This is a genomic window from Pedobacter xixiisoli, assembly GCF_900215335.1.
GTDB lineage: Bacteria > Bacteroidota > Bacteroidia > Sphingobacteriales > Sphingobacteriaceae > Pedobacter > Pedobacter xixiisoli.
The window spans coordinates 169,966-227,636 of record NZ_OCMT01000002.1 but is presented as its reverse complement, the minus strand read 5'-3'; the positions used below and the strand labels follow the sequence as shown (position 1 = coordinate 227,636).

55 protein-coding genes, 1 tRNA gene and 1 riboswitch (1 of these 57 running past the window's edge) are annotated in these 57,671 nt (G+C 37.2%); of the genes, 36 read left to right on the top strand and 20 right to left on the bottom strand.

All coding sequences use genetic code 11. The features are described 5' to 3' along the window. The first annotated feature begins 15 nt into the window (after positions 1 to 15). The 3 genes from CRO54_RS07115 to CRO54_RS07105 all read left to right on the top strand — a co-directional run bounded on the left by CRO54_RS07115 (position 16) and on the right by CRO54_RS07105 (position 1,712). Positions 16 to 402, top strand: a complete 387-nt coding sequence (locus tag CRO54_RS07115) for an STAS domain-containing protein (RefSeq protein WP_097130379.1) — start codon at positions 16 to 18, stop codon at positions 400 to 402. A gap of 9 nt (positions 403 to 411) precedes the next feature. Beyond that, on the top strand, positions 412 to 1,323 hold the full coding sequence (locus CRO54_RS07110) for a ribonuclease Z (protein ID WP_097130377.1): 912 nt from the start codon (positions 412 to 414) through the stop codon (positions 1,321 to 1,323). Between the two features lie 194 nt (positions 1,324 to 1,517). After that, complete coding sequence (locus tag CRO54_RS07105) at positions 1,518 to 1,712, top strand: cold-shock protein (protein WP_097130375.1); 195 nt, start codon at positions 1,518 to 1,520, stop codon at positions 1,710 to 1,712. A 183-nt stretch (positions 1,713 to 1,895) separates the two neighbouring features. Here the strand turns inward: CRO54_RS07105 and CRO54_RS07100 are convergent, their stop codons facing one another. The 3 genes from CRO54_RS07100 to CRO54_RS07090 all read right to left on the bottom strand — a co-directional run bounded on the left by CRO54_RS07100 (position 1,896) and on the right by CRO54_RS07090 (position 4,620). Then, positions 1,896 to 2,849 carry an MlaD family protein gene (locus CRO54_RS07100; RefSeq protein ID WP_097130373.1) on the bottom strand — a complete coding sequence of 318 codons (954 nt, stop codon included), beginning with the start codon at positions 2,847 to 2,849 and terminating at the stop codon, positions 1,896 to 1,898. A gap of 84 nt (positions 2,850 to 2,933) precedes the next feature. Continuing rightward, entirely contained in the window at positions 2,934 to 3,710 is a 777-nt protein-coding gene (locus CRO54_RS07095; RefSeq protein ID WP_097130371.1) for an N-acetylmuramoyl-L-alanine amidase family protein, read from the bottom strand. A 31-nt stretch (positions 3,711 to 3,741) separates the two neighbouring features. Then, positions 3,742 to 4,620, bottom strand: coding sequence for an N-acetylmuramoyl-L-alanine amidase family protein (locus CRO54_RS07090; RefSeq protein ID WP_240775053.1), 879 nt, complete (start codon positions 4,618 to 4,620; stop codon positions 3,742 to 3,744). A 56-nt stretch (positions 4,621 to 4,676) separates the two neighbouring features. Between CRO54_RS07090 and CRO54_RS07085 the strand changes: the two genes are divergently transcribed. The 3 genes from CRO54_RS07085 to CRO54_RS07075 all read left to right on the top strand — a co-directional run bounded on the left by CRO54_RS07085 (position 4,677) and on the right by CRO54_RS07075 (position 10,225). Next, positions 4,677 to 7,388: a putative LPS assembly protein LptD gene (locus CRO54_RS07085; RefSeq protein ID WP_097132300.1), complete on the top strand. Its 2,712-nt coding sequence runs from the start codon at positions 4,677 to 4,679 to the stop codon at positions 7,386 to 7,388. Between the two features lie 111 nt (positions 7,389 to 7,499). After that, the gene (locus CRO54_RS07080; RefSeq protein WP_097130367.1) at positions 7,500 to 8,753 is read left to right on the top strand and encodes a competence/damage-inducible protein A; all 1,254 of its coding nucleotides are present in this window, start codon (positions 7,500 to 7,502) and stop codon (positions 8,751 to 8,753) included. A 122-nt stretch (positions 8,754 to 8,875) separates the two neighbouring features. After that, a complete protein-coding gene (locus tag CRO54_RS07075; protein ID WP_097130364.1) occupies positions 8,876 to 10,225 on the top strand; it encodes a dihydrolipoamide acetyltransferase family protein in 1,350 nt (449 codons plus the stop codon). A 596-nt stretch (positions 10,226 to 10,821) separates the two neighbouring features. On the opposite strand, the gene CRO54_RS07070 is transcribed toward CRO54_RS07075, so the two are convergent. The 3 genes from CRO54_RS07070 to CRO54_RS07060 all read right to left on the bottom strand — a co-directional run bounded on the left by CRO54_RS07070 (position 10,822) and on the right by CRO54_RS07060 (position 14,562). Beyond that, positions 10,822 to 12,063: a homoserine dehydrogenase gene (locus CRO54_RS07070; protein ID WP_097130362.1), complete on the bottom strand. Its 1,242-nt coding sequence runs from the start codon at positions 12,061 to 12,063 to the stop codon at positions 10,822 to 10,824. A gap of 111 nt (positions 12,064 to 12,174) precedes the next feature. Then, entirely contained in the window at positions 12,175 to 13,233 is a 1,059-nt protein-coding gene (locus CRO54_RS07065; RefSeq protein WP_097130359.1) for a homoserine O-acetyltransferase family protein, read from the bottom strand. A 30-nt stretch (positions 13,234 to 13,263) separates the two neighbouring features. Further along, positions 13,264 to 14,562, bottom strand: a complete 1,299-nt coding sequence (locus CRO54_RS07060; protein ID WP_097130358.1) for an O-acetylhomoserine aminocarboxypropyltransferase/cysteine synthase family protein — start codon at positions 14,560 to 14,562, stop codon at positions 13,264 to 13,266. A 273-nt stretch (positions 14,563 to 14,835) separates the two neighbouring features. Next, positions 14,836 to 14,946, bottom strand: a riboswitch (SAM riboswitch). 301 nt (positions 14,947 to 15,247) lie between these two features. On the opposite strand from CRO54_RS07060, the gene epsC reads away from it, so the two are divergent. Continuing rightward, positions 15,248 to 16,054: a serine O-acetyltransferase EpsC gene (gene epsC / locus CRO54_RS07055; protein WP_097130356.1), complete on the top strand. Its 807-nt coding sequence runs from the start codon at positions 15,248 to 15,250 to the stop codon at positions 16,052 to 16,054. A 96-nt stretch (positions 16,055 to 16,150) separates the two neighbouring features. Then, complete coding sequence (cysM, locus tag CRO54_RS07050; protein ID WP_097130355.1) at positions 16,151 to 17,023, top strand: cysteine synthase CysM; 873 nt, start codon at positions 16,151 to 16,153, stop codon at positions 17,021 to 17,023. A 218-nt stretch (positions 17,024 to 17,241) separates the two neighbouring features. Here the strand turns inward: cysM and CRO54_RS07045 are convergent, their stop codons facing one another. After that, positions 17,242 to 18,357, bottom strand: coding sequence for a trans-sulfuration enzyme family protein (locus CRO54_RS07045; RefSeq protein ID WP_097130353.1), 1,116 nt, complete (start codon positions 18,355 to 18,357; stop codon positions 17,242 to 17,244). Between the two features lie 215 nt (positions 18,358 to 18,572). On the opposite strand from CRO54_RS07045, the gene CRO54_RS07040 reads away from it, so the two are divergent. Further along, entirely contained in the window at positions 18,573 to 19,064 is a 492-nt protein-coding gene (locus tag CRO54_RS07040; RefSeq protein WP_097132299.1) for a lipocalin family protein, read from the top strand. A 157-nt stretch (positions 19,065 to 19,221) separates the two neighbouring features. After that, a complete protein-coding gene (locus CRO54_RS07035; protein ID WP_097130351.1) occupies positions 19,222 to 20,106 on the top strand; it encodes an SDR family oxidoreductase in 885 nt (294 codons plus the stop codon). Here CRO54_RS07035 and CRO54_RS07030 read toward each other — a convergent pair. After that, positions 20,096 to 20,584 carry a CinA family protein gene (locus CRO54_RS07030; RefSeq protein ID WP_097130348.1) on the bottom strand — a complete coding sequence of 163 codons (489 nt, stop codon included), beginning with the start codon at positions 20,582 to 20,584 and terminating at the stop codon, positions 20,096 to 20,098. The two genes, CRO54_RS07035 and CRO54_RS07030, sit on opposite strands and share 11 nt — an antisense overlap. A gap of 191 nt (positions 20,585 to 20,775) precedes the next feature. Between CRO54_RS07030 and CRO54_RS07025 the strand changes: the two genes are divergently transcribed. The 4 genes from CRO54_RS07025 to CRO54_RS07010 all read left to right on the top strand — a co-directional run bounded on the left by CRO54_RS07025 (position 20,776) and on the right by CRO54_RS07010 (position 23,578). Further along, positions 20,776 to 21,306, top strand: a complete 531-nt coding sequence (locus tag CRO54_RS07025) for a DUF892 family protein (RefSeq protein ID WP_097130346.1) — start codon at positions 20,776 to 20,778, stop codon at positions 21,304 to 21,306. A gap of 5 nt (positions 21,307 to 21,311) precedes the next feature. Then, positions 21,312 to 21,692, top strand: coding sequence for a response regulator (locus tag CRO54_RS07020; RefSeq protein ID WP_097130345.1), 381 nt, complete (start codon positions 21,312 to 21,314; stop codon positions 21,690 to 21,692). 94 nt (positions 21,693 to 21,786) lie between these two features. After that, positions 21,787 to 22,908 carry a sensor histidine kinase gene (locus CRO54_RS07015; RefSeq protein ID WP_097130343.1) on the top strand — a complete coding sequence of 374 codons (1,122 nt, stop codon included), beginning with the start codon at positions 21,787 to 21,789 and terminating at the stop codon, positions 22,906 to 22,908. Beyond that, positions 22,895 to 23,578, top strand: a complete 684-nt coding sequence (locus CRO54_RS07010; protein ID WP_097130341.1) for a response regulator transcription factor — start codon at positions 22,895 to 22,897, stop codon at positions 23,576 to 23,578. Before CRO54_RS07015 ends, CRO54_RS07010 begins: the two co-directional genes overlap by 14 nt. Here CRO54_RS07010 and CRO54_RS07005 read toward each other — a convergent pair. Continuing rightward, positions 23,575 to 23,820, bottom strand: a complete 246-nt coding sequence (locus CRO54_RS07005; protein WP_097130340.1) for a hypothetical protein — start codon at positions 23,818 to 23,820, stop codon at positions 23,575 to 23,577. The genes CRO54_RS07010 and CRO54_RS07005 overlap by 4 nt on opposite strands. Positions 23,821 to 23,930: 110 nt before the next feature. Here CRO54_RS07005 and CRO54_RS07000 point away from each other — a divergent pair, with 110 nt between their 5' ends. Then, a complete protein-coding gene (locus tag CRO54_RS07000) occupies positions 23,931 to 25,409 on the top strand; it encodes a glycoside hydrolase family 130 protein (RefSeq protein ID WP_097130338.1) in 1,479 nt (492 codons plus the stop codon). A 109-nt stretch (positions 25,410 to 25,518) separates the two neighbouring features. Here the strand turns inward: CRO54_RS07000 and CRO54_RS06995 are convergent, their stop codons facing one another. The 3 genes from CRO54_RS06995 to CRO54_RS06985 all read right to left on the bottom strand — a co-directional run bounded on the left by CRO54_RS06995 (position 25,519) and on the right by CRO54_RS06985 (position 29,015). After that, the gene (locus CRO54_RS06995) at positions 25,519 to 27,792 is read right to left on the bottom strand and encodes a glycosyltransferase family 4 protein (RefSeq protein ID WP_097130336.1); all 2,274 of its coding nucleotides are present in this window, start codon (positions 27,790 to 27,792) and stop codon (positions 25,519 to 25,521) included. 65 nt (positions 27,793 to 27,857) lie between these two features. Then, a complete protein-coding gene (locus CRO54_RS06990; protein WP_097130334.1) occupies positions 27,858 to 28,433 on the bottom strand; it encodes a DUF4142 domain-containing protein in 576 nt (191 codons plus the stop codon). A gap of 69 nt (positions 28,434 to 28,502) precedes the next feature. After that, entirely contained in the window at positions 28,503 to 29,015 is a 513-nt protein-coding gene (locus CRO54_RS06985) for a ferritin-like domain-containing protein (RefSeq protein ID WP_097130331.1), read from the bottom strand. A gap of 191 nt (positions 29,016 to 29,206) precedes the next feature. Here CRO54_RS06985 and CRO54_RS21170 point away from each other — a divergent pair, with 191 nt between their 5' ends. Continuing rightward, positions 29,207 to 29,383: a DUF6496 domain-containing protein gene (locus tag CRO54_RS21170; protein WP_171047856.1), complete on the top strand. Its 177-nt coding sequence runs from the start codon at positions 29,207 to 29,209 to the stop codon at positions 29,381 to 29,383. Between the two features lie 58 nt (positions 29,384 to 29,441). Here the strand turns inward: CRO54_RS21170 and CRO54_RS21165 are convergent, their stop codons facing one another. Then, positions 29,442 to 29,600, bottom strand: a complete 159-nt coding sequence (locus tag CRO54_RS21165; RefSeq protein WP_171047855.1) for a hypothetical protein — start codon at positions 29,598 to 29,600, stop codon at positions 29,442 to 29,444. A gap of 142 nt (positions 29,601 to 29,742) precedes the next feature. Here CRO54_RS21165 and CRO54_RS21705 point away from each other — a divergent pair, with 142 nt between their 5' ends. The 5 genes from CRO54_RS21705 to CRO54_RS06960 all read left to right on the top strand — a co-directional run bounded on the left by CRO54_RS21705 (position 29,743) and on the right by CRO54_RS06960 (position 31,275). Continuing rightward, a complete protein-coding gene (locus tag CRO54_RS21705; protein ID WP_097130329.1) occupies positions 29,743 to 29,940 on the top strand; it encodes a KTSC domain-containing protein in 198 nt (65 codons plus the stop codon). Positions 29,941 to 30,026: 86 nt separating this feature from the next. Further along, positions 30,027 to 30,224 carry a hypothetical protein gene (locus CRO54_RS06975; protein WP_138765776.1) on the top strand — a complete coding sequence of 66 codons (198 nt, stop codon included), beginning with the start codon at positions 30,027 to 30,029 and terminating at the stop codon, positions 30,222 to 30,224. Positions 30,225 to 30,237: 13 nt separating this feature from the next. Then, the gene (locus CRO54_RS06970) at positions 30,238 to 30,588 is read left to right on the top strand and encodes a hypothetical protein (protein ID WP_097130325.1); all 351 of its coding nucleotides are present in this window, start codon (positions 30,238 to 30,240) and stop codon (positions 30,586 to 30,588) included. After that, positions 30,575 to 31,030 carry a ferritin-like domain-containing protein gene (locus CRO54_RS06965; RefSeq protein WP_097130323.1) on the top strand — a complete coding sequence of 152 codons (456 nt, stop codon included), beginning with the start codon at positions 30,575 to 30,577 and terminating at the stop codon, positions 31,028 to 31,030. The genes CRO54_RS06970 and CRO54_RS06965 overlap by 14 nt, the downstream gene beginning before the upstream one ends. An 11-nt stretch (positions 31,031 to 31,041) precedes the next feature. Next, positions 31,042 to 31,275 (top strand): hypothetical protein, encoded by a 234-nt coding sequence (locus CRO54_RS06960; protein WP_097130321.1) that lies wholly within the window; start codon positions 31,042 to 31,044, stop codon positions 31,273 to 31,275. Positions 31,276 to 31,278: 3 nt separating this feature from the next. Here CRO54_RS06960 and CRO54_RS06955 read toward each other — a convergent pair whose 3' ends face one another. Continuing rightward, entirely contained in the window at positions 31,279 to 33,030 is a 1,752-nt protein-coding gene (locus CRO54_RS06955) for a PAS domain-containing protein (RefSeq protein ID WP_097130319.1), read from the bottom strand. A gap of 384 nt (positions 33,031 to 33,414) precedes the next feature. On the opposite strand from CRO54_RS06955, the gene CRO54_RS06950 reads away from it, so the two are divergent. Continuing rightward, complete coding sequence (locus CRO54_RS06950; RefSeq protein ID WP_097130317.1) at positions 33,415 to 34,062, top strand: response regulator transcription factor; 648 nt, start codon at positions 33,415 to 33,417, stop codon at positions 34,060 to 34,062. 103 nt (positions 34,063 to 34,165) lie between these two features. Here the strand turns inward: CRO54_RS06950 and CRO54_RS21160 are convergent, their stop codons facing one another. Beyond that, complete coding sequence (locus CRO54_RS21160) at positions 34,166 to 34,303, bottom strand: hypothetical protein (protein ID WP_171047854.1); 138 nt, start codon at positions 34,301 to 34,303, stop codon at positions 34,166 to 34,168. 168 nt (positions 34,304 to 34,471) lie between these two features. Between CRO54_RS21160 and CRO54_RS06945 the strand changes: the two genes are divergently transcribed. The 14 genes from CRO54_RS06945 to CRO54_RS06880 all read left to right on the top strand — a co-directional run bounded on the left by CRO54_RS06945 (position 34,472) and on the right by CRO54_RS06880 (position 48,322). Next, entirely contained in the window at positions 34,472 to 36,508 is a 2,037-nt protein-coding gene (locus CRO54_RS06945; RefSeq protein ID WP_097130315.1) for a BatA domain-containing protein, read from the top strand. 99 nt (positions 36,509 to 36,607) lie between these two features. Beyond that, a complete protein-coding gene (locus CRO54_RS06940) occupies positions 36,608 to 37,867 on the top strand; it encodes a dihydroorotase (protein WP_097130313.1) in 1,260 nt (419 codons plus the stop codon). A gap of 94 nt (positions 37,868 to 37,961) precedes the next feature. Next, positions 37,962 to 38,636 carry a hypothetical protein gene (locus CRO54_RS06935; RefSeq protein WP_097130311.1) on the top strand — a complete coding sequence of 225 codons (675 nt, stop codon included), beginning with the start codon at positions 37,962 to 37,964 and terminating at the stop codon, positions 38,634 to 38,636. Between the two features lies 1 nt (position 38,637). After that, entirely contained in the window at positions 38,638 to 39,243 is a 606-nt protein-coding gene (locus CRO54_RS06930) for a DUF4199 domain-containing protein (protein WP_097130308.1), read from the top strand. Positions 39,244 to 39,401: 158 nt separating this feature from the next. Then, entirely contained in the window at positions 39,402 to 40,352 is a 951-nt protein-coding gene (locus CRO54_RS06925; protein WP_097130307.1) for a glycosyltransferase family 2 protein, read from the top strand. Between the two features lie 35 nt (positions 40,353 to 40,387). Next, positions 40,388 to 41,359 carry a glycosyltransferase family 2 protein gene (locus CRO54_RS06920; RefSeq protein WP_097130304.1) on the top strand — a complete coding sequence of 324 codons (972 nt, stop codon included), beginning with the start codon at positions 40,388 to 40,390 and terminating at the stop codon, positions 41,357 to 41,359. Positions 41,360 to 41,419: 60 nt separating this feature from the next. After that, positions 41,420 to 42,295 carry a hypothetical protein gene (locus tag CRO54_RS06915; RefSeq protein WP_097130302.1) on the top strand — a complete coding sequence of 292 codons (876 nt, stop codon included), beginning with the start codon at positions 41,420 to 41,422 and terminating at the stop codon, positions 42,293 to 42,295. A 19-nt stretch (positions 42,296 to 42,314) separates the two neighbouring features. Then, positions 42,315 to 43,814 (top strand): GH3 auxin-responsive promoter family protein, encoded by a 1,500-nt coding sequence (locus CRO54_RS06910; protein WP_097130300.1) that lies wholly within the window; start codon positions 42,315 to 42,317, stop codon positions 43,812 to 43,814. A 13-nt stretch (positions 43,815 to 43,827) separates the two neighbouring features. Beyond that, positions 43,828 to 44,289: an IS200/IS605 family transposase gene (gene tnpA, locus CRO54_RS06905; protein WP_097130298.1), complete on the top strand. Its 462-nt coding sequence runs from the start codon at positions 43,828 to 43,830 to the stop codon at positions 44,287 to 44,289. A gap of 306 nt (positions 44,290 to 44,595) precedes the next feature. Then, positions 44,596 to 45,768 (top strand): 1-deoxy-D-xylulose-5-phosphate reductoisomerase, encoded by a 1,173-nt coding sequence (locus CRO54_RS06900; RefSeq protein WP_097130296.1) that lies wholly within the window; start codon positions 44,596 to 44,598, stop codon positions 45,766 to 45,768. A 20-nt stretch (positions 45,769 to 45,788) separates the two neighbouring features. Next, positions 45,789 to 47,189, top strand: a complete 1,401-nt coding sequence (gene rseP / locus CRO54_RS06895; RefSeq protein ID WP_097130294.1) for an RIP metalloprotease RseP — start codon at positions 45,789 to 45,791, stop codon at positions 47,187 to 47,189. A gap of 40 nt (positions 47,190 to 47,229) precedes the next feature. Next, on the top strand, positions 47,230 to 47,751 hold the full coding sequence (locus CRO54_RS06890) for an iron-sulfur cluster co-chaperone HscB C-terminal domain-containing protein (protein ID WP_097130292.1): 522 nt from the start codon (positions 47,230 to 47,232) through the stop codon (positions 47,749 to 47,751). 75 nt (positions 47,752 to 47,826) lie between these two features. Next, on the top strand, positions 47,827 to 48,123 hold the full coding sequence (locus CRO54_RS06885; RefSeq protein WP_097130289.1) for a DUF3817 domain-containing protein: 297 nt from the start codon (positions 47,827 to 47,829) through the stop codon (positions 48,121 to 48,123). Positions 48,124 to 48,239: 116 nt separating this feature from the next. Next, positions 48,240 to 48,322, top strand: a tRNA-Leu gene (locus tag CRO54_RS06880). On the opposite strand, the gene CRO54_RS06875 is transcribed toward CRO54_RS06880, so the two are convergent. From CRO54_RS06875 to glgX, 5 genes are all read right to left on the bottom strand, one after another. Beyond that, positions 48,273 to 49,844: a recombinase family protein gene (locus CRO54_RS06875; protein ID WP_097132298.1), complete on the bottom strand. Its 1,572-nt coding sequence runs from the start codon at positions 49,842 to 49,844 to the stop codon at positions 48,273 to 48,275. The two genes, CRO54_RS06880 and CRO54_RS06875, sit on opposite strands and share 50 nt — an antisense overlap. Before the next feature lie 10 nt (positions 49,845 to 49,854). Beyond that, entirely contained in the window at positions 49,855 to 50,052 is a 198-nt protein-coding gene (locus CRO54_RS06870) for a hypothetical protein (protein WP_097130287.1), read from the bottom strand. Between the two features lie 510 nt (positions 50,053 to 50,562). Beyond that, on the bottom strand, positions 50,563 to 54,570 hold the full coding sequence (gene treY, locus CRO54_RS06865; RefSeq protein ID WP_097130285.1) for a malto-oligosyltrehalose synthase: 4,008 nt from the start codon (positions 54,568 to 54,570) through the stop codon (positions 50,563 to 50,565). Next, positions 54,563 to 56,401 carry a malto-oligosyltrehalose trehalohydrolase gene (gene treZ, locus CRO54_RS06860; RefSeq protein ID WP_097130283.1) on the bottom strand — a complete coding sequence of 613 codons (1,839 nt, stop codon included), beginning with the start codon at positions 56,399 to 56,401 and terminating at the stop codon, positions 54,563 to 54,565. Before treZ ends, treY begins: the two co-directional genes overlap by 8 nt. Positions 56,402 to 56,413: 12 nt before the next feature. Continuing rightward, positions 56,414 to 57,671, bottom strand: partial view of a glycogen debranching protein GlgX gene (gene glgX / locus CRO54_RS06855; protein ID WP_097130281.1) — the 3' portion only. It continues 806 nt past the right edge of the window; 1,258 of the gene's 2,064 nt are visible here — the last part of the coding sequence; its start codon lies off the right edge, out of view; the stop codon is at positions 56,414 to 56,416.

Genomic DNA, 57,671 nt, shown 5'->3' with positions numbered 1-57,671 from the left:
CAAAAAACAATAAATATGAAATTTAGTGTAGATAAGCACGAGAAATATGTAGTGTTGAAGTTAGAAGAGCCGAAATTCACTAATGATAACACTCCGGCTTTAAAATCAGAATTTGTGCTGTTGAATACAGAAGGATATCGTAATATCGTATTAGATCTTTCTGCAGTTAAAGAATGCAACGATGCGCAAGACTTAAGTTCTTTATTGGCTGGCGATAGACTTTGTAAAGCGGCTGATGGTATTTTCATAGTTTGTTGCGTTAACAAAAGCATTGCACAAATTATCCAAATGTCAAACCTTCATCAATCTGTTACGTTTGTTAATAAACTAGACGAAGCGACAGATTTGATTTTTATGGAAGAAATTGAAAAAGAACTTCGTGGGGGAGTAGACAAAGGGTAATATTATTAAATGAAATTTGAAGTCACGATATTAGGTAGCGCTTCAGCTACACCAGTTTATAACAGAAATCCAACGGCGCAACTACTCAACTGTAATGAGCGCCAATATTTAATTGATTGTGGCGAAGGTACACAGCAACAATTAATCAAATTCGGTTTCAAGGCTTCAAAAATAGATTACATATTCATCAGCCATTTACATGGCGACCATTTTTTTGGTTTGGTAGGTTTGCTTTCTAGTTTGCACTTGAACGGACGTACCAAACCATTACATCTTTTTGCGCCGCCAGCACTTAAAGAAATCATAGAGTTACAGTTTTTACATTCGGATACTCGTTTACGTTACGAGATTGATTTTTATCCTATTGATGCGACTAAGCCCGAGGTAATTTTCAAGAATAATGATGTTACTGTAGAAACTATTATCTTAAACCATCGCATTCCTTGTACTGGCTTTAAATTTACTGAGAAGAAACGTTTAAGAAAGCTGGTCATTGAGAAATTAGAAGAAGATGCTGTGCCGGTAGAATATTATCCAATGCTTAAGCGTAGCGTTGATGTTGATTTGCCAGATGGTAGAAGTATCAAGTATCTAGATTATACTACCGATTCCGCCACTCCAAAGGTTTATTGCTACTGTTCGGATACGATGTATGATGAACGTTATTTTTCGCAGATAGGAGGAGCAGATACGTTATATCACGAAGCTACTTTTTTGCATGAAATGTTAGACAGGGCAAACGAAACCCATCATACCACCGCAAAACAGGCAGCAGAAATTGCAACGAAAGTAAAAGCAAAGAAATTGCTAATTGGGCATTTTTCTTCCAGATACAAAACATTGGAAGCCTTACTTGAAGAAGCTAAGGACGGATTTGATGCTACAGAGTTAGCTACAGAAGGTAAAACTTTTGAAATTTAATTGCTGTTTTTAAATTTTACTTAACCTTCATTTAGTTGCTCCTTTTATGATTAAAGCTTAATTCATAGCTTTTTAAGCTGTTCATTTTTAGGTGATGATTTTATCTTTCTATAGTATAAATTTATTTATATTTTAAAATAAGCTGATTTTCAATAAATTGTGTTTATATTTGTGCTTTATTAAAATAAATTATAATGCAACAAGGAACAGTAAAATTTTTCAATGAGACAAAAGGATTTGGCTTCATTACTCCATCAAATGGCGATGCCGAAATTTTTGTACATATATCAGGTTTAGTTGATGAAATTCGTGAGAATGATTCAGTTAGCTATGACGTAGAACAAGGTAAAAAAGGCTTAAACGCAGTTAATGTTAAGGTAGGTCAATAAGATATTTCCTTCTTTTAATTTTGAGAGCATCCACCTAAACGGTGGATGTTTTTTTTTGCCTTTACAACTAACGAGTATTATGATTTATACTTGAAGTTTATTTCTTCTACCTATTGAATAAATGCAATGACACAAAAAAAGCGAAGTGAAAACTTCGCTTTTTTATCTATAAGTTTTATTTAACTATTTATCTTTTTTATTGCCACCACCAAAAACAGAGAAGTGTACATAACGCTTAGGGTTTGCCTTTAAATCTATCATCAAGGCATCTAGATTTTTAGAAGCACTGTTTAGGTTGTCGTACATCTGTCTGTCATTTAGTAAGGCACCTAAAGTTCCTTTACCATTTTTAACATCACTAAGCATACCCTGTAAATCGGCCATTGCTTTATTTGCATTATCAACCGTTTGTTGGAAATTTACAGCAGCAATTTTATCAGTTACCGTATTAAGGTTGTTCATTACGGCATCAATTTTAGCACCGTTATTTTTAAAGTTAGCGGTAATCGCTTCTACATTTGATAGGATAGAAGATAGTTTAGAGCTCTCAGAACCAACTAGAGCATCAACTTTCTTAGAAGTAGACTCTAACGAGCTTAGTGTTCCTGCAATGCTAGTAAAACTACGATCTATGTTCTTTTGTAGATTAGGATTTAAAATGGTGTTTACACTAGAAAGCACTGAATCCATTTTTGCTATAATCATCTCTGCTTTCTTTTGTACAGGTTGAAAAGTTTCCATCAAACCTTTTTCTACGTTGGTTTGTAAGAAGTCTCCATCTTCAGCAAAATTTTTATCGTTACCTAAAGTTAGGATAATTGCCTTGCTACCTAATAAATCTGTACCTTCTAAACGAGCAATCGTATTTTTAGGAATTTCATATTTACCATTTATTTTCAAAGTAGCCTTAATGGTAGCATCTGGCTGAAGCTCTAAAGCAGCAACCCTGCCTATCTGGTATCCGTTAATCAAAATGGGCTTAGAAACAGCTAAACCGTCTACGTGAGTATATTTTGCGTATAAGATAGTTTCGTTAGTGAAAATACTGTTTCCCTTTAAGAAATTGTATCCGATAATGAGCAGGGCAATGGCAACTGCGGCTAGTACACCTACTTTTGTTTCGTTTTTAATTTTCATCTATGTTGTAGAGATTTTTTAAATGGTAATGAAAGGTTAAGACGTATCTAAACATCCTAGTATTTCATGTAGTTTGGTTTATGTTTAATTTTCTACTTCCTTTTTATATTGTTTTATTGCATTCACAATTGCAGTTACTATTTCTTCTTGCCCTTCTTCAGAGTTAATGTACTTTTCTTCTTCTTTATTAGAAATAAAACCTATCTCGGTAAGAATAGAAGGCATGGCTGCACGTTGTAATATCAGTAATCCTTGCTCTTTAACACCTCTATTAACTCTTTTGTTTACCTCAGTATAATTTTTTTGGATATAACTAGCCAAAGCTAAGCTTTTTGAGCGGTAAAGAGATTTGTAAAGTGATAATAAAATAGCCTCTTCTGGATCTGTTGGGTCGTAAGAACTCTGCTTTTTATAGTTCTTATCTTTTATGATTTCCTCGTTTTCTTTTAAACCAGCATCCATTTCGTTGATACGTCTGTAAGCACCAACAAATGTTTCGGTTCCCCTTACATGGCTATTTCCAGCAGGCATAGAGTTACAGTGAATCGAAATAAATAAATCTGCTTTTGCATCATTAGCAATCTCTGCTCTACGGTACCAATCTACATCCACATCGGTTCTACGAGTCTGTATAATTTTAATAGCCGGCAACTCATCCTGTAGTTTTGTGCCTAACTTTAATGCAACTTTAAGTGCCACATCCTTTTCCCAAGAAATAGCTCCTCTAGCGCCTGGTTTTACGCCACCGTGGCCAGCATCAATTACTATGGTCTTAATTTTATAACCTTGCGCATTAGCATTAAAAAAAGAGAGTATCGTAATTAGAAAAGTAAGGAATAAAAAAGAGTTTCTTAATCGCATTTATGTGTGTTTTCGGCAAAAATACAAAATATTAAATTTCTATACTTAATTTATATGCTTGAATAGCTTTTAGTAAGCAATTCGCTATCTCGGTATTGCCCGATTCTGAGTTCATATAGTCTTCTTCAGTAGAATTAGAGATGAAACCTATTTCGGTAAGTACCGCCGGCATGCCCGCTCTAGCTAATACGGCTAAGCTTTTTTCTTGTACGCCACGGTTTACCCTGCCAACACCTACATATTGGTCTTGTATTAACTTGGCAAATTTTAAGCTTTGTGTTCTAAAAGTATTTTTCATTAAAGAAAGGATAATCGCACTTTCAGGGTCGGTATTATCAAAACCTTCATAGTTTTCCTTGTAGTTCTCTTCTAAAAACATTGATGCATTTTCCCTTTTGATAGCATCATCCTGTTCGTCTAACCTGCCAGTACCAGATACGAATGTTTCTGTACCTCTGGTTGAAGTACTTTTGGTGCGCCTAGTTTTATAAATAGGGATTTTTTTACCTTTCTTGTTTCGTGTATAGCCGCTAATGTAACGTTGAGTATACACAGGCATATCGTTACAGTGTATCGAAATAAACAAATCGGCTTTTACTTGATTGGCCAATCCAATTCTTTCATAAAGAGGAATGAAAACATCTTCAGTACGTGTATAAACCACCTTTACATCTTTCATGTTTTCCTCAATGAGCTTGCCTAGGCGCAGGGCTGTTTTCAATGCTACGTCTTTTTCTGTGGAGTAATCACCTCTCGTCATCCCATCTTTACCTCCGTGTCCAGCATCAAGCACAATTGTTTTTATTTTGTATTGTTGTGCAACTGCTTGATTTTCAGATATAAAAATGCAGATTAGAGAAATTAATATCATCAATATTTGTTTTGCTCTAGTCAATGGTATATTTTTCATTAATTTTGAACGTTTTGTGGTAAACATTATTGCAAAATAAACATTCACACACAAATTTGAAACTTTTACAGACACTCATTTTTTCAGCCGTTTTTGTGTTGTTGGCCTTATCGGCTGATAATAAAGTTTTTGCATCTAAAACCGCCAATTTTTTTCAAACGCTACCTCAGCAGTCTGATACCCTTAAAAGAGACACTACTAAAAAAGTAATGAAGAGGAGTGGTCTGGATTCTAAGTTGGAATACTATGCAAAAGATTCGGTAACCTTAGATCGCAAGAACGAAATCCAGTACCTGTATGGTGGGGCTCGAGTAAAATATCAAGGATTAGAATTGGATGCAGAATATATCAGATTCGATGCTAAAAATAAAGTAATTTTTGCTAGCGGAGTAAAAGACGATAAAGGTAAGTATTATGGCAGACCTATTTTTAAGACCGAAGGACAGGGTTCGTCAATGGCGGATTCATTAAACTATAATACCGAGACAGGTAAAGGTATTGTTAGTGGAGTTTTTACTGAACAAGAAGGAGGCTTCTTTTCGGGAGGAAGAACCAAAATGCAGCCTGATAATGAATTTCACGTTCATGGCACCACTTATAGTACCTGTAATTTACCGCATCCGCATTTTGGAATACAAATTACCAAGGGTATTGCAACGGAAAATCACATTATTGCAGGACCTGTCTTTATGAAATTTGAGGATATTCCAATGCCCATTGGTTTACCTTTTCTGTTCTTTCCAAAGCCTAACAAAAGGGCTTCTGGCGTTATTTTACCAACACCAGGAGAAGATGCTACAAGAGGATTTTCTTTACTAGGTGGTGGTTATTATTTAGCTTTTAATGATTACCTTGATGCTCGATTTACTTCAAATATTTTTACAAATGGGTCCTATGATTTAAATCTGGTATCTAATTATACTAAGCGTTATAGATATAATGGCAATTTAAGTTTGGCTTACTCTAGTAGCCGAAATGGCTTGGAGGGTACCCCAGAATATGAACCACTAAAAAACTTTAATATTACTTGGTCGCATAGTCAAGGAGCTAATGCCAAACCAGGTACTACTTTTAGTGCTTCGGTTAATGCGGGTACAAGTAGTTACTTTAGGGAAACTAATGCTTATGGTACCTATGATCCAACTCAGGCATTACGAAATACCATGAGCTCAAGTATTTCTTATGGAAAAGTGTTTGGTGACGGGTTGTTCAATTTTACTTCAGCCCTAACGCATTCACAAGAAACACAAAATAAGAGTATTAATTTAACGCTGCCAGATGTTACTTTAAACATGTCAACCATAAGTCCTTTCGATTCTAAAAAACGTGTAGGTGAAGCTAAATGGTATCAGAAATTAACGGTTGGTTACAGTATGAGTGCTAGAAATACGGTAAGTACTACAGAAGATGTGTTGTTCTCAAAAAGCGGTTTGAACAGTTTTACCAATTTTGTAGATCATAATGTTCCAATTACGCTCCCTTTTACCTTATTAAAGTATTTAAATTTTTCAACCAATTTAACTTATAACGAAAAATGGGATTTCAAAACCATTAGAAATAGATACATTAGAACCTCAACTGGTAATGGTTACGAGGTCCGTGCGGATACGGTGAATGGCTTTAAGCGTGGAGGACAGTATAACATGGGCGGTAGTCTGTCTACTAAAATCTATGGTATCAAACAGTTTAAAGGAAATGGTAGTATTAGAGCAATGCGCCATGTAATCACACCTAGTATAGGATTTAGCTACCGACCTGATTTCTCTAAAGAAAGTTATGGTTACTTTTTGCCAGCACAATATTATACCGATGATCTTAGGCCAGGTATGAGCGTGCCTACCGGTGAATATGTAAAAGATCAATATGGTAATCAGTTATTGTATTCTGTATTTATGAACGGAGGCCCATCGGCGGGTAGGAGTGGTAGCATAAATTTCTCTATGGACAATAACGTAGAACTAAAAGTTAGAGATCGTAAAGATACTACCGGTACTGGCGAGAGAAAATTGGCTATTTTACAAGGTTTAACTTTTAATACTGGCTATGATTTCTATAGGCAGAATCAAAAATTATCTCCTATTAGTTTTAGTGGTCGCTCGCAATTTACCGAAAAGCTTGGGATAAATTTTAACGGACAATTTAGCCCATATTCGGTAGGTCAAGTGCCGTTTACTAGCGGTACAGGCGCAGATCAGGTGACTACTTATTCCTATCAAATATTAGATAGATACATTTGGAAGGATGGAAAATTACCTAGGTTAACCAGCTTCGGTTTCTCTTTCGATTATAGTTTAAATCCAGAGGCTTTTAAAAAGCGTAACGAAAATATAGATGAGATAAATAGGCAAACGCCTACGGCCAATAGGACACAAGAACAAATAGATCAATTAAATGCAATCAGTAGAGATCCTAATGCATTTGTGGATTTTAATATTCCTTGGAATTTTTCTTTTAATTATAGATTTGATTACAATAATACTTTGGGGCGGCCTGAAACTAGATCGGTTACCAATACATTAAATTTTAGCGGCGATTTTAACCTTACCCCAAAGTGGAAGATTCAATATACTTCTGGTTACGATTTTAAAGCGAAAAATCTTTCTGTTACTAGATTTTCAATTTATAGAGATTTACATTGCTGGGATTTAAGTGCTAGCTGGGTTCCATTTGGACAGGGCCAAAGCTATTCTATTGATATCAGGGTAAAGGCATCGGTGTTGCAAGATTTGAAACTCAGCAAGCGTAAAGGATATTACACAAGATATTAAAGGTTTAAAGTTCGAAGCTTGATGATTATATTCAATCATCATTCTCAAATCTTTTTAAGTTGCTTTTGAAAAAAACTTAATCATTCTATCAATCAAAATTCAATTATTAATATGTACGCTGAAATTATAACCATAGGTGATGAAATTCTAATCGGCCAGATTGTAGATACCAATTCTGCATGGATGGGAGTTGAATTAAATAAGATTGGTGTAAAAGTGAAGCAAATCACTTCTATTTCTGATGAAGCTAGTCATATTGTAGAAGCCTTAGATGAAGCTCAAAAACGTGCCGATATCATTTTGATTACTGGCGGCTTAGGTCCAACCAAGGATGATGTAACGAAAATTACTTTAGCCAAGTATTTTAACATGCCGTTAAGGTTAGATGAGGTAACGTTAGCACACGTAAAGGCGTTTTTTGATAAACTGAACAGGCCAATGATTGAGGCTAACATCAAACAAGCGGAATTGCCAGATGGTTGTACCGTGGTCATGAATAAAAATGGTACAGCACCTTGTATGTGGTTTGAAAACAATGGGAAAATCATTGTGTCGATGCCGGGGGTGCCTTTCGAGATGAAATATCTGATGCAAGACGAAATCATTCCTCGTATTCAGCAAAGGTTTAAGATGCCTTTCATCGTGCATCAAACGATTTTGACTGTTGGTTTAGGAGAATCTTTTTTAGCAGAGCAAATTGCGGATATTGAAGACGCTTTACCATCCCATATCAAACTAGCTTACCTGCCTAAATTAGGATTAGTTCGTTTGAGGTTAAGTGCTACAGGTGATAATGAACAAGTTTTGTTAATAGAGGTAGCTCATCATACCAAGAAGATTGTAGAACGAGTAGAAAAGTTTGTTGTATTAACTGAAGATGTGCCTTTTGAAAAAGCCATATTAGATTTAATGGGCAAGCACAGTTTGACCTTATCGTTAGCAGAAAGCTGTACTGGTGGATATATTTCTCACTTATTTACGCAACATCCTGGTTCGTCAACTGTTTTTCAGGGCGGCGGCGTAACTTATTCTAATGCTTTAAAACAATCTGTTTTAGGGGTTAAGGAAGAAACTTTGCTTGAGTTTGGTGCGGTGAGCGAACAAACTGCTTCTGAAATGGCATTGGGAGCAGTTGCTAACTTCAAAACAGATTATGCAATTGCTGTTACAGGTATTGCTGGTCCAGATGGTGGTTCGGAAGACAAACCTGTAGGAACAGTTTGGGTAGCTGTAGCTAGTAAACAGGAAGTAAAAGCAAAAATGTACAAGTTTGCTAGTCAGCGGTTACAAAATATAGAGCGTTCGGCAATGGCCGCAATGATGATGCTTTTTCTACAGTTGAAACAAGATTTGGAGATTGGTTAAGTGTTTGAATTGTTTAATAGTGCCAACTTAAAACTGCGAACCGAAAACCGTCGACGCTTTTAATAACCCATTAAAAAACGTACTTTTGTCGGCATACCTAAATTTACATTAACACAAAATATATGGCTCAATACGAATTGTTATTGCCTAAAATGGGGGAGAGTGTTGCAGAAGCAACTGTTATCAAATGGACTAAACAACCTGGTGATTATATTAATTTAGATGACACCATTCTAGAGATTGCCACCGATAAGGTAGATTCGGAAGTGCCATCGCCAGTAGAAGGTAAATTAGTAAAACATTTGTTCGCAGCCGATGATGTAGTACAAGTAGGTGCGGTAATTGCCATTATTGAGATTGAAGGCGAAGAAACTGCAAAAGAAGTGAAAGCTCCCGAGCCATTGGTTGAAGTAAAAGAAGAAGCTACTGTTGAAGCGTCAATTCCGGGTATCAGTCAGTTACCAACTGAAGCAGAAGTTCCGGTAAATGTAGATTTTAAATCTTCTGACAGATTTTATTCGCCCCTGGTCAAAAATATTGCTAAGGAAGAAGGTGTTTCTATAGAAGAATTGGATAGCATAAAAGGTTCTGGAGCTGATGGTCGTTTGACGAAGGAGGATTTACTAAATCATATTCAAGCTAAAAAAGGAGGTTCTACTTCTAGAATTAGCAATACTTTGGCACAAGCCAAATCTGCTGTTGAAGCACCTCAATCGCCAAAGGTTGCTCAGCCTGCTCCAGTTGCAACTAGTGTAAGTGGTGGCGATGAAATCATTGAGATGGACAGAATGCGTAAGTTAATTGCTGACCACATGGTAATGAGTAAGCAAACTTCGCCACATGTAACCTCTTTTGTAGAAGCCGATGTAACTAACTTAGTGTTGTGGCGTAACAAAGTGAAGAAAGCTTTTGAACAACGTGAAAATGAGAAAATCACTTTTACGCCAATTTTTGTGGAGGCAGTAGCAAAGGCAATTAAAGATTTTCCGATGATTAACGTTTCTATAAATGGAACTCAAATCATTAAGAAAAAAGATATTAATATAGGTATGGCGGCAGCTTTACCCTCAGGTAATTTAATTGTCCCTGTAATTAAAAATGCTGATCAGTTAAATATTGTTGGATTAACGAAAGCTGTTAACGATTTAGCGAATAGAGCCCGCATTTCTAAACTAAAGCCAGACGAAACCCAAAATGGAACATTTACATTAACTAATGTCGGTTCTTTTGGTAACGTAATGGGAACGCCAATTATTAATCAACCTCAAGTGGCTATTCTGGCTGTTGGAGCGATTAAGAAAAAACCTGCAGTTTTAGAAACTGAACACGGTGATGTAATTGCGATTAGACACATGATGTTCCTTTCTCTTTCTTATGATCATAGGGTGGTTGATGGTTCTTTAGGTGGTTCTTTTGTACGTAGAGTTGCAGACTATTTAGAAAACTGGGATATTAACAGGGAAATTTCATAGACTTCTATTTGAATGATTTATATCTATCCCGACGATTTTTTTGTCGGGATTTTTTTTTCTTTTTTGCCGTCATTGCGAGGAGGAACGACGTGGCAATCTTTAAAATTAACCCTCTCTGCCCTTTGGGCATCTCTCCCTTTCAGGGAGAGAATAACGTTTAGGTATGTTCAGTGACATTGATATTAACACAAAGTATATTAATTGCAGTGCCCAAATTGCCCTCTTTCAGAGGGGGGTGGTCGAAGACCGGGGTGTTTGCGACGCTATACGATCTAACGTTAATTGGAATAAATAATGAAGTTAACTAGACTGGATGGAAGTGGAAACCCCACAGCAAAGCGCAGCGAAGGCGAGGAGTTGTAACGAACAGCCAGGCTTTCGGGAAATAGCAGCAATGAAATTGCTCTTCAAGATAGAATTAACGTGATGAAAGATAGATTTGCTTATTTGTGTTCAAAGATTTAACAGAGTTTTTTTTCAAATCTCCGCTACGGTCGAAATGAAGACCGTTTATAAATTTAATAAAAACCATAAAAAAGTAAAAGCCCAGACATCCATCTGGGCATTTTACTATCAAAACAAAACAATATAAAAATTTAATTTACTAAAATTCCTTCTTCGGCTATAGCTTTAATGTCTTGTTCGCTATAGGTAATTCTGCCCGTTTGAGCAATAAAAACGTCTTTGTTCACCAAAATATCTTTGTTCTCCAGAAGGCTTTTCAAGCTTACGTTTCCGATAACATATTTGTAATCGTTACGAGAGAAACGTTCAGAGATATTCTCAATTTGCAGCTTCTCTACAGTATATTCATGTTGGTAGCGTAGGTAAACTTCTAAGCTTACTTTATCCGTATGGATTAAGCCGTTTTGTTGTTTGTATTTTTTGTATTCGTAACGATAATCGTAGCGCAATGCGGCAATGTCAGAAAGCACAGCAGCACCTGTTGGATGGCCTCCAGCGCCTTTTCCGAAGAAGAATTGTTTATCCGCAAAAGCAGCTTGTACCGTTACACCATTGTACTCATTTTCTACGTTATAAAGAAAATCATCGCTCTTTACAAACTTTGGCAATACAAAAGTAATGACCTGTTTAGTGCTGATTTTTCTGGTAGTAGGCACTAACTTGATTTTGTAGTTCTTCTCCTTTGCGTATCGGATATCTGCATCACTTAAGTTCTGAATACCGATGTTTAAAATCTTGTCAGGATTTAGGAACAAACCGTAAGCATGCGCCGTGGCAATGGTCAGTTTAAATTTCGGGTCGTAACCACCCACGTCTAAAATAGGGTTGGTTTCTGCAAAGCCTAAATCTTGTGCTTCTTTTAAAGCTGCTTCGTAGCTAGCACCTTCGTTAAATATTTTAGAAAGGATATAGTTGGAAGAACCGTTAAAAATACCACTGATACCATGTAAAAGTTCGTTGTCGTAATATTCCTCTAAGTTTCTAATGATTGGAATACTTCCGCAAACTGCGCCCTCATACAATAGAGACGTACCGTTTTCTTCCTGCAATTGTACCAGTTCCGCCAAATGAGTAGCAATCATTTTTTTATTAGCAGATACTACATTTTTGCCACTAGTTAATGCTCTTTTTGTAATGGTGTAGGCTGCTTCGGCGTCGTCAATTAACTCTACAATGGTATTGATTTCTGGATTGTCTAAAATCTCATCGTGTGAGGTTGTAAACAAGTGTGCGTCTAAAGTTCTACGTTTTTCAGGGTTTTTGATGGCTATTTTAACAATTTCTAGATTTAGGTTTTGTGCTTTTATAATATCGTGTAGACCTTGTCCAACAACTCCAAATCCAAATAATCCTATTTTAAGTTTCTTGCTCATGTGTTTAAATTAGTATTGCGATAAGCATATTGCGTATTGAGATGTGCCGTTCAATACCTAATTCTCTTTGCTATCTGCTATTTTTACTTTTTACTTTTCGCTTTTAACTTTCTAAGCGATGTGTTGTAGTTTAATTACTTTTTTATTTCTGCTTTCTTTTAAAAACTGTCCAATGATGTTGGTCAACTTATCTGTTTCTATTAAAAATCCGTCGTGACCGTAGGCACATTTGATACCTGCAAACTGTGCATCATCAATGTGTTTCGCCAAAAATTGTTGCTCTGTAATAGGGAAGAGGATATCGTTCTCAATACCTACCACTAAAGTGTTGGCTTTTACCAATTTCAAAGCATCAGCTATGCTTTTTCTGCCTCTGCCAACGTTATGACTATCCATTGCTTTGCTTAAATACCAATAACTGTAAGCATTAAAGCGTTTGCACAATTTCTCTCCTTGGTAGTTTTGGTAAGATGATGCTCTGAAATCGGTCACTTTATCATCTGTACTTTCCAATTGCGTTTCGTTGTAAGCTTCATAAGTTCTATACGAAAGCAAAGCAATACTTCTTGCTGTTTTTAATCCTTTTAAGCCACCATTTGGTTGGTTGGCAAAGAACGTTCTATCAGTAGCAATTGCCAAACGCTGACTTTCATTAAAAGCAATTCCCCAAGGTGAGTGAGCTGCATTGGTTGCTACTAAAATCAAGTTTTCAATTTCGGTTTTCCCAATGATAGACCATTCCAAAGCTTGTTGGCCACCCAACGAACCACCTATCAATGTTTTAACCGTCTTAACAGCCAAATGGTCGGCTAATAACTGGTGTATCGCCGCTAAATCTCTAATGGTAAACTCAGGGAAAGCCAAATAATAAGGCTGTCCTGTTACTGGATTTACGCTTAGTGGATTGGTAGTGCCATAGTTAGAACCTAAAACATTGGCACATACAATGAAATGTTCTTCTGGATTGAACAAATCCTTTGCGCCAAATAAACCCTTCCACCAATCTAATACATCGGCGTTAGCCGTTAAAGCATGACATGCCCATATTACATTGTCTTTTTTAGCATTTAATTTGCCATAAGTTTGATATGCAATTTCCAGATTGCGGAGTTTTTTGCCGCTTTCTAGCTTGAATATTTTTGGATATTTATAGGTTAACGAAGTACTCATTGTTGGTTGTTGTGGTTGTGTTGTTGTGTGTTAGTTTAAGGAAGAAAGTGCTTGTTCGAAGTCTGCCTTAATATCATCGATATGCTCGATACCCACAGAAACTCTTAATAAACTTGGCGTTACGCCAGCGGCTAATTGTTCTGCTTCGCTTAGTTGTTGATGCGTAGTTGCGGCAGGCTGAATAATCAAGGTTTTTGCATCGCCTACGTTTGCTAAGTGGCTCACCAATTTTAAGCTATCAACCAATTTAATGGCATTTTCTTTATTTCCTTTTAGCTCGAAACTTAACACTGCGCCAAATCCATTTGATAGATATTTTTTCGCATTTGCGTGATAAGGGCTGCTTTCTAAACCTGGGTAATTTACTTTGGCAACTGCTGCATGGCTTTCTAACCATTTAGCCAAAGCCAGTGCGTTTTCTACGTGGCGTTGAACTCTTAATGAAAGTGTTTCTAATCCCTGCAGTAATAAGAAAGAGTTGAAAGGCGATTGCGATGCTCCAAAATCTCTCAAACCTTCTACACGTGCTCTGATGATGAACTGGATATTTCCGAAAGGACCATTCTGTCCAAACACATCATTGAAAACTAAGCCGTGGTAACCTTCTGATGGTTCGGTAAATGCCGGAAATTTGCCATTGCCCCAGTTATAATTTCCGCCATCAACTATTACGCCGCCAATACTGGTTCCATGACCACCAATCCACTTTGTGGCAGATTGTACTACTACGTTTGCACCGTGCTCAATTGGTCTGAACAAATAACCAGCAGCACCAAAAGTATTGTCAACGATTAAAGGTAGATCATGTTTTTTCGCAATAGCAGCAATTTGTTCGAAATCGATGATGCTGAAAGACGGGTTACCGATAGTTTCTAAATAAAGGGCTTTTGTATTTTCATCAATTTTAGCTTCAAAATCTGATGGATTATCGCCATCTGCAAATTTTACACTAATGCCTAAACGCTTAAAAGCAACTTTGAACTGGTTATAAGAACCTCCGTACAAGTGACTAGATGAAACAAAGTTATCACCAGCTTGTAAGATGTTGTTTAAAGCGATAAACTGCGCTGCTTGTCCTGAAGCAACGGCCAAAGCTGCTACACCACCTTCCAAAGCAGCAATACGTTTTTCAAAAACATCTGTAGTAGGGTTCATGATGCGGGTGTAAATATTTCCAAATTCTTTTAATGCGAAAAGATTAGCACCGTGTTCAGAGTTTTTAAAACCGTATGATGTTGTTTGATAGATTGGAACTGCTCTAGAACCAGTTGTAGGGTCTATATCTTGTCCAGCGTGAATTTGTAGAGTTTCGAATTTATGTTGTGACATTTGATTTACGAGTTTAGATTTACGATTTAGATTTATTTTAGCCTAATGTTGGGCATAACTTGATGTTGCGTACCCGTTTGATAGGGCCTTCCTAATGTGTTTGAAAAAATTACAAGTGGAAGATTTTTGATTTTAGTACATGCGAATGCACATACACATCATTGATTGAATATTACAACAATTGCAACTAATAGAATTACAAATAGAGTTTTGTCCGACCTGCTCGGGAAACGTGTTTCTTGAAGAAATAGAATTAATTAGTTTCATCTTATTAATTTATATTTCCAAAATGCACCATGCAATTTGGTCAGGAATTGGCACCTTCTCTTTTTGAGGGTTGCCAGTGGGTCAGTGAGCCTGTCTCTCGCCACTTCTTTATAAATCAACAACCGTAAGGTAATTGACTTTTATTTGGTTCTCCAAATAATGTTTCAAATATAGGATGTTTTTTGTTTTAATACAAAATAAAATTCTGAAATATTTTTAAATCATTGTTTGTTAATGAGTTGTTGTTTGTGTTTTGCCACAGATGCACAGATGTTTTAATTTCTAATATCAAATAATGATTTATCTGTGCATCTGTGGCTAACTTATAGCCCCCTCAAAATTATAATTCAATATTAAGATGATAAATCCTAGTAAAATAAAATACTAACTTTGTAGACTTACTATACAATTTAAAGTTTTGACTACCGAATTTCTAAATAGCATTATCCAGCGCCAAAACCAGCAGCAGGTTGTACCTTCTAACCAGACCATTGCGAATTGGGCTCAATCTTTATTGAACTTGATTTTTCCAGAGAGAGGGGCGTCTACCAATTATAATCAAGATGTACTTAAAGGAGTTTTCTTCGAACTGAAAGAAGAACTTCAGTTGATATTGAAGTCTACGAAGTCATCTAACAAAGAATTAAGTAAAGGAATCGCAGATACTTTTTTTGATAGGTTACCAGAGGTTTATCGTAAGTTAAATAATGACTTGGTCTCGCTTGTAGACGGCGACCCCGCAGCACAAAGTGAATTTGAAATCATAAGGTGCTATCCTGGGTTTTTCGCTGTGGCCATGTATCGCTTTGCACATGAACTGCATTTGTTGGATGTGCCTCATATTCCCCGAATCATTACCGAATATGCACATACAGTTACCGGAATAGATATTCATCCGGCAGCGCAAATTGGCGAGTATTTGTACATTGACCACGGAACGGGTTTAGTAATAGGAGAAACGACCATAATTGGCGATCATGTTAAGTTATACCAAGGGGTTACTTTGGGAGCGCTGAGTGTAGATAAATCGAAATCTAACTCTAAACGACACCCCACTATTGGCAATCATGTAATTATTTATTCTGGAGCAACTATTTTAGGTGGCGAAACGTTTATTGGTGATCACAGTGTAATTGGTGGTAATGTTTGGTTAACGAAAAGTGTGCCTGAAGGGTCAACAGTTTACCATCAGGCGGAAATTAAAATTAAGGAGAAGAATAGTTGATCAGTTTTCCCGCAGATATACGCTGATTTTTCCGCAGATTAACCATCTTAAATCTGCATTATCATCTGCGAAAACCAGCGGGTAAAAAATATAGATATGAAAACCATTATTGATTGCATTGGAAATACACCATTGGCGGAAATTAGATATTTGAACACCAACCCTAATGTCAAAATTTATGCTAAGCTAGAAGGAAATAATCCTGGCGGAAGTGTTAAAGATAGAGCTGCGTTAAACATGATTCGCAGTGCGATGGAGCGAGGTGAAATCGATAAAAATACAAAATTAATTGAGGCAACTAGTGGCAACACAGGAATTGCCTTAGCAATGATTGCTTCGATTTATGGTATCGATATTGAATTGGTAATGCCATCAAGTTCTACCAGAGAACGTACCTTAACGATGGAAGCTTTTGGAGCGAAAGTAACTTTGCTAGAATCTATTGAAGTTTGTAGAGATTATGCAGAGGAAAAAGGAACACAGCCTGGTTATTTTCTGCTAAACCAATTTGCTAACCCCGATAATTATTTAGCGCATTATAAAACTACCGGTCCTGAAATTTGGGACGAAACGCAAGGAAAAATTACTCACTTTGTAAGTAGTATGGGGACTACAGGTAGCATCATGGGGAATTCTAGATATTTGAAAGAAAAGAATCCCAATATTCAGATTGTTGGTTGTCAGCCAACAGAAGAGTCTTCTATTCCGGGTATTCGCCGCTGGCCAATTGAATATTTGCCAAAAATTTACGAACCTGAACGAGTGGATAGAATTATGGATGTTTCGCAACAAGACGCAACCTCGGCTGCAAGGGCATTGGCGAGAAAAGAGGGCATTTTTGCTGGAATGAGCAGTGGTGGAGCTTTGCATTGCGCATTACAATTAACGGAAGAATTAGAAAGCGGATTGATTGTATTTATTACCTGTGATAGAGGAGATAGGTATTTGAGCAGCGATTTGTTTGGGTAGTAAACCTTACCCGTCATTTCGACGTTAGGAGAAATCTAACGATATGCTTAAGTAAAGTTGCTAGATTTCTCTCCCATACGTAAAGGACCGCATTACAGTCAAATGACGGAACATTGTCGTCATTCCCGAGTAGGCGGGAATCTTAAAGCGAATGCATTACTATGCCCAATCGAGTTGGGGATGACGAGGCCCTAGGTATGCATTATACCACTTTCAACTTAACCCAGCGCTTGTTCCAAATCCGCAATTAAATCATCAATGTGTTCTAGCCCAACCGAGATACGAATTAAATTCTGAGGTGTTTTGCTAGTAGGTCCTTCCACAGAAGCACGGTGCTCAATCAAACTTTCTACGCCACCTAAACTTGTTGCCTGACTAAAAACTTTCACACTGTTCACTACCTTTCTAGCAAAATCAGCATCACCTTTGGTTAAAATAGAAAGCATACCACCAAAACCTTTCATTTGTTTCTTCACAATTTCGTGTTGCGGATGCGATGGCAGTCCTGGGTAATAAACAGCCTCTACTTTAGAATGCTCATTTAAGTAATTCGCTAGTTTCTCTGCGTTTTCGCAGTGACCTTTAATACGGTAAGCTAATGTTTTGATACTTCTCAACAATAAAAAGCAATCAAATGGAGAAGGTACAGCACCGCCTGTTTCTTGAATATTTTTAATCTTATCGAAAAACTCATTTTTAGCAGCAAAAGTTAACGAACCTCCTAAAACGTCACTATGTCCGCCAATATATTTAGTGGTAGAGTGCATTACAATATCAGCTCCTAAAGCAATTGGGTTTTGTAAAATTGGGGAAGCAAAGGTGCTATCTACTGCAAAAATCAGCTCGTGTTTTTTAGCAATTTTTCCTAGTACCTCAATATCGCAGATCTTTAACAGCGGATTAGAAGGTGTTTCTACCCAAAGTAAAACAGTATTGGCCTTTATATAGTTCTCTACATTGTCTACTTCTGTTAAATCAACGAAATCGAAAGATAACGTATCAGCAAAAATAGTGAGTAGTTGCTTTTTAAAACCCCAGTACATATCGTCTGGAGCGATAATGTGACTACCAGGCTTTAAGGCTTGAAAAATTGCCATTCCAGCGGTGTTTCCTGATGAAAAAGCGCAAGTATCAGCGCCGCCTTCTAACTCGGTAATTACTTTTTCCAGCGCAGAACGATTAGGATTGCTTACTCTACTATACATGTGACCGCCAGGATAGCCACCATCTTCGCCTCTAAAATAGGTGGTAGAAAGATGAATTGGAGAAGTAACATCTCCAGTAACGGCTTTTACTAAGTTAGAGGCGTGAATAGCAGTAGTTTCTGGCTTCATGATAATTGAATTTAAAAGGTGATAAAACAAATGTAGATTAAATAGCCCAATTACTTTATTTTTGGCAAGATTTATGTAAAGAGTTTCACAGAAATTATACAAAGGCTGATTTCTTTTTTAATAAAGAAAATTGCCATCAAACAAAATATTAAAAAATGAAACCGTTCCAATATTTCTGAATAGTTTCATTACAAATGAAAACAAATATTAAAAAAATGAAAAGACTAATTTTAGCTATCGCTTTATTCTCTGCATCGTTGGTGGTGTTAGAAAGCTGTTCTCCGAAAACTACTTCAGGTACGCCTGCAGTTAGAAGAGGCAATGTTACGGGCAACTGGATGTTAAACAATATTACATTCGAAGGTATTCCTGATGTGGCTGTAAGGTCATTCTTAGGAGAGAGTTCTTATAAATGCTTTGTTGGCAGTACTTGGAGATTAACTAATAGCGGCAATGGTAGCTATAGTTTGCCGTCAAGTGCAAGCTGCTCAGCTAAAACTCAAAATATATTTTGGTCTGTAAGCACAGCTGATGAAACTTTCCAGTTCAAAAAATTATATGAAGGCGAGAAAGCTAAAAATGTTACTGAAGGTTATCGTTTAGTGCTAACCAGCGCAGATGATAATGCAATGACGGTTAAGTCTCCAATTGAATACAGTGGTAAAACTGCTTACGTGGTAATGAACTTCGTAAAAGCCGTAAACTAAGGTAAAAGATACTATTTAAAAAGTCGTGGACGTTTGTTCACGGCTTTTTTTATTGCCGTATAAATACGCAAAGCCATCAGTATTTAAGCTTAAAAGATAATTTAAAGGAACTTTTCTGTCGTTCATTCGTTCAACCTTATATCGTTAATAGATAATTATGAAAGAACAGCTAGACCCAAAGAAATTGTATCCAGCGCCACCGTTCAATACGCCTGAGCAAATCTATCCAGGAACAGAAGATAAAATGGTGCCTAAAGCCGACCATGGCGAAGATAGCTACATCGGTTATGGTCGCTTCACTGATAAAAAGGTAATCATTACCGGTGGAGATTCGGGAATTGGCAGGGCAGTAGCCATTGCTTTTGCCAGAGAAGGTGCAGATGTACTGATTAGCTATCTAGCTGATGCGGAAGACAAAGACGCTGAAGAAACTGCTGAATATGTAAGGAGGGCCGGAAGACAGGCAATCTTAATGAAAGGTGATATTACTAATGAAAAACAGTGCAAAGCAATAGTTGATAAAGCTGTTAAAGAATTTGGACAGATAGACGTACTCATCAACAATGCTGCTTTTCATATTAGTAGAGAGAAAATAGAAGACATTCCAACGGAAGAATGGAACCGTACTTTTGAAACCAACGTGAATGCAATTTTCTACTTATGTAAAGCGGCTGTACCTCATATGCCTAAAGGGAGTAGCATTATTAATACTACATCGGTAGTTGCGTTTGACCCTTCGGAGGATTTATTGCCTTATTCGGCTACCAAAAGTGCAGTCATCAATTTTACTTCAAATCTCAGTCAGATTTTATTGAAACAAGGTAAGGGCATTCGCGTAAATGCTGTGGCGCCTGGTCCTGTCTGGACTCCATTAATTCCTGCCACTAAATTTAACGTAGAAACGTTTGGCCAAAACACAGCTATGGAACGTCCAGGGCAGCCAGTAGAATTGGCTCCAGCTTTTTTGTTTTTAGCTTCGGCTGATGCCAGTTTTATTTCTGGTGCGGTGTTACCGGTAACAGGTGGCAGAATTACAATTTAGTGAAATAAACAAGCATTTCTGTAATCACCTGCTTAACATAGTCTTTTTGGACTTCGGCAGGTGAGTTTTCTTTGGTGAATAATTGATGCGTATGCACAATTTTATGGTTGAAGGCGATAGCCATGTAAGCGTGTAATTCAATGATATTTTGCTCAGGAACTGGGCTTGCATAACCAGTCACGGCGATACCCATTTTACTATTAAGCAAATTACAAACTTGTAGTGCCATTACTTCGGCTGTGGTTTTTGAAACGCAATTACAGCTCAAGCCTTGAATAAAATCTAATCCTAAATGCTTTACTTTTTGCCCAATATTGTAAGTAGTAATTCCTCCATTAAAAATGCTCAACGCTTGTGGCATTTGACTTAAAGTAAATTGTAAATAACCAGCAGTAACACTTTCTGCTACACCTATAGATATTTGCCGTCCTAAACAATACTCGCTTAGCTCTTTCAGGGTTATTTCTGTAATGTTCATATTTATTAAAACACTAAGCTTCAGTAAATTGTTTATAGTTTCATAAACCAAAAAGACATCATTAAATTCAGTATTTATACGTTGTTTTTTAGTATAAATATCCTTTTCAAGATAAATATGATATCGGATATTAGTTAATACAAATCATCACGTAGTGAGATGGTTATTCTTTGATTTTTAATTAGTTAGTTATGGTTAACACAATTCAATCTAATGTTTCAAAAGAGAAGACGCTCAACAAAGGAGATTTTAAATCTTTAAAAGAAAGTTTGCCACAGGTTTACGGTGCCGAAAAACAATGGTCTACCGTGTTGCCAATTTTACAGTTAGCAGTTGGGTGCGAAGATTTGATGGAAACACTCGACAAATTTGAAAAGGAAGGCAAAAGCCACGTCCATCGCCTAGAAAGTATATTTCATGAAATAGATATCGCAGTGGAAGAAGGCGAAAATAAAGATGTTGAAGTGCTGATTGAAGAATGTTACGATATTATAGATGTAACGCCTAGAAATAGCTTTATACGTGATGCAGGTTTAATTGTGGGGATGCAACAACTGCAACAATATCAGCTTACGGCTTATACTTCTTTATTAGCGCAAGCCTTAGAGTGTAATGCACAAAAAATAGTCAATCTATTAAGGGTAATTATTTATAATAAACAGCAAGAAGAAGAGCAGTTGGCTATGGCAGGTACGAGCCAAATGCTCGATGAAATAACCTAAACACAATGACAAACATTCCTATCGCTACCGAGAAACGTAAATTGCTGATTTTTGAGGACGAGGATAGTATGCAAACTATTCTTACAGAGGTATTAATTTCTGACAGATTTCAGGTAGAATTCGTTTCGAAGGAGGCGATTGGGGAAACTAATTCTTCTGAGCCAGAGCTTATCCTGCTCGATCATTCAACTGCGCCATTATCTCATGCAGAAAATTTATGTGAGAAAATTAAATCATCATTTCCTACTACGCCTTTAATTGTGCTTTCTGCTTATCCATTAAATAATTTTTGTAACTACGCCAATCACATGGATTTGTTTATAGCCAAACCTTTTGATTTAAATCACTTTTTGAGTAGTATAGAAAGCTGTTTGACTAAGGGATAACTTTAAATCTTCCTACAAAAGTATTACAACTATTTGGTGTGTCGCTTTTATTTTTTGTCTATATTTAATTCTATAAACCATCTAGAAACGCTGCATGGAGAAATATAAAGCTGCAAATCTCATAGTCCAAAATTTACACCATCATATACTAATTGAAGACTTTGAATTGGAATCTGCTGTGTTTTCTAAAATAGCAGATGCGGTGCCTGATATGTTGTATGTTACCGATATCCAGCAGATGCGAAAAATCTATTCTAATACGCATATCCAACATTTATTTAAAATGGGAAGCGAGGAAATTTGCGAAATGGGCTCTCGGTTTTTTGAGAAAACAGTTCATCCGGCAGACCAACATAGATATTTTGAGCGCATGGATATCTTGCGCAAAGCTAAGGACAATGAGGTGGATGAGTTGGAATATAGGATTATAGACCATGAAGGAAAAGTACGTTGGTTAACTACGAAGAGAAAAGTTTTAACGCGAGATGAGTATGGCAAACCGTTGCAAATTATAGGTATCTCTCAGGATATTACCGTGCAAATGGATCTGAATGCCGAACGCGAACGTCTTATCGAAGAGCAATCTAAACTAAAGGCCGTGCAGCAAAGGCGATTGTTTAAGGCAATCATCAATGCGCAAGAAGAAGAACGTAGAAATATTGCCGAAACACTTCATAATGAAATTGGCCAGTTGTTGTTTGCAGCACAATTAAAGTTAGGTGCATCCGAAGCTGAAAGTAGGGCTTTGATTAATACTGCAATAAAGAAAGTGAGGCAAATTTCGTTTGAACTTACGCCGGTACTGCTCAATGACATGGGTTTGGAAGCTGCTTTAAAGGATATGTTGGAAAGAAAGTTAGATGCGCTTAACATTAGCTTTAACTTCAGTTTCAACATTAAAGAGAACCGTTTAAGCAGCAATATGGAAGTGGTACTTTATCGCATTGTACAAGAATTGTTAAATAATACCATCAAGCATGCGCAGGCTACTCATGTTAATGTACTTATTTTACAAAAGGAAGAAGAGTTATATGTGAGCCAGACAGATAATGGAAAAGGCATGGAAACGAGTGTGTTATCCAATCCAAAGAAAGGATTTGGCTTAAAAAGTGTAGTTAATCGCCTACATCTTTTAAATGGTGTTTTTGAGGTTTTTTCGAAACCTAATAAAGGAACTAAAATTTTAATGAATATCCCTCTAAATGGCGCAGAATAATAATAAAGTAGTCAATATTTTATTGGCTGATGACCACCATCTGGTACGTGATGGTATTAAGTCTCTCATAGAAAAGTATAGCGAGTTTAAAGTGGTTGGAGAAGGTGCGGACGGCGCAGAAATCATCGAAATCTTAGAAACGACAGAAGAAAAGATAGATTTGGTACTGGCAGACATCAATATGCCAAATATGAGCGGCTTAGAACTTTCTGAAGCGATTTCTGTTCAATATCCAACCGTAAAAGTACTCATACTTTCTATGCTAGACCATGAGAAATATGTTTCTCAGGCATTGCAGTCTGGCGCAAAAGGATATTTGCTTAAAAGTGTGAATGAAGAAGAATTGATATTTGCGATAAAGCAAGTAATGAGTAACTCATTTTATGTATGCTCAGAATTGACACACCAGTTGCTAAGTAAAAGTTTGTTGGGTTCTGGCTTTAAAAGTAAGCCCAGTAATGGTTTAAAGGTAGATTTTTCTAGTAGGGAAATAGAAATTCTAGAACTGATTGCCGAAGGTTACACCAATTTAGAAATTGCAGATAAATTGTTTACCAGTAAACGTACCATAGAAGGTCATCGTTTACAGATGATAGCTAAAACAGGCGTACGCAATACAGCAGCGTTGGTTAAGTTTTGTATTACTAATGGCGTACTACATTACGTTTAGGGTGGCGTAATTTTTTCTTCAATCTGCTTTCCTATACGTTGTATGGTATTGTCGTCTAAATCGCCCCAGAGTTGCTCCCATTTGCCATAGGTCTCGTCTCTTAGTTGGGTAATTTCATCGTCTCCAATTAAGCAAGAATAGTAGGGAACACCATCAGTGGTTTCTAATTGCACCACTTTAATATGCTTTTCCTGTTCGTTAATTTGAGCTATGATATAAAAATCTACTTCTGCTGAATCCATCACAATGTTTTTCTTTATAACACCTAGTGTATAATTTAGTTTGAAGGCATTTGCATTAATAAAAACATCTATGCTTTTAAAATTGTTAGTTTAACTAAACATAATCTAATATGAGGATAACAGTTAGCAGAAAACCGGTTAAGGTTTACCCAGACCCAAAAAGAGTAATTGCAAGGTTTTTTTATAATGGCGATGAACGAGCCAGGGAAGTAATTACAAAGGTGACCAGCCTAACCGAGCGACAAATCTTTGATATTGTATCTCCTTTACTTCAAGAGTTTTCAAAACGTCACCGTAACATTACCAAGGTGTTTTTAAAGCATTGCAAGAAAATACAGTGGCTCATCGAAGAAATGGGTATTGATTACAAGGAGATGGACGAGTTTACCAAATACCTCATTGGTTCTTATTTTACTCACGAATATTCTATCGAATCTGCTGCATTCTTTAATCCTTCTATTGTAGAAGACCCTGATCAGTCTAATTTGGTGGAAGGAGAGAAGCGGGTGATTATCAGTTTTAGAGCAGTGGGAGAAGGACATATTTCTTCGGTTGTTTTTAGAAGAGCGCTACTAGATGCGCATAATAACATCCATGTTTTACCAGCTGGGAACTATATTGATGAAGCTGAAGTGGTAAAAAATGCTATCTACAATAAAAGGTTATTCTTGAAGAAAGCAGCAGATGCAAATATTTCTATGAATGTGATTACTGATGTAAATGCACATTTGGGAGATAAATTTGATTATCCTCAATTAAGAAAACTAGTTTTGGATGCAAAGGAAAAGCAAGCTGAAGATACAGGCAAATTGGAATACGACAGAATTCTATGGTTATCTGATACTTATCATGAAATCTGTTTTTCAAAGGATACCGACATTTCTGATAGGGTGATTTTTCCAATCTCAGAATTTGAGCGCAAAGGAATTGAAGATGCCCGTTTTGTACGTTTTACTAAGGATGACGGGAGTATCATTTACTATGGAACTTATACCGCTTTCGATGGCGCATTCATCATCCCAAAGTTAATGCAAACCACCGATTTTTACGACTTTAAGGTGAGTCCGTTACATGGAAAAGGAGCGCAGAATAAGAATTTGGCTTTATTTCCAAAGAAAATTAATGGTAAATACGCAATGATGTCGAGGATAGATGGATGGAATAATTACCTGATGTATTCAGATAGAATTACGGTGTGGGACCAACCCATAAAACTTCAGTCGCCGTTATATTCTTGGGAGTTTATTCAAATAGGTAATTGCGGATCTCCTATAGAAACAGAGGCTGGTTGGTTAATCATCACCCACGGCGTTGGACCAATGCGAAGGTATTGTCTGGGTGCAAGTTTGCTAGATTTAAATGACCCTTCGATAGAAATTGGAAGGCTACATGAACCTTTATTAGTTCCAAATCCTGATGAGAGGGAAGGCTATGTGCCAAATGTATTGTACTCTTGTGGTTCTATCATCCACAATGGTGAACTAATTATTCCATATGGTTTGTCTGATTACTGCTCTTCGTTTGCTACTGTGAATTTGCAAAGATTGCTAGAGCGTATCATGGAAACAAATAACGGAAGTTCGGTTTAATTTTAAATAGCCGTCCACTTAAATTTGTCGGATGGCTTTAGCCAAACCTTAAAAAAACAAAAATCCCTCGCTTCATTTGAAGCGAGGGATTTTTGTTTTGTGTTATTTCTTATTTCTCTAAGATATCAGCTTGTAATTTGTTGTCATCTGCCAAGTAACGATATTCTATTTCCAGTGCCTTAAAAACTACCAAATGGGAAATTAGGTAGGCTAAAGTACTCTCAGCACCTTGGTTTCTATTTACACTGAAATTCTGTAAGCCATCTGCACATCCTTTAGTTTCGTGGTCATAAAGTGGAAGATTTAAGCTATTTTCTCCTAAAAACCATTGATAGCTTTGATAAAGATTGTGCATGTATTTTTCATCCTTAGTTACTTCGTAAGCTTTGAAGTAAACTAATACCATGGCCATTGTTTCGATAGCTTGTTGGTCGTAAAGTGCCATAGGTTGCCCTTTTTCTAACCAACCATCATTACCTACCGGATTTAGAAAACCGAACATTAAAGTCTTCTCAGTTAAAAACGTTAAGCTCTCCAGTGCAATATTTAGCGATTGTTCATCTCCACTAATTTCGTAATGACATAATAATGCTAACGGTAATAAGGCATTATCATAAGTCATTTTCTGCTCAAACCAGTGCCAATCGTTATCTTTATTATTTTTATATGCATTTATCAACGGTACTGCTAATTCATTCAGTTCATTTACGATATCAGTATGATGCGAATTGGCTTTCAGGTAGTGATTAATTCCAATCATCGTATTTGCTACACCTCGTAAATGCTCTAAATGGGTAAAGTGAGGTACTGATTTTAAGAATAGTTCCGTAGCAAATTCTTTATAAGAGTTGTTGGGAGCGAAATTAATGAGGTAACCTAAAGACCAAATTGTTCTTCCAAAAGAATCTTCAGAACCAACTTCGTCTAAGTAATTTCTGTTGAAGCTTAAAAAGTTACGGAAATTTCCATCCTCTTTTTGCATGTATTGGATGTAGCTCAAGTAAATAGGTAATAGCTCTAAAGCTTCTTTACTTTTATACTGTTCAAATGCCATTAAAGCCATAATTAGCGCTCTAGCATTATCATCTAAACAATATCCTTCTTTAAGGTTCGGGATACCATATTTAGCGTGTTGAACAATTCCCGTATCATCCGTTAAACGACGAATGTGACTTAAATTAAATGTAGGGATACTATCGACGTCGATAATATGTTTGTTATCTAAATTGGCTCTTTCTTTATCCGAGATGGCTTTCTCCAAAACCTTGATATAGTTTTTACCAATACTAGGCCAACGTAACGATAGACCATATTGATATGCATTATATTTAAGCTCATTTAACTTTTCTGGTTGCTCCAACAAATCATTGGTTAAATTTGCCAATTGATGATGGTCTTTGAAATCAAACAGTAGGCCACGTTTTTGTGACAATAGTTCTTGTGCATGCCAGTAGGGAGTAGAAATAACTGCAGCACCTGCACCTACAGCATACGACAAAGTTCCGCTGGTAATTTGCGCTTCGTTTAAATATGGTGTAATATAAACATCTGCTGCAGAAAGATAGTGATGTAATTCTTGTTCATCCACAAACTTATTGACGAATACCAAATGGCTTTCCACGTTTAGTTTTTTAGCTAATCTTTTTAAACTATCGCGATATTCTTCTCCCGCACTTTTAACTACGCCAGGATGTGTATTTCCCAATACTACGTACTTTACATCTGGATGTTTTTTTACGATTTCAGGCAAAGCTTCTACTACAGTTTCCAAACCTTTTCCCCTGCTAATCAAACCAAAGGTGAGGAGAACCTTACTGTCTTTAAATGGATAAGCTCTTTTAATTGGATTATCTTTAGCAGGTTCTAAATCAGGTACGCCATGTTCTATGTATTGTATTTTTTCTTTAGGAACTTGATAAATACTGGTTAAAAATCCAATTGCTTTTTGACTCATCACTACAATTTTAGACGAACGCTTCGCTATTTGTTGGATGATGGTTTGTTGGATGTAACTAGGTTGTTTGAGTACGGTGTGTAAAATTGTTACGATGGGCTTGTTAATTCTCGCCATTAAGGTGAGTAGATATAAACCACTCTCTCCTCCGTAAATGCCAAATTCGTGTTCTAAAACACAAGCATCTACTTGGCTGGTATTGATATAATCAGCAGCTCTTAAGTAATCTTTTTGGTTACTCTGTCTAATGATATATTTAACATCTCTAGGGTATTGGTAAGTGTCTAAATTTTCGGAATCACTTAAAGCAATAACAAAACTATCCTTTGAAACCACTTTGTGTTGGTTAATTGCAGCAGATAAGTTTGCATTAAAAGTGGCTATTCCACATTCGTTAGGTAGAGAAGTGCTGATATAAGCTATTTTCATTGTATGTCTATTTGAGGCTCTTGCGCAGGTATATTAAGGCAACAATTGCCCAGCGTAAAAGTTTACTACAATCCTTTTTTTATCTTTCTTATTGCATTTAGATGTGAATTAACCACCGAAACCATTTTACTTGCGAAAGCTTTCAAATCTGTGTCAGTACCTTTTCTAGCTTCATGCTCCATCACTGCTAACACCTTTACGTGATTTTCTTCCATCAATTGTGCATATTTCTTATCGAAATCTGTTCCCTTCTTTTCCGCCAGCTCATTTCTATGCTTTTGGTGTTCACTACTCATGGTGGCTGGCAAAGTAATGTTCTTGCTTTTCGCTAAAGCCATCAACTCATCGTTTGCCATACCATGGTCTTTCAGCATCATATTGGCATAATTTTTAATTTCCTGATTGCTGGTGTTCGCAATAGCTAAATTGGCAAAGTTGATTTCTGCCAAGCTCGCATCTGCTGCATTGGTAGCAAATTCTGCTTCATTGTCGCGAACGGTGATAATGTCAGCAGAATTGGTAACGGTATCTTTAGTTTGGTTAATGCTATCTGCCAATTCCTTCGAGTCTTTTTCTTGAGAATTACAGGCAATCATTACAGTAAATAAAGTGCTATATAAGAGGAATAATATATTTTTCATGATATGGAACAATTTGATGATAAAAGAGCCGGCGTCGAAATTTTATCAACGTCGGCACAAACCAAATAATTAAGCAGCTACATTTGCTTCAGACATTGCAATTTCTGTTAGTTTGCTGTCTGTGTCTTTTTCTTGATCTAGCGTAGTTTGTAGTAAACCTCTTGCTTCTTCATGTTGCATTAAAGTAGCATAAGTAACCAAACAGCCGTAGGTAGCAATTTCATAATGCTCTACCTTTTGCGCTGCTGCAATTAAAGCTGCATCTAGAGCTTCATCGCCTTCAAATTCTTCCATAATTTCTTCTGCTTCGTTTAACAAACCTTCCATCGCTTTGCATTTTTTACCTCTCGCACTTAAGTCAATGCTGGCAAAAACTTGTTTCAGCCTTTCTATTTGTTCTTCTGTTTCGGCATGGTGCGCTGTAAAAGCGTTCTTTAGGTTTTCGCCAACTGCTTTATCTGCCATTTTTTTCAGGCCTTTTAAAAGTTGTCTTTCGGCTCCCAGAATATCTCTTAGTTCGTCAACAAATAAATCGTGCAAATGCGCATTTGGCATTGCTTTGCTATCTTTTTCACTTTTCATAATACTTTAGTTTTTAGTGGATTTGTTTTGATTTTGTATCCTTAAAAAGAAGACATTAAGCTTTTTTGTTTGGCGTAGAAATAAAAGAGGTATTTTTTGAGGTGTATCAGGTACTAATACCTGATTGGAATTTTTCATAAACAATTGCTTGTAATAAAGCTTATTAGTTAATGTAGGTAAATATTAAGCTGATGGCGAAATACTCAGGAAAAGCTAGCGAAAAAGTAGGAAAAGCAATGCACGAAATGAAAGAAGGGAAGTTGAAAACAGGTACGGGTAAAAAAGTAACTTCCAAAAAGCAGGCAATTGCCATCGGCTTGTCAGAAGCTAGGGAGGCAGGAGCGAAGGTTCCAAAGAAGAAATCTTAGACCGGTTTTAGTGTAGAAATAATTAGAAAGTTTAGAATTAAATGAAAGAGATTTAATCTTACTCAGGTTTGTTTTTGTCTGAATGGATAAACTCATCTACTTGAGCTTTTAACTCATTAAACTTATTTTCTGTCTCTTTAGACTTGGCTCTTAAAGCTTTCGATTTTTTTAGCAAGCTATCTGTAGTTTGTTGGTTTTTGCTTGTTTTTTCCGCCATATCAACTTTGTTTACGTGCTAATTCAAATATACCTATTAAACGCCTCGAAAAGTGATCTATTATAAAAATGGGTATAAATCGGGCTAACTACTTATATAATGTTGTATTAATTCTTAATGCCTAAGTATCCTATTTAAAGATATGCCGTCGTCAGTTGTTTTACGTATCAATTACCATTTGGAGCTTAAAGCGTTAACTGTAACTTTCATTTCCGGAGAAATTTACTTGTATGAGAACGTTCCTGAGAAAATTTACAAAGAATTTAAGGCCTCCGTTTCTAAAGGAAACTATCTTAACAGGAAAATAAAAAAATGCTATCGAGCTAAAAAGGTGCTTTGATCAAAATACCTGATTTTAAAATAACTGGAACTTTTTACTCCTTTCAGGTATTTAGTAATATATCAATCTTAATAAAAGTAATGAAAATGAAATCAATTTTAGTACTCATTGCTGTTGCTTTTGGTGTTTTCATCAGCAGCTGCAGTTCAGAAAAGAAGCAAGAAAAAATGTGGGATACGAGTGTTGCCGCAGATAGCGACTTTATCAATTTAGATACAGGAAGTGCCAGCGGAGCATCCATAGACACCGCATCATCAAAAACAGATACTACCAAGGTTAATTAATAAGCTAAGCGTTATGGAAATTCAATTTGAACAGAATAGAGACTTCAATCAGTCTCATAGAGAAGGAAATCAGCAGACTAATCGTAAATCTGGAGAGCCACAAGGAAGAGAAGGCGATCCTAATCAGCGTTTAGTAAAAAGAGAAGAATTGGATACAGATGAAAAAGTGTTAGACCGTAGACCAGCAGATGTACAAGAGGAAAAGGCGAATGAGACGGGAAATGAAAAGTCTTCGGCTATTGCTGGCGTACAAGATGACCAGCAAAATTCTACTCGTGGAAGCAGTAAACCGCTTGGAGAAAATGCAATTCAAAAAACAGAAATAAAAAGTAAAGAAAGCGAAGAAAATAATGGAAACGAATAAGAAGGTAATTGAAGATTTAAAAGGCTTGGTAAATATTGTAAATGATGGTAAGGAAGGATATTTATCCGCAAGTGAAGCTACCGAAAGTACTGAACTGCGAGATTTGTTTTTACGTTTATCGTCGCAGCGTGTAGGTTTTGCTAACGAGCTAAAAAATCACATCACCCTGCATGGAGGCAGCAGCGAAAATGAGGACGGTGGTCTTTTAGGAGTTTTGCACAGAACTTGGATAGATATTAAGGAGGCACTGAGCAGTAAAGAAGACGCAGCTATTTTGGGTGCCATTGAAACGGGAGAGCAGGCAGCCATTGAAAAATACGATAGGGTTTTAGAAGACTATGCTACTCATGCAGACCACATTGGTTTGTTGCAAAAGCAAAGAACCGGCATTTTGGAAGCGCTCAAGGAAATAGAAACCTACCATATCCGATTGGAAAGATAAAATACAAAGTGATGGAATATAAAAAAGGTAAGCTGCAAAATGAACGAGGTTCGGTGCAGCAACAAACTCAAAGAAACGAACAGTTTGCAAATGAAAGTGAATTTGCGCTAATTCCAGTACCCAAGGTAAATTTACATAAAGTAGATTATCAAGATGATTTTTCAGACGTTAAGCCTAAGCGGAGTTCTTGGAATTCTATCACTTTTGATAATGATGATCTTTTAAGCGTATTTAAACCAGCTTAATTTTTATATTGGGAATTGGATGTGGATAGTAGTTTGTCTACGTACTGAAGTAATTTCCATTTTACCATGCAGTAACTTCACTTTAGCTTCTATGGTCTTCAATCCAATTCCATTTTCTTTTTTCACTACGCTGTCAAATCCAATTCCATTATCTTTCACTGTAAGATGTATATGGTTGTCTACTACACTAATATTTATCCTTGCAAGTGTGGCGTCAGCATGCTTCATGATGTTTAATGCCAATTCTTGTGTAATTCTATAGATAGCTAATTGTAGGTATTTGTCTAAAGGAATATCAATTCCAGAAAAAGTACAGTTGAAACGGGTTTTGCCTTTCAATTGAGAACAAATGTCATTTACACTAGCTTTTAACCCAAAATCTTCTAAAATGGAGGGCATGAGCTCATGAGATATTCTTCTCGTCTCTTGAATACACATTCCTAATAATTCCTTTGAACGATCCAATGCTTTTAGGTTATCGTCATAAGCTTCCTCTTCATTGAGTTTAATGCGTTCTAAGTTTGTCTTCACTCCGTAAAGTACTTGTCCTAAACCATTATGAAGCATCTCCGCAATACGTTGTCTCTCTTCTTCTTGAGCATTTAGAGAAGCCTTTAAAATCTCTTTCTGTTGTTGTTTTTCGAAGTTTTTCAGTTGGTCTTTTCTCAACACTTCTTCCGCATGTTTTCTTTCAGTAACATCATTAAATAACACACCTACAATATTTTCTCCTAATGACTTGATTGGAAAAGCTTCTACTTCAAACCATGCGTTAATTATTGCTGCGGGCAATTCAAAATGCGCCGATTTTTGACTTTTAGCCACTTCTCCGTAAATCTCATACCAGTGGTTTTCTAGCGTTGGCAAAATTTGGTTAATTGTTCTGTCGTGATAATCACTAATGCCAGTTTGATTCTCGAATGCTGGATTTGCTTCTATAAAACGATAGTCTATAGCTTTGCCTTCGCTATTCCACAACACTTCTATAATACAAAACCCTTGATTAATGGAGTTGAATAGCGATTTGTATTTGCTGCTAAGATCTGCGCTAATTGCTTCCTGGTTATTTTTTAATTCGGTAATATCTCTTCCAATAACAATTACGCTTTTAACTTTTCCATTAACGGTAAGCTCTGGAGCCATTTTGATGTTGTAATAGAGTTGGCTTTCTTGAGATTTAAATGGAACGGTTATCGTTTCTGCAGTTCCATTTTCTAGAACATTTTGCATTTTCTTAACCAATGCTAAATCATCCACGTCAGGCCATATTTCTTGGTGGCTTTTGCCTAGCACACTCGCTAGGGATAACCCCATTTTACTTTCGAAAGCTGCGTTACCGTAACTCAATTTTAAATCGCTGTTCCACTTGGTAATGATGTCTGGCGTATTTTCAATAAGTGTCTTATATAGATTTTCGCTGTATTTGTCTTTTTCTACACTACCAAATGTAACAACTACACCTTCCGGAATTGGAGTGATGGTAAGTTTTATCCAGCTTTCCGTAAATACAGACATATACTCGAAAGTGGTTTCTTTTTTTTGAATGATAGCTTGGTTTACTTCATGATAATAGCCTGTTTTTACAGAATTTGGAAATAGTGCCCAAACATTTTTTCCTATCATTTCCGCACTCGACATCTTAAAATAGCTCAGCGCCTTTTCGTTAACGTAACTGAAATTGGCATTATGATCAAGCACATAAAACGCTACTGGTATCGCATTTAAAATCAGCGTTGCATTGGGAAACTCTGGCATAATTTGAAGATTTACCTTATAAAACACAGAGATAAAGAATAAGTTCTGCGTAAGCGTTATTTGTACGAAATTGAAGCCTTTTTAAATTTTAAAAACAAATGGCCTGCTATTCTCATTATTAGGTGAGATAAATAGGTGGTAGGATTAGAGATTATATTATTAGTTACGGTTAGAGTAAACTTTAACCAAGATTGCTTCTTCTCATGATTATGAAGATGTACAGATAGGAGGGTATTTGTACTCTTTTAATGCCATATTATACTTGTTTTTGGCCTGCAAATGAGATTATAGGCTTGCTGCTTGTTTACCTAATGAATACATAATTAATGTTTATATAATTTCGAGCTTTTGGAACAATCAACTAGATCAAAACATAGAGGAAGAATGATAAATATCATATTGGCTGAAGATCATAATATCGTTAGAAATGGCATTAAATTGCTTTTAGAATCTGATGAGCAAATTAGGGTTTTAGGGGAGGGCGTTAATGGTGTAGAAGTAATGAAATTACTGTCGTCTGGAGAGGTAGATATGATTGTGGCGGATATTAACATGCCAGAAATGGACGGTATGCAGTTGTTAAAAGAAGTAAAAGCGAAGTATCCCAAAATAAAGGTAGTAATGCTTTCGATGCATGACCATGAAAAATATGTGATGGAGGCATTCAAAAATGGCGGTGATGGTTACTTACTTAAAAATATTGGAGCAGATGAGCTGATTTTTGCAGTTAAATTTGTAAACCAAGGTCGTAGGTACCTTTGTGCAGAACTTACCATGTCGCTAATGGATACGATGTTGCAAAGTAAGCAATATCTAATGGCTATTCCAGAAAATGAAATAGATTTCTCTCTACGTGAGTTAGAAATTTTACAACTAATTGCCGAAGGACTGACCAATTTAGAGATGTCTGAGAAACTGTTTTTGAGTAAAAGAACTATAGAAGGGCACCGTCAAAGCTTATTAGACAAAACTGGCTCTAAAAATTCTGCAGCCTTGATACGTTATGGCGTAATTAACGGGCTTATACAATAACGAAAAACCATTACGATGCAGCCGATGAATTTATTAGTGGAGCGAAGTTTTTATTTCAGCATCAGTTTCGTAGCTAATTTTTAAAATTTAGCTCCACAATAGTTTATTTTCCGCTTTTCTTTCTCTGTTTATCTTCTGCTTGCTTTATTTCATCTTTTTCTGCCAAAGGTGCTTCAGTTTTTAACTTAGAATTGGATGTCTTATCTTCTTTGCTCGATTTGTTTTTATCTGGAGTTTTCATGTTTGTATTTTCTTATAAAAACATCTTTGCCGTCTCTTTTGTTACTTTTTTACATCATGTTTTTGAAAAAGAAGTATTTATACTTTACATTTTTGCGTTAAACGCTGTAACGATAAAATCATAAATCGTAAGTTTAAAATCGTAAATCTTTTGTACCTTTGATTTTTAATGAATTTCCTCTATCCGGGCTTCCTTTTTGCACTTTTAGCGGTACTAATCCCGGTAATAATTCATTTATTCAATTTTCGCAAGTTCAAAAAGGTTTATTTTAGTAATGTTTCTTTTTTAAAAGAAGTAAAGGAGCAAAACTCATCTAGAGAAAAGCTCAAAAACCTATTGATTTTAGCCGCCCGTATACTGGCTATTGTTTTCTTGGTTTTGGCATTTGCCAGACCGTTTATAAATTCCAACTCCGAAACTAATAAGTCAACTGGAAATATCGTAAGTATTTATCTCGATAATTCTTATAGTATGGATGCAGTGAATAAGGAAGGAAGTTTACTAGACGAAGCCAAACGTAGAGCAAAAGAAATTGTAAAAAGTTACCAACTTAATGACAGGTTCCAATTATTAACTAACGATTTTGAAGGTAAACATCAGCGACTGTTAAATTCAGATGAGTTTGTACGAGCTGTAGACGAAGTGAAGATATCGGCCGCCAATAGGAATTTACAGCAGGTGGTAAATCGTCAGCAAGGTGTGTTTACAGGTACTGCCAACCGCTTTGCCTACGTTATATCCGATTTTCAGCAAAATTTTGCAGGTAACGAAGCGATTAAAAAAGAACAATCCACTCAATTGGCATTAGTGAAATTAAGTGCTAACGAATTACCTAATATTTCTGTAGATAGCGTTTGGTTTCTTTCACCTGTACACCAACCCAATACTTCAGAGAAAATTATTGTTCGTTTAAAGAACTTTGGTAGCGAAGAAGCTAAAAATATCCCGCTCAAATTGATCGTCAATAACCAACAAAAAGCTATCGGAAGTATTACGGTGGCTGCGGGAGCAACTGCTATCGACACGCTTTCGTACAGTGGCTTAAGTTTAGGCTGGCAAAAGGGAGTGTTAAGCATTAAAGACTTTCCATTAACTTTTGATGATGAACTGAACTTTAGCTTCAATGTAAATGCTAATCAACAAATTTTGAGCATTAATGGCAACAGCACTGCCAAGTATATCGAAGCACTTTTCAACGCCGATTCTTATTTCAAATTAACATCCGTTTCCGAAAATAACATTAACTACGCGGCTTTCTCAAATTACAGTTTAATTGTAGTGAACGGCATTAGTCAGCCTTCTAGTGGTTTGGCACAAGAGCTAAAAAACTATGTGGCCAATGGCGGTACGGTAGTAATTTTTCCTTCTACAACTGCTGATTTGTCTAGTTATAACTCATTCTTAACTACCTTAAACTTGCCTTCAGTTGCAGGTTTAGTAACCGAATCAACCAAGGTTTCGCAAATAGAATTGAAACATAGTTTATTTAAGGATGTGTTTGAAACACTACCTAAAAACATGGATTTGCCCTTGGCTAATCGCTACTTTACTTATGCAGAAAGTAGTAAGCTAGCAAAAGAGCCAATTCTACAATTGCCTGCTGGAAAAACATTTATAGCTCGTTATCCAACAGCTTCCGGACAGTTTTTTTTAGCTGCAACTGGATTGGAAGAAAAAGATGGGAATTTATCTAAACATCCACTTTTTGTGCCATTGATGTATAAAATTGCTTTTGAAAGTGCTAAAGATCAGCCGTTGTTTTATACCATTTCGAAAGACAATGTGATTACGCTACCATCAGTAAAGTTGGGCGCTAATCAATCTTTGAAATTAATTGGAGATGGTTTTGAAGTCATTCCAGATATCAACCATCAAAACGGAAAAACGTTATTGTACGTGGCCGACCAAATTCAGAAATCAGGTTTCTATAATGTGAGAAAAGCCGATTCTACTTTTGCGGTAGTAGCTTTTAATGACAACAGAACTGAATCTAATATGAAATACGATAGCCAAGCAGAGTTGGAAGAACGCTTTGGTTCGCAAAAAATTCATTTTATTGATGTCAAAAAAGAGAACGTTTTATCGGCCATTGCCGAAAAAAATAATGGAACTGAGTTATGGAAACTTTGCCTAATTTTGAGCTTAATTTTCATAGCCGCCGAAATATTGTTAGTTAGATTTTTTTCGCCACAAATGCACAAATAGATTCATTTTATCTGGAAAAATGATGTTATAAAATCTGTGTATCTGTGGCTAATAAATATTTGTGGTTAAACGAAATTGAAAAATAAAATATAAAAATTCATGAGCCTCTTAATTAAGGGAATTACCATTGCAGATGCCAGCAGCGAGTTTAACGGAAAAACTTGCGATGTGAGAGTTGAAAAAGGAGCTATTGTAGAAATAGGTAAAAACCTAGAACTGCAAAAGCATGAAGCAGTTTTTGAACAGAGTGGAGCAATACTTTCGCCAGGTTTTTTTGATTTAAACTGTGTTTTTGGAGACCCAGGTTTCGAAACCAAAGAAGATATTAAAACAGGTACGGCTGCTGCTGCGGCAGGTGGATTTACAGGGATAGCTATCATGCCTAATACCAAACCTGTGGTGCATAGTAAAGGCGAGGTAGAATATATCTTGAATAGGGCTAAAGGTAATTTGGTTGATGTACATCCAATTGGAGCCATCAGTCAGAACTTGGAAGGTAAAGAACTTGCCGAAATGTTCGACATGAAACAAGCTGGTGCCGTTGCCTTTGCAGAAGCTGGTAAAGCCATTGCTGATGATGGTTTCATGAGTAGGGCTTTACAATATGCCTTAGGTTTTGATGGCTTATTGTTTACGCATCCTGAGAATAAAGCATTGGTTGGAAAAGCACAAGTGAACGAAAGTGCTACTACCATTTTATTAGGCATGAAGGGTATTCCGGCATTGGCCGAAGAAATGCAGGTTTCGAGAGATATTTTCTTGGCGCAATACCATAATGCTCCAATTCATATCAGTAATATTTCTACAGCAGGTTCTGTATCACTCATCAAAAAAGCGAAAAAAGATGGCGTAAAAGTATCTTGCGATGTAGCTGCTCATCAGTTGGTGTTTACAGAAGAGCTGCTAAACGATTTTGACAGTAATTACAAAGTGAAACCGCCGCTACGCAGCAAAGCTGATAATAAAGCATTAATTGCGGGTTTAAAAGATGGTACTATTGATGCGATTTCTTCACAACATCGTCCTTATGAAATTGAGTTCAAAAACGTAGAGTTCGAAATCGCGAACTACGGAATCATTGCTTTACAAACCGTATTGCCATTATTGTTGCAAGCAGGTTTAGATACGGCATTAATTGTGGAGAAATTGGCTATAGCCCCTAGAAAATTATTAAAATTGGAAGTTCCTGAAATTAAAGTAGGTGCAGTTGCTAATTTTACAGTTTTTAACCCTACAAAAGAGTGGACTTTTAACAGTGATACCAACAAATCAAAATCAGCTAATTCGCCTTTATTTAATAAAACGTTAAAAGGAAAAGTGGAATTGGTTTATAACAACGGACAACATATAGAATATTAATTTAACTCGTTATTGCAAGCTACAAAGTATCCGACAAAAAGAACTATCGCTTTAAGATTGCTTCTTGCCTCGCAATGACGGAAATAATAACAGGATGAATAACACAGTAAAAAAGACAATTACCGCTTCATTAGCGAAGTTTGGCGAAGTAAATAAGGCAGCGAGTATAGAACTTACACATAAATTAGTAGAGGTTTTTGAAGCCGATGCTGATTTTATGGATAAAGTAGAAAAGTTTGATGGCGTTTTCGATGAATATCCAAAGTTTGAAGAGCTGAGAGAAACTTTCTTCGATTTATTGATGATTAATTTCTTTACCAGCGATGTAAATAAGTTGGAAGAAGATTATTTAGATTCTAAAGAATGGGAAGCCATTGAAGACGAAACTATTGATAGGGGAACGGAGTTGTTAAACTTGTTATTGTACATCAACGAGTGCCACGATGAACAAATTAAACCAGAATTAGAAGATTTTTTGAAAGAGTTTTTATTGGTTGATGAAGACGAGTTTCAAGATGAATTCCACATCTATGAAGATTTAATTACCAATCAGCAATTGGTAGAGACTAGCATTCAAGAAATCTGTGAAAATGCGAAGATTTTAAACCTTGCAGAAGAAATGCAAGAGCTTTTTGTGCCATTTATGGCATTCTTTTTACAGCCAGCTGCATCAGAGCAAGCTTACAAAGATTTAGAGAAATTTAGTAACAATAAGGCGTTTGATGCGTCTGTTTATAGTCTGATTACTAATTTTAATCAGAGTAGATAGAATGGAAATTAAATTTAGGGATAAAGAACTAAAAGCCGAAGCTGCAAAACATGGCTTAGCATTAGGAATAATTGTTTGGGTTTTAAGCTTAGTTTTTTCTTATGTGATGTTAAGCAGTTCTTCTTTCTGGGTTGTTGTACTTGTTATGCCTGTACTTATCAGTTTCTTAATACCTGTAGTATCTTCAATTTTTCTATCTATAGATTTACGTAAGAAAATTGGAGGGTATTGGGATTTAAGAAAAGCTACGTCTGGAATATTTATCATGTTTTTAGTTGCCTTCATTTTACATACAGGCTTACAAACATTTTTTGTTAAAGTTGTAGAGCCGAATTGGTCTGAAAAGGTAGTTACATCTGTTGCAGATGCTACTCACGATATGATGCTTAAGCAAGGAGTAGATAAAAATGAAATAAATAAAAAGGTGGATGATTTGAAAAAGGGATTTGAACAAAAAAACTCAAACAGTATTGGAAAAACAATTCAAGGATATTTTATAAATTTGATATTTTTATTTGTATTCGCTTTTTTTCTTGCACTTATATTTAAACGGAACAACCCTAATCCTTTCGCAGGTCAAGCGAATGACCAATTTGAAAATAATTAGATTGATAATGGTAAACCTCGTAGGTTTTTTAAACCTACGAGGTTTCTTATAATTTTTCAAACGTGCAAGTTTTTTCAATTTATTTGATGAAATTTGCACGTTGTTTTTTAGTACAAGTATACCATCTAAATACTTCATACTAATATCTAAATACTAAAATGGATATATCAATTGTAGTACCGCTATATAACGAAGACGAGTCGCTGCCCGAGTTAATTTCTTGGATAGATGATGTGATGCAGAAGCATAACTTTTCTTACGAAGCAATTTTTATTGACGATGGTAGTACCGACCGTTCTTGGCAGGTAATTACAGAGCTGAAGTTGAGGTTTGCGAGTATCAGAGCAATCAAATTCCGACGTAACTATGGTAAATCTGCAGCTTTAAATGTAGGTTTTGCTGCGGCGCAGGGCAATGTAGTCATCACTATGGATGCCGATTTGCAGGATAGTCCTGATGAAATCCCAGCGCTTTATAGCAGAATTAAAGACGAAGGTTACGATGTGATTTCCGGCTGGAAGAAAAAACGTTACGACCCAATAACCAAGACCATTCCTACTAAATTGTTCAATGCGGCTACTCGTAAAATGAGTGGTATCGAGTTAAACGATTTCAATTGTGGTTTAAAATCTTATCGTAATGATGTAGTTAAAACCATTGAGGTTTACGGCGAAATGCACCGTTATATTCCAGTATTAGCTAAATGGGCAGGTTTTTCTAAAATAGGGGAGCAGGTAGTAGAACATAGAGCTCGTAAATATGGGGTAACCAAGTTCGGTTTAAGCAGATTCATCAATGGCTTCTTAGACTTGATGTCTATTTTCTTCGTAGGTAAATTTGGTAAACGTCCAATGCACTTTTTTGGTTCTTTAGGCGTGCTAAGCTTCTTCTTAGGTATCATTATGGCCATTTATATTATGGTAGAAAAGCAAATTCATATCTGGAACAATTTGCCATATCGTAATTCTACAGACCAACCACTGTTTTATTTGGCTTTGGTAGCTATTGTTGTAGGTTCACAAATGTTTTTGGCAGGTTTTGTGGCCGAATTGGTTGGTCGTAATGCTCCAGAAAGAAACCAGTATTTAATAGAAAAAGAAATTAATTAGCTAATTAGCTAATTAGATCATCAGCTAATTGTTAAATGTTCTTTTCAATAATCATCCCTTTATATAACCGTCCGCAGGAAATTAAGGAACTGCTATCTACTTTGTGCAAGCAAACTTATATGCAGTTTGAAGTCTTGGTGATAGAAGATGGTTCGGTAAATGATGCAAAGGATATTGTGGCTAGTTTCGAGAACAAACTCGACGTCAAATATTTCTACAAAGAAAACTCTGGTCAGGGATTTTCTAGAAACTTCGGTTTTGAGCGTGCCAAAGGCGATTACTTCATCATCTTCGATTCGGATATTTTAGTTCCCGAAGACTATTTGGAAATTGTTAAGGATTACCTTTTTGAACATCAGTTAGATGCTTTTGGCGGTCCAGATGCGGCACACGAGAGCTTTACTCCAGTTCAGAAAGCGATTAGCTACGCCATGACTTCTCCATTTACAACTGGAGGCATTCGCGGCAATAAAAAACACATCGGTCAATTTCATCCGCGTAGCTTTAACATGGGGCTTTCTAGGGAAGTTTACGAGAAAGTAGGAGGTTTTATCCTCACTCGTTTGGGCGAAGATATTGAATACAGTATCCGGATCCACGAAAATGGTTTTAAAATAGGCTTAATTCCAGCAGCGAAAGTTTACCATAAACGACGTACGAGTTTTACACAGTTCTATAAGCAATTGCACTTTTTTGGGAGGGCACGTATCAATATTTACAAACATTTCCCGTCAGAACTAAAAGCTGTACATTTTTTTCCAGCAATTTTTACACTAGGTTTAGGCTTTACTATACTTTGCAATATCCTTTTTCGGCCATTAGCTTACGTTTGTAATTTCTTCGTACTCCTATACTTTTTGTTGATATTTTTTCATGCTTGGCAGGTTAACAAATCAATAAAAATTGCATTTTTGAGTGTTATAGCATCTTTCATACAATTAACAGCTTACGGCTTAGGTTTTATACAGGATTTTGTGAAACGAGTTTTGCTGAAGAGCAAGGATTAAGGAACAAAGAGCAACGATTAAACAATTAACCTATTAAACGGTTAACCAGAAAATATCAAAATGATTAACTACTTAAAAGAAAGTACTTTTGCTGTGCAAGATGTAATCATGCAGGCATGGAAAGTAACCAAAGAGAACTACTTTTCTATTGCTACCCTTTGCTTTCTTATTTTTTTAACAGCATCAACTTCAACCTTTATGGCCTTCTTTATGGAAGACGTAAACTTGGGGATTAGAACAGTGATGCTATTGATATTTGTATTGAGTTATTGCGTGGTAGAGCTATGCATGATTAAGTACATTTTCAAGCTTTTGGATACGGAGAATGCGGATATTCAGATTATCGAAACATTACCAACTAGAGCCGAAATCATTAAGTTTTTAGTTGCAGCCGTCTATTTTGGTTTGAGCATCTTTTTTGTAGGTATTTTGTTAATGCCAATCTTATATGTACTCGACTTATTGCTGAAACTACTAGTTAATCAAGGAGTGATTTCAGGCTATGCGCAAACTGGTGCTATTATTGTAAATGTGGCAGTTGGTATCGCAGTTTTAAGTATCTTTTTCACTTTCGTAAGGATTATCTTTTTTCCATTTTTTATAATCGATAAACACAGTTCATCATGGGAATCTATTAAGTTAAGTTTGGCAACAACCAAAGGTAACTTTATCAAGCTATTGATGATTTTACTAGGTTTGGTAATTGTTCAAGCAGTCGTTTTCGGCTTCTTTTATATCGTGATTTTGATGGGTTTTAGATTGGTGAATCTATTTATCGATTACGATATCAGTCAGTACAGTTCTTTAATTGTAGTGATTTTTAGCTCTTTTGTGATTGTGCCATTTTCAACTGCATTTTTTGCGGTAGCTTATCGTAAAATTATGAATGAGTACAAAGGCGATGAACATCCAGATATCATTCACAATATCATGTAACTAGTTCTGAAGGGAAAATATGAGATTAAAATCAGCACTAAGTAAGGTATTTGCATCTTTTGTTGTCAAAGGCATTGAGAAATGGAAATTCGATGCTGTTGCGGCGCAAGAACGTACATTGAAAAAGCTTGTTAACGAAGCAAGTCATACGGTTTTTGGGGTAGACCATCGTTTTGTAGAAATCAAAAATTATGAAGATTTTAAAGCTCGTGTGCCTGTAAGGGATTACGAGGATTTAAAGCCATATATCGAAAGAGTAGTAGCTGGCGAGGCGGATATTCTATGGAAAGATAAGCCAGAATATTTGGCAAAAACATCGGGTACTACCTCTGGCGTGAAATATATTCCTATTTCTAAGCAGTCGATGCCAGAACACATTAAAGCGGCTAGAAATGCACTGTTGACTTATATTCACGAGACTGGAAATGCAAGCTTTGTAGATGGAAAATTGATTTTCTTGCAAGGAAGTCCTGTTTTGGCTAAGAAAAATGGAATTAACGTAGGTAGACTTTCGGGAATTGTTGCGCATTTGGTACCAGCCTATTTGCAGAAAAACAGAATGCCAAGCTACCAAACCAATTGTATCGAAGATTGGGAACAAAAAGTAGATGCCATTGTAGAAGAGACGATCAACGAAGACATGCGGTTGATTTCTGGTATTCCGCCTTGGGTGCAAATGTATTTCGATAAACTGACTGAAAAATCAGGCGGTAAACAAATCAAGGATATCTTTAAGAACTTTCAGTTATTTGTTTACGGAGGTGTAAACTTCGAACCTTATCGTGCAAAAATTGAAGCGAGTATCGGTAAAAAGATAGCTGCTATCGAAACTTATCCTGCATCGGAAGGTTTTATAGCCTATCAGGATAGCCAGACGGAGAAAGGTTTGTTGCTGCTGGCAGATGCTGGAATGTTCTATGAATTTATTCCGTCTGAAGAATATTATAATGAAAAGCCAACGAGGTTGAGTTTGGCAGAAGTGGAACTAGACAAAAACTATGCGTTGATTTTAAATACCAATGCAGGTTTATGGGGTTATAGCATAGGAGATACGATTAAATTCATTTCCTTAAATCCTTACAAAATTGTAGTTACAGGAAGGATTAAACATTTTATATCAGCTTTTGGCGAGCACGTAATTGGAGAGGAAGTTGAACATGCATTGCTGTCGGTTGCTAATGAAGAGGGAATAGAAATAACAGAATTTACGGTGGCTCCGCAAGTAAACCCCACTTTTGGTGAGTTGCCTTACCACGAATGGTTTGTTGAATTTGTAAAAGCACCCGTTGATTTATCCGCATTTGCATTAAAAGTAGATAAGGCATTACAACTGAAGAATATTTACTACTTTGATTTAATTGAAGGGAATATTCTTCGCTCGTTGAAGATTACAATACTTCAAAAAGATGCTTTTGTAAATTACATGAAATCGGAGGGTAAGTTAGGTGGACAAAATAAAGTGCCAAGGTTAAGTAATGATAGGAAGTTAGCGGAAGGGTTGGAGAGGTATATTGCTTAAAAGCTCTGTTTTTATGGCTGGAACTTTTTCTCAAATATATATACAAATAGTTTTTGCTGTAAAAGGGCGAAGTAGTTTAATAATGCCAAGTTGGGAAGAAGATTTGTATAAATATATTTCTGGAATTGTTAAAAATAAAGAACAAAAGATGTTGGCAATAAATGGAATGCCAGACCATATTCATCTTTTGATAGGTATGAAGCCATCTTGTTGTTTATCAGATTTAGTTAGAGAAATAAAGAAGTCTTCTAACGAATTTATAAACGAAAAGAAATATTCGAGTTTTAAATTTCTGTGGCAGGAAGGTTATGGTGCATTTTCGTATAACCATTCTTCTTTAGATGACGTGATTGCATATATAAACAACCAGAAAGAGCATCATAGAAAGAAAACGTTTAAACAAGAATATAAGGAGTTTTTGACGAAATTTAATATCGAACACAAAGACGAGTATTTATTTGAAGGGTTAGATTGAAAAAGGTCAAGCATTTATGCCAATAATTATAGAAAATTCAACGGTCTATTTGCCGCAGACGTTTAAAAAAATAGAATATAGGTTTGTAACCTCGAAGAGGTTTTATATTTATAGATAATTAAAAATGATTAAGTGCGACCCCGATGGGGTCGTATTAGAATACGCTAATGTACTATAAACATAACATCCCTTCGGGATATAAAAAGAAGACGATACATTTGCCTTGAATTGTAGATGACAGGAAATTAATAGGAAAAGATTCAACGGTAGAGGGATAAACAATTTAACAATACAACAATCTAACAATTGAATAACAAACACATATCCATATTAGGTTCAACAGGTTCAATAGGTACGCAAGCACTGGAAGTAGTGCGGGCAAACCCTAATTTGTACAAAGTTGATGCCTTAACAGCACAACACAATGCTGATTTACTGATAGCGCAAGCTTTGGAGTTTAAACCAGCGTTAGTGGTCATCGGTAACGAAAATTTATACCAGCAAGTCAAATCGGCTTTGCCAAACACAAAAGTGATTGCCGGCGAAGAGGGGTTAATAGCTGCAGCGCAATTGCCACAAACCCATTTGGTTTTAACTGCTGTAATGGGCTCTGTAGGTTTAAGGCCAACTATTGCAGCAATTGAAGCGGGTAAAGATATCGGCCTTGCCAACAAAGAAACTTTGGTGGTAGCAGGAGAGTTGGTCATGGATTTGGCCAAACAGCATGACGTGAAAATCATTCCCGTAGATTCTGAACATTCGGCTATTTTTCAGTGCTTGGTGGGCGAAGAGCAAAACGAAATCGAGAAGATTTTACTGACTGCTTCTGGCGGACCATTTCGAGGAAAAGATAGCAGTTTCTTAGCTACTGTAACCAAAAATGAGGCCTTAAAACATCCAAACTGGGTAATGGGCGCTAAGATTACCATCGACTCCGCTTCTTTAATGAATAAAGGTTTGGAAGCAATTGAGGCCAAATGGTTATTCAAATTAAAACCAGAGCAAGTAGAAGTTGTGGTGCATCCTCAATCCATTATCCATTCTATGGTGCAATTTACCGACGGTTCTATCAAAGCTCAAATGGGTGTGCCAGATATGAAATTACCCATTCATTACGCTTTGGCTTACCCAAATAGATTAAAGACAGATTTTGAGCGTTTTAGCTTTTTGAAATATCCAGAATTGACATTTTCTAAGGCAGATACAAAAAGTTTTCGTAACCTTGAGCTTGCTTACATTGCAATGGAAAGGGCTGGGAATATGCCTTGTATCTTAAATGCAGCTAACGAAATAGTGGTAGACGCATTTTTAAAAGATAAAATAGGTTTTTTGGAAATGAGCGATGTAATTGAAGCATGTATGGAAGAGATGGAATTTGTATCTCATCCAACATTAAATGATTATTTAAAAGCAGATGAATTGACAAGAGCATTTGCAAGCGAGTTAGTAACAAAACAGAGTTTAACACATCTAAAATAGAAATACACGACAATTAATATATGGACGGACTGATTATGGCGGGCCAGCTTTTGCTGGGGTTATCGATACTAGTAATTTTACACGAATTAGGACATTTTTTAGCAGCAAGAGCTTTCGGAATTAAAGTAGAAAAATTTTATCTTTTCTTTGATGCTTGGGGATTTAAACTCTTCAGTTTTAAAGTAGGAGATACAGAATACGGGGTAGGGTGGTTGCCTTTGGGCGGTTACGTGAAAATATCAGGAATGATAGACGAATCGATGGATACGGAGCAAATGTCTGCACCTGCACAACCTTGGGAATTTCGTTCTAAACCAGCTTGGCAACGCTTAATTGTGATGATGGGTGGTATTATTGTCAACGTTATTGTGGGTATTTTCATTTTCTGGATGATGGCCTTTAAGTATGGTGATACTTTTATGCCTAATGATAAATTAACCTATGGAATAAGTCCTGGTGTTGTGGGCAAGCAAATGGGATTGCAGCCAGGAGATAAAATTTTAGCAGTAAATGGGCAAAAGTTAATTTATCTGGATGAAATTTTAAGCTCGAAGGTATTATTGAACAATACTAAATTGACCATTTCTCGTGATGGAAAAGCAATTGATTTAAGAGTTCCTGAATCTGTTTTAGATAGCATCAGTAAATACAAAATCAGAGAATTTGTAGGGCCAAGGGTAGTTGCGAAGAAAATTGATTCTGTTGCTACACCACAAGATCTTCAGCCTAAGGTTAGCTTCTTTGGAAAAATTAAAGCTTTATTCGTTAAACCAGATTCTGTGAAAATTTCGGCTCCGGCATTCGAAGCTGGGATGAAAAAAGGTGATAGTATATTGGCTGTTAATGGCAAACCTGTTAAGTTTTATAACGACATTACTTCTGAAGTAGCAAAAAATAGAGGTAAAAGAATAACTGTAGATGTACTACGGGGAAGTGAAGTATTGTCTTTAACTCCGAAGGTATCCCAAGATGGAACTTTATCCATCATTATCCCAACTATTCCTCCTCCTGTGGTTAATATCAGTTATGGCTTCATGGAATCATTTTCTATTGGAGTAAATAAAGGATGGAGTTCATTTACAGATAATGCAAAAGGCATCTGGAAGATGATTACAGGGAAACTAAGTGCTCGTAACATTAGCAGTCCGATTGGTATTGCACAAGTTTATGGTAGCGAGTTTGATTGGGAGAAATTCTGGAGTTTAACTGGTTTAATATCAATGGCGCTAGCATTTATGAATTTGTTACCAATTCCAGCATTAGATGGTGGACACGTAGTTTTCTTAATCATTGAGATGATCAAAGGAAAACCATTAAGTGATAAATTCATGGAAAGAGCTCAAGTAGTAGGCTTTGTTATCTTGCTATGTTTAATGGTATTTGCCTTCGGTAACGATATATTGAAAAAGTTTGGGATTTAATTAATTAGCTAATCAGCTAATTAGCCAATAAGCTAATTGAATGAACTACTTCGAATTATACGACTTGCCAGTTTCCTTTCATCCCAATCAAGATGTGGTAAAACAGCAATTCTATGCATTAAGTAAAAAATATCATCCAGACTTCTACATCAATGAAAGTGTGGAAAAGCAAGATGAGGTATTAGAATTATCGACACTTAATAACAAAGCATTTCAAATACTGAAAAACCCTCATAAAGTACTATCGTACGTATTGGAACTGAAAGGGATGATTAGCGAGGGCGAAAGCTATACACTTCCACAATCATTTTTAATGGAGATGATGGATGTAAATGAAATCATCATGGACTTACAGTTTGATTCGGATGCTGAAAAACTAGCTCAAGTTAAGAATGAGATATCAGATATAGAGCAATCATTAAACAGTGAGTTGTTGTCGTATACCGAAGAATTTGAAAATGTTAAAGTAGAACAGCAGGAGCAAAGTTTAGCTAAAATCAAAGATATCTATTACAGAAGTAAATATATTCAGCGACTGAAAGAAAGCTTAGCAAAGCTTTAGTTAGCCTATTGTCATAAAGGATATTGGACTAAAATACTGCGATAAATTCGATTATTTTAGTCCAAATTTTAAATTATGTCTTCATTACATCTTTTCAGAAAAGTAGCCTTAGCCGAGGGTATCTCTTACATCGTATTACTTTTTATTGCTATGCCGCTTAAATATTGGGCTGGCTTGCCTTTAGCCGTGAAGTATGTAGGTTGGGCTCATGGTTTGTTATTTGTGCTTTACATCGCTTGTTTGGTAATGGCTTGGCAAGAAAAAAAATGGGGATTCGGAAAAGTGGTTTTGTTGTTTATTGCTTCGTTATTGCCTTTTGTCCCATTTTATGTGGAGAAGAAGTTGAAAGAAGAGGATACTGTGAAAAATTAATGAGCTGTGTATCTGTGCGAAACAATTAATATCATGAATTAATTGCCAATACTTTAAATAATACTTGCGTAATAGCTGTTCTTTTTATAGATTTGCGCTCCCGCTTACAGGGAAACGCCCAGCTGGCGGAATTGGTAGACGCGTTGGTCTCAAACACCAATGGGAAACCGTGCCGGTTCGATTCCGGCGCTGGGTACCATACCGGAGATAGAGTTTTTTAGAACTTTATCTCCGGTTTTTTTATTTTGTAACTCTTTGTTTCTCATGTAGATAAACTCTGCTCCCTCACTCATTCTACCGGTTCGATGTTTTTTGCCGTCAAACAGCCATTTGTTGGAAAAAAGGGTAGCAATGATTGTTCGCTTGTGATCGACGTCAGAATCCTCATACAGCCGAATAATGTCCCTAAGGTTCTCCAAGGCCTTTTTTATGGTTTTTTCAATTTCTTTTCGTTCCTCGGTGGTTCGAGTATGCTGTGTCTGGCTCGTTCGGTAGGTAGCTGCATTTGCTTCACACTCATTTTTTATTTCTTGGTATTCACTGATATCGATGATTTCGGCGAGTAGGAGGCTCTTGGCCTTTTTTACCTTTTTTTCTTGATCTGTGATCAGTGCAAGGCAACGTTTGATGTGTGCTTCCTTAGCGTGTTCCTCCACTGCAACGATATCGAGGATAATCTCTTGGTAGATTTCCATAACTCCAGTCCTTGGCACTAGTAGTCTGAGTTCATTTTCAAATTCTTCATTCACCAATTGGTGTGGATATCTGACTTTGCACTCTGGTTTACAGTGGTAGTAATGATAGTAGGCACTACGCCCCTTGGATGCACTGCCCGTCAACATCCAGTCGCATTTAGGACACATCAAAAATCCTCGTAGCGGTAGTTTCTCATCGAAGTTCTGTCGGAGGGTGATTTTTTTCTTTCTGCCTCTCATGACTTCCTGTACCTCATAGAACAGCTCTTCGCTGATCAGTGCTTCATGTTTTCCTTCTACGATTTGCATTTCCTCGTCCTTATAGGCTGGAACTACGACCTTGCCACAATATCCTGGATTGGTAATGGCCGACCAAAAGGAACTTTTGGAGCATTTCAGTCCGCGTCTCCTTGCCATTTTCCAGATGACTTCGGTGCCATAGATGCCTTCTGAAATCCTTTCGAAGGCCCATTTCATGTGGCTGGCTTCAGGTTCTATCGGCGCAATGTATTTTCTGCCGCCTTCGGTGACCAGGTTCTTGTAGCCTGGTAGGGCCATACCCATCCATCGGCCTTCCTTTTTACCTCGTCTCATGCCGAAAAATACGTTGGATGCCCTGCGGTCGTTTTCCACTTCGGGCATGGAAAGGAAAACGGCAAGCATCATCTTGCTTTCGGGGATGGTCAGGTCTAGGGGCTGATCGATGGCCATCACCTCGATGCCGTACGTCCGGAGGGTGGAAATCATCTGGTAGGCATCAGAGGTATTTCTGCTGAAACGGTCCCATTTGGTAAACAGGATGAAGTCGCATTCTTGCCCTTTGCTGCGTTTAATGGAGGACAGGAGGTTCTTCCATTCGGGGCGCTCGAAAGTTTTGGCCGAATGGTCCTCAAAGATGACTTTTCCAATTTCTATTTGTAATCTTTGACAGTAGGCTGTAAGCCTTTCTGCCTGGTCCCGCTGGGAGAAGCCACGTTCGGCCTGTTCGTCCGTGCTTACCCTAATGTATAAATGTGCTTTTGCCATAAATATTGGATTAAGTTTTTGGATTGATTCGCTGGTTATCTCCTGGGATGTCCGTAACCAGCTGCTTGATAGATAATTTAGCAAATCTATACATTACATCCAAGACTTTTTTTGCCTTTTGATCGGAGATGAAGGTTCCATGTTTGGAAAAGATTTCTTTTACTTTCTTAGTCGTTACTTTTTTTTTTTCGATTTCTTTATAGCGCATAATATTTAAGGGATTACGGTTTCTAACTGCTAGTTTCCTTAAATATCTGCTATATCTATCCCTACTGGTGATGAATAAATTAAGCTGATAAATTATTTATCCCTAGTAGGTGAGAGGGTATTTGGAAGTTAAAGGGTGGAAGGACATGTTATTGTCATTGGATTTTTTGTACGAGTTGAGCATGTTGGCAAAGTTAAGTCAGAGAATGATCGAGAATGATCCTAAATTAGCTAGTTTGAATTTGCTGAAATAAAGTTTTTTTTCCGCATGCATTAATTCCAATCAACTTTATCTGTATAGGTTCTCTACTAGATCGATAAAGGTGCAAATGGCTCATTCGTGATTCGAGAGGCCTGAGCTCAATAGAACTTGCGGCGTAACAGGGAAATAATGTCGCTATCCAAAAATTACAAGGACAGTCTTAAAATAAAGAGCCGCCCTATTGACCGGCTTTTTTATGAAATGTCCTGTCTAAACAAAACGAAGAAGTAAGTGAAATTCTTTCTAAATCTATCTATCATAAAGTTTAATCAATAGATAAAGTTCTTTTGCTAAATCTTCGTAAAAGTCTTCTTTCTCTAGTCGCCATGTCCAATTGCCATCAACCGAAGCAGGTACATTCATTCTCTCGCTGCTCGGCAAATTCAGCAAATCTTGAATTGAAATAATTGCATTAGCAGCCGTAGAAGCTAATGCTAGCCTAATCAATTGTTGGCTAATGGTTTTATGGTTTACTTTAGAGCCTAAATAACTTTCAATTCTTGCTTTGGTTGCCATATCTGTATCATCTTCGAACCAACCTCTAGTGGTATTGTTGTCGTGAGTACCAGTATATACAATACAATTCGAATTTTGATATTGGTGAGGAATATGTACCGATTGTGCCATATCCTCTCCAAATGCGAATTGTAGGACCTTCATTCCTGGTAATTCTAAGTCATCTCTTAGTTGATAAACCTCAGTGGTAATTTCTCCAAGATCTTCCGCAATTAAAGGCATTTTACCAAGCGATTTTTCTAATTCTCGGAAAAAAGCTCTTCCAGGTCCAGCTTTCCAACTACCTGTTTTGGCGGTTTCACTTCCCGCTGGAACTTCCCAATATTCATCAAATGCTCGGAAGTGATCCAGCCTTACTTTATCATAAAGCGCCAGGTTCATCGCCATGCGTTTCTTCCACCAGTCGAAATTATCTTTTTCCATGGCCTTCCAATTGTAAACGGGCATGCCCCATAATTGTCCATCTTCATTGAAATAATCGGGCGGTACCCCGGCGATGCCTGTTGCCGCACCATTTTTGTCTACTGCAAAAAGTGTTGGATTTGCCCATACATCTGCTGAATTGTGTGCACAATAAAAAGGGATATCTCCAATCAACTCAATGCCTAAAACAGCAGCTTTTTGCTTCAGTGAATTCCACTGCTTAAAAAACACAAATTGCTGCCACTTCAATTCTTCTAATGCAGATAAGTGTTTTGTAACCATCTCGTTCAAAGCTTTTTGTTGACGTTGCTTTAAAGTAGTAGGCCATTGATACCATGGTTTGCCATTTTCCAATTTGCTGATGTGTACGAACAGCACATAATCATTCAGCCATTCTTTTTGTGCTTCGCAGAATGCTTCAAATTCACCTTTTGAGATGGAAGATGGTCGAGTGGCCCAATTTTGATAAGCTTTTTTCAGCAACGCTTTTTTGACCTGCTCGGCTTTTTTATAATTTACCTTTTTCTCCTGTTTCAGTTGATGGTTTTTCAGATCTTCAGCACTCATCAATCCCCAATCAGCCAATACTTCAGGGCTGATGAGCAGTACATTACCTGCCATTGCGGAAGTGGAACTATATGGAGAAAATGATTGATCTGAAGTAATCGGGTTCATTGGTAGTACCTGCCAGTATTTCATCTTTGCATCAGCTAGAAAATCCAGAAAGCGATCTGCTGATGGGCCAAGGTCGCCGATACCAAAGGCCGTAGGTAGCGAGGTAAGGTGCATCAGTACGCCAGAGCTACGTTTCTTTTCAAGAACTTCGATTTGGTAAATGGCAACAGGAAGTCCGTCTAGCAGTTTTTCTAAGCTAATTTTACCGTTCTGATCTGTTTCCAGATTTGAAATTATTTGTCCAGTTAAACTATTGGTAACCTTTAGCTGCGCCTGAACGAGCTGTTTTGGCAGGGAGAGTTCAATTTCAGTCCAATTGACTTGTCTAAATGGCTCCTTAGAGCCTGATTTATTGCAATTTAAAATTGGAACCACTACCAATAACCATTGCTGACGATAATGCCTTGCGTAGGCAATAATTTTTGAAGTCTCATTACCGCCTATGCCTAAGGCATGATAATCGCCTTTGGCAAATAACTCTCGGTGTTGTTGCCTCAATTGTAGTAAAGTTTTTAACAGATGAAGTTTAGCATCGTCGCTAATGACCTCCGATTGTAATGAACTTGACAATGGACGATTTTTGAGATTTTGCAGACTTTTGTGTCGAGCGTGGTAATCTATCGCCCTACGATTATCTGGATCTACCATGCTTAAATCGAAAAACTCGGTTCCTTGATAAGTATCGGGAATGCCGGGCAAAGTATGTTTAAGCACCAAAGAGGAAAGCGAATTCAGCTTACCGATCTTGATAAATTTTAACAGAAATTGATGAAAGCTGTGCCAGAAACCTCCCTGGGGCTTTAAGAGTTTGGATACGAATTGCTGTGTAGCTTTTTCATAAGCGGCATCAGGTTCGTCCCAGTTAGAGCGTCGTTTTGATTCGCGAAGTGCCTTTTCAATGTAAGCAAATAAGCGATCTTGATAATGATTGTGGTTTGGACCTTGCTCTGGGCAACTGGCAATTAATGTTTGATAGATGAAATATTCGTCATTTTCATCAGGCATTTGCTCCGTTTTTAAAGCTTGGTTCATGGTACGCCAATGGACGATACTTTCTGTCCACTCGCTGGCAAATTCCGTTAGTGCCGAAAGCCGAGTGCGACTATCCTCTGAACGTTTGGTGTCATGGGTAGCGGAAGCATTCATTGCCAAAGGCCACCGTTTTGCCCTATCGCTAATAGCTTGATGGAACTGCTGTACCTCTATGCCAAAATGCACGGGCGAATCGCCAACTTCATTATTGCCAATAAACCTGTGGTAGGTATACATCAGCGTATCTTCTACACCTTTAGCCATTAGTGGCCCGGTAAATTGCATTAGGCGATTGAAATAGGAGATACCTCGCTCATCCTTTAGCTCCGTGGCTAACAACATTGCCTTTAAATCGGGTATGAAGGATTTAAATCTAGTCTCTTTTTCAAGTTTGCTAAAAAGCTGATTTAAAATGTCCTGTTGATGTGTTGCTAAATCGGTACCATTGGTATATAAACGATAAACGGGCAAGGCTACCAATATTGAAGCAATGAGCTCTTTAACCGTCAAAGGATCTGGTAGTTTATCCTTGTTCGGCAGTAAAGTTAAAGTAAGTTTGCAGAGATTTTCGAGCTCACCTTGCATGTGATTTTCGAGAAAAGCTTTTTTCTTTTCCAGAATTTGATCTTCCACAGCAGCTTGCTTGCCGGCAAATAACTCGTAGGTTCGTTCAAAGTCTATCTTGGCATTGGTGCATGTGAACAATTGATTGCTTAAACCCAAATAATCGTAACCTGTTGAACCTTGGATAGGCCAGTTTTTCGGTAGGTCTTCGCCAGGTTCCAAAATCTTCTCCACTACAATGTAAATATCATCGCCACAAAGCTCTCGCAATTGCTGTAAATATCCTGTCGGATCTGCCAAGCCATCCACATGGTCAATTCTTAAACCTTGAAAAATGCCTTCATCCAACAGTTGTTTCGTTAATTGATGATAGTCCTCGAAGACTTGTTGAAGCTGCATGTTTAGACAAATCAAACTGTTGACCGTAAAGAACCTGCGGTAGTTGATTTGGCTATTGGTTTCCCTGTAGTTGCATAGTCGATAATATTGATGAGCTATAAGTTCCTTTAGCTCTACAGCTTCAGGATTTGGGTATCGATTGTTGATTGGCCAAAGGCTATCGAAATATTTGATGGAATAATGGTCTTCGTTTTGGATCAGTTCCAGTTCATTGCGTTCAATTACTTTATCTAAATCATCACCCAAAAAAGGAACCATGATTGGCTCTTTCTCTAAGTTGCTAGTAATCAAATCAAAATGTTGGCGATAAGCGGATTGTTCACCGTTTTGGAGTACGTCCATTAACCATGCGTTATCTTGATGGAAGCCCATATGATTGGGTACAATATCCTGCAACCAATACATTTCTTTCGATTTTAGCAATGCCGAAATCTCACGTAACTCTTCTAAAGTGCCAATTTCAGGGTTAATTTGATTGGGATCAGTGACATCATAACCGTGATTGCTGCCGGGAACCGACTTGTAAATAGGTGAAGCATAGATGGTTTTGATACCTAACCCATGCAAATAAGGGATGATCGCCTTTAAATTTTTAAAGGTAAAGTCTTTATTGAACTGTATGCGGTAAGTTGAAATCGGATCAATCATAGAAAGTAGTGTAGGCAATAAAAGATTCGGGTTGAATAGTCAAGTGCGATGAAAAGTTAGTGGGTGTATTTGTCGATGTCGATGGACCGAGCCATTTTTCCTCTGCAGAATCCAAGAGCTTTTCATCGATAGTTAAATGCGCCGGAATTGAAAGTTGTTGAACGCTAGAAGAGAAGTTTAGCAGACACAAAATGCTTTTATTTTCGTCGGCACATTTGCGTTCAATCATTAAACTGTTTTCTGCTTGAAATACATAAGCTTTTACAGTATCAAGATCAGCAGTTTGCAACATGGTATACTGTTTACGAAGGGCTATCAGCTGTTTGTAATACTGGAACATATTAGCATTTTTAGCTTGTTGCAATAACTTCCAATTCAATTTAGAGCGATTAAAAGTATCCTCCGCTTTCGGATCAGGCGCTTGACCGTCGACGTGTGAAGCAGCAAACTCTTCTCGGCGTCCATTGCGCACCGCTTCCACCAAATCAGGATCGCTATGATCTATGAAATAAAGGAAAGGGTTGGTTTCAGCCCATTCTTCGCCCATAAACAACATGGGCACAAAAGGGGCAGTTAAAATTGCTGCAGCCAACAGCTTCTGCATTTCAAAGCTGTACAAGGTACTGCTGCGCTCGCCAAGCATCCGATTACCCACGTGATCGTGGTTTTGGGAGAACACAGTAAACTGCGAACCATGATGCCCTTGTGCACTTTTTCCGAAGAAATTGTCCCGCTCTTTTGAATACATTCCGGTATAAACGTAGGCATCTTGATAGGCTTTGCCCAAATGAGAAATGCCGGCGAAGTCTAAGTAGTACCCCTGTTTTGGCTCACCAGCGGCTACACGTAAGGCATGATGAAATTCATCTACCCACTGTCCGTGCATGCCTAGACCATTTTGTTCTACCGGACTAATGTATCTCGGATCGTTCAGGTCACATTCAGCAATCAAGTAGTAAGGTTTGCCAGTTTGCTTGCTCAGTAAATCCGTGTGTTTACTAATTTCTTGCAAGATATGTGAGGCGCTATTGTCTTTAATGGCATGAACGGCATCTAATCTAAGTGCATCGATGTGGAAATCTCTGAACCACATGATGGCATTTTCGATGATGTATTCGCGTACGCCATGCGAACCTCGGTCATCGAAATTCACGGCTTTGCCCCAAGGCGTTTTGTATTTGTCTGTGAAATAAGGTCCAAACTCATGCAAATAGTTTCCTTCGGGACCGAAATGGTTATAAACCACATCTAATATCACAGCCAGTCCCTTACTATGACATAAGGCCACGAGTTTTTGTAATGCTTTAGGACCACCGTATGATGCTTGTATCGCAAACGGTAAAACGCCATCGTAACCCCAATTTCTTTCGCCGGCGAAAGCGGCCACTGGCATCAACTCAATGGCTGTAATTCCAAGTTCAATGAGATGATCTAGCTTTTCTGCAACACCTTCAAAGTCTCCACCCTCAGAGAAAGTCCCAGTGTGTAGCTCATATATAATGTAATCTTTAAGGGGGATGTTTTGCCAATTGTCTGAAGATGGCTTCTCATTTAAATTTATCGCTTGGGATGGACCATGTACGCCTTCTGGCTGCAACACCGAAGCTGGATCTGGTAGTTGTTTTCCATCAATCTTTAGCCAATAGAGGTCGGTTTCTTTAATACTTGTGATATGACTTGCCTCCCAATAACCATAATCTTTGCGACTTAAATCGATGTTTGCTTTATCTTTAATGGCTAGTTGTACTTTTGTTGCTTGTGGAGCCCAAATTCTAAAATTGCAACGGGCGCCATCAAACGTTAGCCCTATATTTCTTTTTGCTACGTTCATGTAAATGCGTTTTTAGATCGTTGTTTTTAAAATCAAAACTGTTCTGCCTTGCACTTCGATTTGTGCTTCATTTTGATAGGCAGCGGGCAGGTGTTCCCGTCCTGTGTTTAAGATCAAATCCCAAGTATCGCCCCAATCGGCCGTAGGAAATTTAAAATCTACCGGTTCGTAATGTGCATTGTAGATCACATAAAAAGCAGTTTGCTGCTCATGAAGGTAAACGGCTAGTGATTTTGCGAAATCTTCATCCCAATGGGTTTCTTCCATTTCTTCGCCCGAAGGCAAAAACCAAGCAATGTCGGGTAAGCCAGTTTCGGGTTTAGGTTGGCCTCTGAACCATTTACGCTTGCGAAAAACTGCATTTTCAGCTCTTAAGGCAATTAATTTTTTGGTAAAGTCTAGTAGTTCTTCGTCAACCTCGTTCCAGTTTATCCAAGAGATTTCATTGTCTTGGCAATAGGCATTGTTGTTTCCTTTCTGCGTACGCCCCAGCTCATCGCCAGCCACTAACATGGGTATGCCTTGCGAAAGAAACAGCGTGGTCAACAAATTTCGCTTTTGGCGGTGGCGTAATGCATTGATCTGTTCATCATCCGTTTCTCCTTCAGCGCCATAGTTGCTCGAGCGGTTATGGTCTTCGCCATCCTGGTTGTCTTCCCCGTTGGCCTCGTTATGTTTTTCGTTATAGCTCACCAAATCGTGCAGGGTAAAACCATCGTGTGCGGTAATGAGGTTGATACTTGCGGTAGGGCGGCGTTCGGTATCTTGATACAAATCTGGACTTCCAGTAATTCGCAGCGCAAATTCTGCCAACATGCTATCTTCGCCACGCCAATAATCGCGGATACAATCTCTAAACTTACCATTCCACTCCATCCATCCCTGTGGGAAATTACCTACTTGATAACCACCTTCGCCAACATCCCAAGGTTCCGCAATTAGTTTTACTTGAGAAATTACAGGGTCTTGCTGTATGATACTGAAAAAAGCACCTAACATATTTACCTCATGTAATCCACGAGCGAGGGTAGAAGCCAAATCGAACCTGAAACCGTCAATCTGCATTTCTACTGCCCAATACCGCAAGCTGTCCATCATTAAACGAAGCACGTTTGGTGATGTGGTATTGAGCGTGTTGCCCGTACCCGTGTAATCCATGTAGTAGCGCTTGTCTTCGGTGAGCCGGTAATAGTCTTCGTTATCTATACCTTTAAAAGAAAGGGTAGGGCCAAGATGATTTCCTTCGGCCGTATGGTTGTATACTACATCT

Excerpts from the sequence above, each read along its gene's own strand:
- CRO54_RS07115 (WP_097130379.1), top strand. The coding sequence starts at position 16 with ATGAAATTTAGTGTAGATAAGCACGAGAAATATGTAGTGTTGAAGTTA.
- CRO54_RS06985 (WP_097130331.1), bottom strand. The coding sequence starts at position 29,015 with ATGAAAAGTGAAAAAGATAGCAAAGCAATGCCAAATGCGCATTTGCAC.
- CRO54_RS06940 (WP_097130313.1), top strand. The coding sequence starts at position 36,608 with ATGAGCCTCTTAATTAAGGGAATTACCATTGCAGATGCCAGCAGCGAG.
- CRO54_RS06975 (WP_138765776.1), top strand. The coding sequence starts at position 30,027 with ATGAAATCAATTTTAGTACTCATTGCTGTTGCTTTTGGTGTTTTCATC.
- CRO54_RS07090 (WP_240775053.1), bottom strand. The coding sequence starts at position 4,620 with ATGAAAAATATACCATTGACTAGAGCAAAACAAATATTGATGATATTA.
- CRO54_RS07035 (WP_097130351.1), top strand. The coding sequence starts at position 19,222 with ATGAAAGAACAGCTAGACCCAAAGAAATTGTATCCAGCGCCACCGTTC.
- rseP (WP_097130294.1), top strand. The coding sequence starts at position 45,789 with ATGGACGGACTGATTATGGCGGGCCAGCTTTTGCTGGGGTTATCGATA.
- CRO54_RS07095 (WP_097130371.1), bottom strand. The coding sequence starts at position 3,710 with ATGCGATTAAGAAACTCTTTTTTATTCCTTACTTTTCTAATTACGATA.
- CRO54_RS06925 (WP_097130307.1), top strand. The coding sequence starts at position 39,402 with ATGGATATATCAATTGTAGTACCGCTATATAACGAAGACGAGTCGCTG.
- CRO54_RS07075 (WP_097130364.1), top strand. The coding sequence starts at position 8,876 with ATGGCTCAATACGAATTGTTATTGCCTAAAATGGGGGAGAGTGTTGCA.
- treY (WP_097130285.1), bottom strand. The coding sequence starts at position 54,570 with ATGATTGATCCGATTTCAACTTACCGCATACAGTTCAATAAAGACTTT.
- CRO54_RS21170 (WP_171047856.1), top strand. The coding sequence starts at position 29,207 with ATGGCGAAATACTCAGGAAAAGCTAGCGAAAAAGTAGGAAAAGCAATG.
- CRO54_RS21160 (WP_171047854.1), bottom strand. The coding sequence starts at position 34,303 with ATGAAAACTCCAGATAAAAACAAATCGAGCAAAGAAGATAAGACATCC.
- CRO54_RS07000 (WP_097130338.1), top strand. The coding sequence starts at position 23,931 with ATGAGGATAACAGTTAGCAGAAAACCGGTTAAGGTTTACCCAGACCCA.
- CRO54_RS07065 (WP_097130359.1), bottom strand. The coding sequence starts at position 13,233 with ATGAGTACTTCGTTAACCTATAAATATCCAAAAATATTCAAGCTAGAA.
- CRO54_RS07025 (WP_097130346.1), top strand. The coding sequence starts at position 20,776 with ATGGTTAACACAATTCAATCTAATGTTTCAAAAGAGAAGACGCTCAAC.
- CRO54_RS07040 (WP_097132299.1), top strand. The coding sequence starts at position 18,573 with ATGAAAAGACTAATTTTAGCTATCGCTTTATTCTCTGCATCGTTGGTG.
- CRO54_RS07020 (WP_097130345.1), top strand. The coding sequence starts at position 21,312 with ATGACAAACATTCCTATCGCTACCGAGAAACGTAAATTGCTGATTTTT.
- CRO54_RS06970 (WP_097130325.1), top strand. The coding sequence starts at position 30,238 with ATGGAAATTCAATTTGAACAGAATAGAGACTTCAATCAGTCTCATAGA.
- CRO54_RS07110 (WP_097130377.1), top strand. The coding sequence starts at position 412 with ATGAAATTTGAAGTCACGATATTAGGTAGCGCTTCAGCTACACCAGTT.
- CRO54_RS21705 (WP_097130329.1), top strand. The coding sequence starts at position 29,743 with ATGCCGTCGTCAGTTGTTTTACGTATCAATTACCATTTGGAGCTTAAA.
- CRO54_RS07100 (WP_097130373.1), bottom strand. The coding sequence starts at position 2,849 with ATGAAAATTAAAAACGAAACAAAAGTAGGTGTACTAGCCGCAGTTGCC.
- CRO54_RS07070 (WP_097130362.1), bottom strand. The coding sequence starts at position 12,063 with ATGAGCAAGAAACTTAAAATAGGATTATTTGGATTTGGAGTTGTTGGA.
- CRO54_RS21165 (WP_171047855.1), bottom strand. The coding sequence starts at position 29,600 with ATGGCGGAAAAAACAAGCAAAAACCAACAAACTACAGATAGCTTGCTA.
- CRO54_RS06955 (WP_097130319.1), bottom strand. The coding sequence starts at position 33,030 with ATGCCAGAGTTTCCCAATGCAACGCTGATTTTAAATGCGATACCAGTA.
- CRO54_RS06950 (WP_097130317.1), top strand. The coding sequence starts at position 33,415 with ATGATAAATATCATATTGGCTGAAGATCATAATATCGTTAGAAATGGC.
- CRO54_RS06920 (WP_097130304.1), top strand. The coding sequence starts at position 40,388 with ATGTTCTTTTCAATAATCATCCCTTTATATAACCGTCCGCAGGAAATT.
- CRO54_RS07080 (WP_097130367.1), top strand. The coding sequence starts at position 7,500 with ATGTACGCTGAAATTATAACCATAGGTGATGAAATTCTAATCGGCCAG.
- CRO54_RS07060 (WP_097130358.1), bottom strand. The coding sequence starts at position 14,562 with ATGTCACAACATAAATTCGAAACTCTACAAATTCACGCTGGACAAGAT.
- CRO54_RS06885 (WP_097130289.1), top strand. The coding sequence starts at position 47,827 with ATGTCTTCATTACATCTTTTCAGAAAAGTAGCCTTAGCCGAGGGTATC.
- CRO54_RS06965 (WP_097130323.1), top strand. The coding sequence starts at position 30,575 with ATGGAAACGAATAAGAAGGTAATTGAAGATTTAAAAGGCTTGGTAAAT.
- CRO54_RS06935 (WP_097130311.1), top strand. The coding sequence starts at position 37,962 with ATGAATAACACAGTAAAAAAGACAATTACCGCTTCATTAGCGAAGTTT.
- CRO54_RS07045 (WP_097130353.1), bottom strand. The coding sequence starts at position 18,357 with ATGAAGCCAGAAACTACTGCTATTCACGCCTCTAACTTAGTAAAAGCC.
- CRO54_RS06870 (WP_097130287.1), bottom strand. The coding sequence starts at position 50,052 with ATGCGCTATAAAGAAATCGAAAAAAAAAAAGTAACGACTAAGAAAGTA.
- CRO54_RS06930 (WP_097130308.1), top strand. The coding sequence starts at position 38,638 with ATGGAAATTAAATTTAGGGATAAAGAACTAAAAGCCGAAGCTGCAAAA.
- CRO54_RS06890 (WP_097130292.1), top strand. The coding sequence starts at position 47,230 with ATGAACTACTTCGAATTATACGACTTGCCAGTTTCCTTTCATCCCAAT.
- CRO54_RS06875 (WP_097132298.1), bottom strand. The coding sequence starts at position 49,844 with ATGGCAAAAGCACATTTATACATTAGGGTAAGCACGGACGAACAGGCC.
- CRO54_RS06960 (WP_097130321.1), top strand. The coding sequence starts at position 31,042 with ATGGAATATAAAAAAGGTAAGCTGCAAAATGAACGAGGTTCGGTGCAG.
- CRO54_RS06915 (WP_097130302.1), top strand. The coding sequence starts at position 41,420 with ATGATTAACTACTTAAAAGAAAGTACTTTTGCTGTGCAAGATGTAATC.
- treZ (WP_097130283.1), bottom strand. The coding sequence starts at position 56,401 with ATGAACGTAGCAAAAAGAAATATAGGGCTAACGTTTGATGGCGCCCGT.
- CRO54_RS06990 (WP_097130334.1), bottom strand. The coding sequence starts at position 28,433 with ATGAAAAATATATTATTCCTCTTATATAGCACTTTATTTACTGTAATG.
- cysM (WP_097130355.1), top strand. The coding sequence starts at position 16,151 with ATGAAAACCATTATTGATTGCATTGGAAATACACCATTGGCGGAAATT.
- CRO54_RS07015 (WP_097130343.1), top strand. The coding sequence starts at position 21,787 with ATGGAGAAATATAAAGCTGCAAATCTCATAGTCCAAAATTTACACCAT.
- CRO54_RS07030 (WP_097130348.1), bottom strand. The coding sequence starts at position 20,584 with ATGAACATTACAGAAATAACCCTGAAAGAGCTAAGCGAGTATTGTTTA.
- tnpA (WP_097130298.1), top strand. The coding sequence starts at position 43,828 with ATGGCTGGAACTTTTTCTCAAATATATATACAAATAGTTTTTGCTGTA.
- CRO54_RS07010 (WP_097130341.1), top strand. The coding sequence starts at position 22,895 with ATGGCGCAGAATAATAATAAAGTAGTCAATATTTTATTGGCTGATGAC.
- CRO54_RS07105 (WP_097130375.1), top strand. The coding sequence starts at position 1,518 with ATGCAACAAGGAACAGTAAAATTTTTCAATGAGACAAAAGGATTTGGC.
- CRO54_RS06945 (WP_097130315.1), top strand. The coding sequence starts at position 34,472 with ATGAATTTCCTCTATCCGGGCTTCCTTTTTGCACTTTTAGCGGTACTA.
- CRO54_RS06910 (WP_097130300.1), top strand. The coding sequence starts at position 42,315 with ATGAGATTAAAATCAGCACTAAGTAAGGTATTTGCATCTTTTGTTGTC.
- CRO54_RS06995 (WP_097130336.1), bottom strand. The coding sequence starts at position 27,792 with ATGAAAATAGCTTATATCAGCACTTCTCTACCTAACGAATGTGGAATA.
- CRO54_RS07005 (WP_097130340.1), bottom strand. The coding sequence starts at position 23,820 with ATGGATTCAGCAGAAGTAGATTTTTATATCATAGCTCAAATTAACGAA.